Below are 55081 nucleotides of genomic sequence, written 5' to 3' on the forward strand. Positions count from 1 at the left end.
AGCATGAAATCCAGGTACTGGAGATCCAGCAACAGATCTCCAGCGCGGTGTCAGAGAAGCTGGGCAAGGAGCAGCGCGAGATGATGTTGCGGCAGCAGCTGCGCGAGATCCAGAACCAGCTCGGCGAGACCTCGCCCGAGCAGGCCGAGGTCGCCGCGCTGCGCGAACGCCTGGACGATGCCGCACTGCCCGCAACCATCCGCCAGGAGATCGAGAAGGAACTCTCCCGACTGGAGCGTATGTCCGCCAGCGCGCCCGACTACCAGACCACGCGCAGTTACATCGACCTGGTGCTGGACCTGCCCTGGACCAAGCGCACCGAGGACAAGCTGGACCTGGTAAGCGCACGCGCGGTGCTGGATGCGGATCACTACGACCTCAAGGAAGTCAAGGACCGCATTATCGAGCACCTGGCGGTGATGAAGCTGAATCCGCAGGCGCGCGCGCCCATCCTGTGCCTCGTCGGCCCGCCCGGCGTCGGCAAGACTTCGCTCGGCCAGTCCATCGCCCGCGCGCTGGGCCGCACCTTCGAGCGCATGAGCCTGGGCGGCCTGCACGACGAGGCGGAGCTGCGCGGTCATCGCCGCACCTACGTGGGCGCCATGCCCGGGCGCATCATCCGCGCCGTGCGCCGCGCCGGGGTGAACAACCCGCTGTTGATGCTCGACGAGATCGACAAGCTGGGCCGCGACTTCCGGGGCGATCCGGCCGCCGCGCTGATGGAGATCCTCGACCCGGCGCAGAACAACGAGTTCCGCGACAATTACCTCGACCAGCCGTTCGACCTGTCCGGCGTGTTCTTCGTCGTCACCGCCAACACGCTCGACACCATTCCCGCGCCGCTGCTCGACCGTATCGAGGTGCTGCGCCTGTCCGGTTACAGCGAGGCGGAAAAACTGCAGATCGCGCGCCGCTATATCCTCGGCCGCAGCCTGCAAAACGCCGGCGTCGCGCCCGCACAGCTCATCATCGACGACGCCGCGCTGGGCTTCGTGATCCGCAACTACACCCGCGAGGCCGGTGTACGCTCGCTCGACCGCGCGCTGGGCCGCATCGTGCGCAAGGTCGCCACCCGCATCGCCGAGGGTCATGCCGAGCCGGTCACATTGTCCGCGGATCTCATCACCGAGTATCTCGGGCCGCCGCGCATGGCGCGCGAGGGCAAACGTGCGGAGCTCATCCCGGGCGTGGTGGCAGGCCTGGCCTGGACCGAGACCGGCGGCGAGGTGCTCTACGTCGAGGCCGTGATGCTGCCGGAAGGCAGGGAACTCACGCTGACCGGCCAGCTCGGCAGCGTGATGCAGGAATCCGCGCGCGCCGCGCAGAGTTACATCTGGTCACAGGCGACGGAACTCGGCATCGATCCCGAGCTGATCCGCAAGTCCGGCATGCACATCCACGTGCCGGCCGGCGCCACGCCCAAGGACGGTCCGTCCGCCGGCGTGACCATGGCCACCGCGTTGGCCTCGGCCTACACCGGCGCCCCCATCCACGATGACATCGCCATGACCGGCGAGCTCACGCTGAGCGGCCTGGTGCTGCCGGTCGGCGGCATCAAGGAGAAGATGCTCGCGGCGCACCGCGCCGGCTTCAAGCGCGTGATCCTGCCCAAGGACAACGCGGCCGACTTGGAGGAACTGCCGGGGGAGGTGCGAGATGCGCTGACCTTCATCCCGGTGGGGCGGATCGACGAGGTCCTGCGGATCGCGATCAGTGGGTTCGAGGTGAGGCTTTAGGGAAGATGAGCGTTACTGCACAACCATCGGTATTGCGTCGGCTGCTACGGTGGGGCGCGCTGCTCGCATTCATCATCGTGGCATTGCTTTTTCTGAATAGTGCCATTCATCACGCATGGGCTGCAGTCAGTCCGTCAAACCCGTATTCCCTGGGATTGGCACGCCGGGCCATAGAACATCTTTGTTTCGGACTCGCGGCTTTGTCTTTCGGTATCGGCTTGTTCAAGGGTATCCTGACATTCCCTGAGGCAACCAGGGAATCTGCCGCGTTTATCGTGCTCGGGGCAATGCTGGTCCTTGGTTCATACACTCTCCAGTTCGTGCTGGTCCATCAGTGTCACGAGCGGGCAGGCGGCTGGAACCGTGCCACACTGCAGTGCTCCGATGAGTACAAATAAGTGGCCGGATAAATTTTCGCTTGTGTAAAATGTACCCGGTTACTTTCGTTTATCCTGCAACGTTACTGTCTTTGCTGTTTATGCTGTCGCTGGCTGGTTGCGTGCCGAATTCCGTCGCCTACTATTACCCAACGGTCGACGGTGGGGCCCTGGTCAGGCCGCGCTGCGTTCCTACCGATTACATGATTGATTTCGCTCTGCCGCAGAATGGCGGCCGCCTGCATGTCAGGGCATGGGCCGACAATGGCGGGCACGTGCACCAGATCGCCCTGTTTTTCTCCGGCAATTCGTGGAACGAGCTGCATTTCACGTCGACGCGGTTCAGGATTCGAGATGTCGAGCGGCATGAGACTAATGACGCCACATCGGTTATCGCCTACAAGTCGGAAGGCATAGGCCGTCTGACGGTGGATCCTTATATCGCGCCACCCGAGAGACTGGGGATATCCAGGTTTCATATACAAATCAATTCCGCAGACCCGCTGCCGGCGATATTCGATTTGCTCAGTCCGTCCCTTGTCCTCGACGGTAAAGAGATCGAATTTCCATCGATTCACTTCGAACAAAAGCGCTGGGTGGGAATCAGTCCTTTCAATTGCTGAGATGCCCGTGGCTTAACTCAGCGGGACGATGCAGATCCACGCGGCAGGCTCGCCCGACCCGGCACAGGCTTGACGCCCGACTCCGGCGAGCGTTTGCGGACCCCACTTCATGCAGCGACTAGGGCCTACCTCATACACCCGCACGAGCCGCGTTGCTGACTGAAATCCGGCACTGGCCGCTGCCGGCTTCCTGCCTCACGCGGCACTCGTACATCCCTGTACAGCGCAAGGCGCAACGCACAGCACAGTACGTACTGTACGGGCAGGCGGTGCAACACGAGAGGACGGGATTTCGGTCGCAACCCCTTGGGACCGGACGATTATGCGCCTGGCCGTGTTCCGGCTCTTCCATGTGGCTATGGCTACACCGCGCGCGCCGCGCCTTGCCAGGCGCAAAAATCGCCAGGGTGGCTGCCACGGGGAAGTATGAGATAGGTTCTAATACAAACGCATTAGTGCGTAATAACTAGTACATCTGATACAACAAGTATTCTGTACACCACAACCTGCATTCATTACCCTGTTCTCAAACGGTAACGATATTTTGTGCACCCGGACTGGCGACGCGGTCCTGGCAGCATAGGAGAACAACCCCGCACCACGCAGCAACTGTAACAAGCCGCTATGCCTGTCGCGACACTGACAGACGCCGGTTCTTCGATGCCCGGCCCAGTGCGGCCACGGGAACCTGATCTCAAGGGTCATTCGAAGCAGGTACGCGTCTATGCGCAACCTACCATGGCGTCGTCGGAACTGATCGCAACTGGAGGAACCGGAATGAACGAGTGGGGTAGCGAGATTGCCAATGGCAGGCGATTCGAGTTCGGCAGGAACTGGAATGCCTTCCTTTCCATCCTTGATGAATCCCGGATCAGGGAGGCAGAGAATTCGCTGCGGAAAATGCTGGGCCTTGAATCAATGACCGGCCTGACATTCCTGGATGTCGGTTGCGGCAGCGGCTTGTTCAGCCTGGCTGCTCGACGACTGGGCGCAATCGTGCACTCATTCGATTTCGATCCGGATTCGGTTGCCTGCACCAGGTCATTGAAGCAGACCTTCTTCCGTCACGATGACCATTGGCGCATCGATGAGGGCTCGGCGCTGGATACGGCTTATCTTGCCGGACTGGGAAAGTCCGATATTGTCTATTCCTGGGGCGTGTTGCACCACACTGGCCAGATGTGGGCGGCCCTGGAGAATGTCAAGTCGCTCGTGGCGGATGACGGGATACTGTTTATTGCGATTTACGACGATCAGGGCTGGAAATCCAGGGCCTGGTGGAAGGTCAAGCGCATCTACAACGGCGGCACGGCAGGAAAACTGCTCGTGATCACCGTCTTTGTTCCGGCCTTCGTCGTGAAGGGGCTGCTGTTTGATCTGCTCAAGCTGCGTTCGCCGTTTGCCCGTTACCGGGAAAAAATGCAGCAGCGGGGCATGTCCATGTACTATGACTGGATCGACTGGCTTGGCGGCTTTCCATTCGAATTTGCCAAGGACGAGGAGGTCGTTAGGTTTTTTTCCAGGGACGGGTTCCGGCTGGTAAAGTCGAATAAGCTGAGAAAGATGAACGAGTTTGTATTCAAAGCCCCTGCCAGCTGAAGGGCGCGCTACAGGTCAGCATCCGGATTCCTAAGGTGTGGTATTTGCGCCGAAGAATCGCTAGGCTCTGCCACCCATGTGCCAGATGCAGTATTCACTTCACGTTGCCTTCTATTCGTACAGCCACACCCGCCTGACCTGCAGCGTCGCGCTGTGCCCGATGGCGGGGCCGTTCTCCATGCATGCACGCCTGGGGAGCAACTGAGATCTGCACCCTGATTCCTGTCTGTCACTGTCTTCGTTGCAAACACAGAGGGTGAGATTTTTCGCAATTCTGCTGTTCATTGCAGCCCTCGCCGGGTGTTCTGCGCTGCAGCAAACCTGCGGGATTCCTGCAACGGATCTGTCCTGGCTGCAGATCGGGATGACCCGGGCCGAGATAGAGGCCAGGCTCGGGCCTGAGGCTGACAGCAGTGAGCTGACCGAGGACGGCACAACCGTTCGTTACTACTTCGATCGTGGCTATCATCCACCGGCACACGACAATCCGCTGTGGTGGCCCTTGGCCGCAGCCGGCTGGGAAGCGATGAATCTCGGATCACTGGGGACGCGCTCCTACTGGGAACGTCAATGTCAGCGGGCGCTGCTGGAACTTCGCTACGACCCCGCCGGCCAGCTAGTCGGAGCAGGCGCGCAGCTATCCGACCTCGGCTGGCTGAATCGAGGCACGCAGGAAATCTGCGACCGCATCCGTTCACATCTGCGTCCTGCAACGCTCGATATCAAGTCAAAGCAATGATGCCAGCAGCCGCAGCCGCCAGGTCCCGGTGCGATGCTGCGCTGGTCAGTCGGTCGGAGGCGGTAGCGGCCTACCGTCGTAACAGGCAAGGACGCTGTTGCTACGCTGGCTTCATTCGTCATGGCCCCCGTGGACCTGCGCCGCCGGTGTTTTGCCGCAATTGACAAAATTGCCCAGCACGCCGATGCAGTGATAGATATCGGGGCTCATGTCGGTCTCGAAATGGCTGAACAGCAGGTAGTTGCTGCGTTTGCTCAGGTTGGTGAGCATGGTGCCGGCCAGCCCGCCGAAGATCGATGCCATTCCCCTGCTCAATTCATCCTTGCCCTGTGTATCCTCTACGACCTGCTGGCGTAGATGCTCGCCATAGTCGTCCAGGGTGGGATTGGTGGCCAGCATGACGCCGATCAATACGACGACCAGCAACTCGATGAGTCGGGATTTCACGGACTATTCCTCGTTTGCAGACCGTTCTGACGGTCGCTTGCCAGGCACAGCATAAAGGGCCTGGATACAAGAAGCCAATCAGATTATCAGTCATAGAAAATGCGCTGCAGAACCGCTAGGCTCTCTTATCCATGACCCAGCCGCAGCCTTCACCTCACGATGCCGACGCTCCCCGCCCGGGCATCCACACCCGCCTGACCTTCATCGTCGCGCTGCTCTCGATGGTGGGGCCGTTTTCCATCGATGCCTACCTGCCATCCTTTCCGGACATCGAGACGGCGTTCGGGGTCAGCCGCGCGGTGCTGAGCCAGAGTCTGTCGGTCTACCTGGTGGCATTCGCGGCCTCGACGCTGCTCTGGGGGCCGCTGGCCGACCGCTACGGGCGCCGCAGGGTGATCATGGTCAGCCTGTCGCTGTACATGCTCGCATCCCTGGGCTGTGCACTGGCGGACAGCGCCGCTGCCTTCATCGGCTGGCGCACGCTGCAGGGCCTGGCGGCCAGCGGTGGCCTGATCGCGGGGCGGGCGATGATCCGCGATGCGCACGACGCGGCGAGCGCACACCGGGCAATGGCACAGGTGACGCTCGTATTCGCACTGGCGCCGGCCATCGCGCCGGTGCTGGGTGCCTGGCTCCACGATCACTACGGCTGGCGCAGTGTGTTCGGGTTCCTGGGCCTGTTCGGCGCTTTGCTGCTTGGGATGACGCTGCGGATCCGCGAGACCCTGCCCGCATCACAACGCCAGTCGGTGCAGCCGCTGGCCGTGGCACGTGTGTACTGGCGGACGCTCAGGCACCGCTGGTTCCTGCCGCTGGTGCTGAGCCTGGGGTTCGCCTTTGCCGGCCTGTTTCTCTACATCGCCGGCGCACCGACGGTCATCTACGATTTCCTCGGCCTGGGCACCGACGATTTCGCCGTCCAGTTCGTCCCCATGGTCGGCGGCCTGATGCTGGGCGCGTTCGCCTCCGGCCGCCTGTCGCATCACCTCACGCCCGCGCGTATCGTCAGTATCGGCTTCGGCGTGCTGGCGGCAGCGGTCGTGCTCAACCTCATCCAGGTACAGCTGACCGCTGCCAGTGTCCCGTACACCGTCGGACCGCTGGTGTTCTACGCCTTCGGTATGGCCATGCTCATGCCCGCACTCACCATCCTCGCGCTCGATTGTTTCCCGCATCATCGCGGCACGGCGGCCTCGGTGCAGGGTTTCTTCCAGATGCTGATCAATGCCGCCGTTGCCGGCGTCGCCGTTCCCGCGCTGCACACCCAGCGCGCCCATTTCGTGATCGGTCAGGGCGTGTTGCTGTCGCTGGCGCTGGCACTGTGGATCGTCGCCTGGCGCAGGCAAAGCGCCGGGTTGCGCGTGCAGCCCTCATGACCTCAGCGCGCGGACGCCGGGTCTCGTATCCCGGCGCAAGATGTGCTCTGATAAGCTTCCGGCCCTCCACTATGCCGGAACATCTGAACAGGAGATCCGCCATCATGAAACGCCCGCTTGAAACCCTGCTGCTGTTGCTCGTAACGACCTTCGCGACGCCGGCCTGGTCCTACGACAAGGCGCTCGCGGCCAGTTACGCGACGCTGTTCGCACCGGTGCAGGGCGCCGCTGCCGGCAAGGCCCTGCACCTGATGCCGCCGGACGTGTTCGTTGCCAAGGTCAAGGCGCAGGAACCGCTGGCGGTCATCGATATCCGGACACCCGCCGAGACCGCCTTCTACAGCATGACACTGCCGGATTCCCTGGTCATTCCCACGAACGAACTGTTCACCGAGCCCAGCCTGGACCGCATACCGACGGACAAGACCGTGGTGATCATCTGCGCGTCCGGTACGCGGGCCGCGGCAGTCGGCACTGCGCTGCGGCATATCGGTTTCGACAACGTGTACGTGCTGAAGGGCGGCTTCAAATCGCTGACCGCGTACCTGGGCGTGACAGAGGCAAACGCGCCACCCGCTGCCAAGGCAGCGGACAAGCAATAGCCGGGCAGGGACGGGCTGCGCTGGCCCGGTGACCGCGCGGGTCAGTACAGGAACCGGTCGAGCAGCAGCACCGCCAGCGCCGCGCCGAGGATCCCGGTCACCATGGTGCCGAGATGGTTATCGCGCAGCCCCCGCAGGATCCAGTAGCATTCCAGTCCGATGAATGCCGCCGCCGCACCGTAGGCGATGAGCTTGTCTTTCGGTTCGAGACCGGTCGTCAGGATCAGGATAACGTAGCAGGCGAATGCGACCCCGACCGGGACCAGTGAATTGATCCAGACGGGTATATCTGCTGTGCTTGCGGCGCTTGCAGGCCGCCCGCGATTGTTATTCGAGTTTTGCATCACTGCCAGCCCCCTGTGCAGCAACCGGAAAGAGTATAGCAAATAAATGGCAGGGTGCATGCCTGCGCGCCGCGGGCAACGGCCGTGCCGGGCAATACATGCCGACGGGTTTTCCCGGCCGGCGCCAACCGGTACCCTGAGCCGGTCGGGGGATCCCGCAGCAGCCCAGGAGTCGTCATGAAACACCCGATCGTCGCCGCCAACAAGCCCGTCATGGTCGAGCTGGAACAGGGCCTTGAATACCATTTCTGCGTCTGTGGCCGTTCGCGCAAGCAGCCATTCTGCGACGGCTCGCATAGCGGCACAGCTTTCACGCCGCAGGCTTTCGTCGCCGCCGCGGACGGCGCGGCCTTTCTGTGCGCCTGCAAGCACACCCGCAACGCGCCCTTCTGTGACGGCAGCCACCAGCAGTTCACGGACGCGCAGGTGGGCAGGGAGGGGCCGGGCATTAGCGACGCGGCGGATGCGGTGCCGCCGGTACACGCCACGGCCGAGGAACCGACGGTGGAGTTCATTCATGCCCTGGCGCGCGACGGGCTGACCGGCTTCGGCCGGCATGGGCCGATTGCGGCGATGGGCGTGCCGCGCGAGCGGCTGCCGCACTGGGACGACATCCAGATCATGGTCGCGCAGCTCGCGCGCCGGCCGCTCGCCGAGGATGCGCCGGTCGGCACGGAACTCGTGATCGGCCCACAGGCGCGGCGGCCGCTGCGCCTGGCGCTCCCGCTGTTCGTCTCGGACATGAGCTTTGGTGCGTTGTCGGCGGAGGCGAAGATCGCGCTGGCCCGGGGCGCCGAGCTGGCCGGCACCGGCATCTGCTCGGGCGAGGGCGGCATGCTGCCGGAGGAGCAGGCGGCGAACAGCCGGTATTTCTATGAACTGGCCAGCGCGAAATTCGGCTACCGCGAGGAACTGCTGGAGAAGGTGCAGGCGTTCCACTTCAAGGGCGGCCAGGCCGCCAAGACGGGTACCGGCGGGCACCTGCCCGCGGCGAAGGTCACGGCACGGATCGCCGCGGTGCGCGGCATTCCCGCCGGTGCGCCCGCGGTTTCTCCACCAACCTTCGCCGATCTCGAGACACCAGCGGACTTCAGGCGCTTCGCCGACCGCGTGCGCGAGATCAGCGGCGGCATCCCGGTCGGCTTCAAGCTGAGCGCCAACCGCATCGAGCACGACATCGGATTCGCACTCGCGGCCGGCGCGGATTACCTCATCCTGGACGGGCGCGGTGGCGGCACCGGCGCGGCCCCGCTGCTGTTCCGCGATCATATCAGCGTGCCAACCATACCCGCACTGGCGCGCGCCCGGCGTTACCTCGACCGGGAAGGTGCCAGCGGCCGGGTGACGCTCATCATCACCGGCGGTCTGCGTGTGCCGGCGGATTTCATCAAGGCCTTGGCGCTCGGCGCCGACGGCATCGCACTGGCAAACAGCGCAATCCAGGCCATCGGCTGCGTTGCGGCGCGGATCTGCCATACCAACAACTGTCCTTCCGGCATCGCCACCCAGCAACCGCAACTGCGCCGGCGGCTGGACGTCGATGCCGCCGCACAGCGCCTGGCCCGCTTCCTCGGTGCCTCCGTCGAGCTGATGCAGGTGATGGCCCGGGCCTGCGGCCATGCGCACCTGCGCGAGTTCTGTCCCGAGGACCTGGCGACCTGCAGGCCGGAGCTGGCGCGGCTCGGCGGGATACCGTTCGCGGGTGTCGTGCCGGAGTAGCCCGCGCTGCGCATTGCGTCCGTAGCGACGGGGTCCTGACACCGTCAGGTACGCTCGTAGCCTGTCTATACTGTCAGCAGCGGCGAGTTCGCGCACCTTCCTGACACGACGCGCCGGATCACTTAACGGACTGATCCTCGGGGGCTTACCCCAGGGAGGTGCATCATGAGCAAGGTGGTGGATGAGGTACTTTCGGCAAATGCCGGTTATGCTGCGAATTTCGGTGACAAGGGCAGGCTCCCGATGCCGCCCGGACGGCGTTTCGCGATCCTGACGTGCATGGACGCGCGGCTCGATCCGGCGAAATTTGCCGGGCTGGCGGAAGGGGATGCCCATGTCATCCGCAACGCGGGCGGACGGGCCAGCGACGATGCCATCCGCTCGCTGGTCATTTCACACAAGCTGCTGGATACGGCGGAGTGGTTCGTTATCCACCATACCAACTGCGGCATGGAAACCTTCACCGGCGACATCATGGCTGGGCTGCTCGAGAGCAGCCTGGACACCGCCATCATCGACGCCGGCGGCTGGCACGACAACGGTGCCGGGCCGGGCTCGACCGAGGGCCGTTACATCAACTGGCTGACCATCGCCGACAATGCGACCAGCGTGGTCGAGGACGTCAGACGCATCAAGGCGCACCCGCTCGTCCCCGGATACATACCGGTCTACGGCTACATCTACGACTGCGGTACGGGGAAACTGGTCGAGGTGCCCGCGGCCTCGGCGGCGGGCAAGGCGGTCTAGCCTCTGCTGCAGTGCCGTGCGCCCGCCACTGCACGGCGACGGCGCAACGCGAGCTGAAGAATACTGCATAACTTGCTGTTCTGCGGCAAGTGGTGGCGCCACATTGGGTTGTTTACAACAGCTGCGAATGCATTTAAAACGGTGCAGACCAGACGGTCGGCCAGCACACTGGCAAGCGCGGCGTCCGCGCGCTGCAATCGATCATCCAGTACCAGATCTGCGACAACCGGGAGCATAACGATGGAAAAACTCGACTGGCACTCGTGCTACGAGATCGGTGTCAAGTTTATCGACGACGACCACAAGAAGATACTCGCACTCATGCGTCGCCTGTACGCGGCGGTCGAGCAGGGCGATTGCGACAGCTGCCTGCTGCTGTCGAACGAGATCCTGGTCGAGACCGCGGCACACTTCATGCGCGAGGAAGCCTATCTGAAGAAGATCAGATACCCGGACCTGGAGGAGCATATTCGTTACCACATGAACCTGCTGGTGCAGGCCGGAACATTCAAACGCATCTGCCGCAACACCCGCAGCGAGCAGGATCTGGAAAACTGCCTGAATGCCATGGAGGAATTGCTGGTTGACGACGTCCTGGTCGGGGACATCCGCTTCAAGTCCTTTCTCGAATACGAGGGCCACATCCGGCCGTCGCGCTACGGCGGCTGACGCAGGCTGCACCGCCAGGCGCGGCTGTCGGGGGTGCAGCCGGGGTTGCAGGTGGCGAGTGTTTCCGGTCAGCGCGCGGGCGGCCTGGACAGCAGCTCGACGACGGCCTGGGGGGCGACCGGCTTGGTCATGTGGAGATCGAACCCGGCGTCCCTGGCCTGTGCGCGGTCCTCGTCACGACCGTAGCCGGTGATGCCGACGATCAGCGTCTCGGTCAGCCCGGCATCGCGCAGTGCCCGGCACACCTGGTAGCCGTTCAGGGCAGGGAGACCGATATCCAGCAGCACGACATCCGGGTGCTCCCGCAGCGCGGTGTCGATCGCCTGACGGCCATCATGGACCGTGGTCACGTCATGTCCCGCCAGGCCGAGCAGCAGGGACAGGCTTGCTGCCACGTCCCGGTTGTCATCCACCAGCAGGACGCGTCGGCCGGTCACCGCCAGTTCCGGCGGTGTCGCCGTCGCCGCCGGCGCCGGGATCGCTTCCGGCAGGCAGGGCAGATGGACGATGAACTCGCTGCCCTTGCCGAGACCGGCGCTGTGCGCCTCGACCCGGCCGTCATGCAGCTCGACCAGCAGCTTCACCAGCGCCAGGCCGATACCGAGGCCGCCTTCGGTGCGGTCCAGATTGCGCTCTCCCTGGAAAAACAGGTCGAACAGGTTCGGCAGCGCGTCGGCTTCGATACCCCGGCCGTTGTCCTGCACGCGGATAAGGACCGCGTCAGCACCGGCGGCGGGCGCGACGTGTTCGCCGGTCAGGTGCAGCGTACCGCCGTAATCGGTGTACTTGGCCGCGTTGCTGAGCAGGTTGCCGATGACCTGGGTCAGGCGGGCGGCATCCCCTTCGACCCGGATCGGCCGCTGCGGCATCGTCACCTCCAGCCGGTGACCGCGCGACTCGATGAAGGGCAGGGCGGTTTCGACCGCCTGGTGGATGATCGTCGACAGGTTGAACCGCGCCTTGCGCAGCTTGATCTTGCCGCGCGAGACGCGCGAGATGTCCAGCAGGTCGTCCACGAGCTGCACCAGGTGCTCGACCTGGCGCTCGATCATGCCGGCCGCATGCGCCAGGGTCGCGTTCTGCGCGTGGGTCTGGCAGACGACCTGCGCGGCATTGCGGATCGTCGCCAGCGGGTTGCGCAGTTCGTGGGCCAGCATGGCCAGGAATTCGTTCTTGTGGCGATCGGCGTCGACCAGCGCCAGTGCGGCCAGCTTGCGCCCGGTGATGTCCTGGGTGATGCCGAAGCCGCCGCTCAGCCGGCCGTTGTCATCGTGTTCCAGGTATGCCTTCTCCCTGACCCATTTGACCTGGCCGTCCACGACGATCCGGTGTTCGATATCGTAGGGTTCGCCGTCCAGGGCGGCCAACCATTTGCTGTTCACGTAGTCGCGGTCGTCCGGATGCACGCTATCCAGAAACGTCTCGTAGGTCAGCGGCGTGCCTTCGGGTATGCCGAAGATCCGGTGGTTTTCCTCGGACCAGGTCAGCACGTTGCGGCCGACATCCAGCCGCCAGCTGCCGATCTGGCCCACGGCCTGCGCCCGGTTCAGGTCGGCTCGGCTTTCCTGCAGCGCCTGCCGTGCGAGCACGCGCTCGGTGACGTCCTCCGTCAGGATCAGGATGCCGCCGATCTCTCCCGCGTCGGTCAGCCACGGGCGCACTTCCCATTTGACCCACTGCGTGGCGCCTTCGCTGCGCACGAACGGGTCTTCCTCGTGACTCAGGATTTCACCCGCCATGCCCCGGCGATGCACCGCCTTCCAGCGTTCGGGAATCTCCGGGAAGACCTCGTAATGCGAGCGTCCGATCAGATCGAGATCGGGCGGCAGGTGGTAGTCACGCAGCCAGCGGCTGCTGGCCGCGAGATAGCACATGTTGCGGTCGAACATGGCGATGCTGACCGGTGCCTGTTCGATGAACGCCCATAATCGCGCTTCGCTGGCACGATGTCTTTCATCCATGACGCGGTGGTCCCGTTTTCGGGCGGCTGGCTGGCCGGCCGGGGGGCGGCGGTTGCAGCGCGGTTGCGTACTGCGCCGGACGTGCAGTTGCAGTGGCTGTTTTCAATCATGCCTCCGGTCGCCGGGTGACCAGGCATGCGGTCAATGGACCTGTTGGCAGACCGGGCAGGCGGCGGTCAAGCAGATGCCGGCTGCCCTGTTACACAGTACCGCATGATAACACAGCCGTTGCGGCTGCATGCGACGAAAAACCTGTAGGATCCCAGTGTTTCTATGCCGCATGACGGCGAATCGCAGATCCGGTGTAACGCCGGCTACGTAGATCTACGAATAGCAATCGCGCCTTATCGGCGTAATCTGGTCGGCAGCCGAAGCCAGAGACGTACCTCGACAGACTGCCACCGGTGCCTGGCTGCCAGGCGCACGGGCCGAGCCAATGAAAGATTATCGACAGATTCTGAAACTGCTGCTGTTGCTGTCCGTGACCTCTTCGTTCGTTGTCATCATCATCCTCGAAACCATGCGCTGAGCAGGATCTGGCGCGCCGGCCGCCTGTCTGGCCCAGTATTCGTGAAGGACCTATGAAACACATCGTAAGGGAACTGAAGTATCTCGTTTTGTGGCTTGCCGCCAGCGTCGCCGTCCTGCCTTTCGTGTTCTGGTGGCTGGCGAGCCTGGGTTACCTGATCCTGCCCGGCACCGATGCCATGACGGCAGCGGCCACCTACCTGCATTTTTTCCAGCACCTGCTCGAGCCACTGCCGCTCGCCGCCCTGTTGCTGCCATACGCGATGTTCATCGGCGCCAGGCTGCTCCAGGAGCCGCCGCGGGGCGCACGTGCAACTGCAGCCCAGCCTGAGGGCGCGTGCAGCGAACCGGTGCGGCTGCTGCGTGACGGGGACAGGCAGGCTGACCGCGATAGCGCGGAGCAGCCGCCAACCCTGCACCTGGCCGCGCTGAGCGGCAATACCGACATGCTGCTGGGGTTGCTGGAACAGGGCGCGGATTTCAATGCCCGTGACCGGGCCATGGGCTATACACCACTGCAGATCGCCGCGATGCAGGGGCACGCCGCTGCCTGCGAAATGCTGATCCGCTACGGTGCGGCGCCCGACGCCGTGACGAATGCGTACGATACGGCGCTGCACCTGGCGGCGGAGGCGGGCCATGCCGAGGCGGTCGCCACCCTGCTGAAGTACCGGGCCAGTATCGGTATCAGGAACGGCGCCGGCCTGACCGCGCAACAGCTGGCACAACAGGCCGGGCATGCCGACGTGGTCAGACTGATGGAACAGCTCGTCAGCGACGAATGGCCCTATCTCAGACTGGTGCGCAGCTGAGGCGGCGACTCCGGCCCGATTCCGGCGCCGACCGGCCAGTCGGCCAGCGGCAGCGGACCCCGGCGGCTGCCTGCCCGGGTAGCTGTCCCCTTATGCCAGCAGCGCCGCGACGATCCCGGTGATGAAGATGCCGTCGAAGGTACCCGCGCCGCCGATCGCGGCGCGCGGGGCGCCGAGCTTGCGGATATCGCCGAGGCGCAGCAGGTCGGCCCCGATCAGCACACCGAGCGTACCGCCGATGTAGGCGAGCGGGGCGGCGTGTTGCGGATTGATCAGCAGGGCGATGATGGCGGCGGTCAGCGGTGCGACCAGCATCGGCATGGCGATGCCCAGGCGCGGAACGGGGCGGCTGAGTCGGTAACTGACCAGGCTCACCACGGCAATGGCCGCTACCAGTTCGAGCACCGGCAGGGGATTGCGCGCCACCAGGTAGACCGAGAAACACACCGGGATGATGCATCCGCCCACGTTGACCGCGATCAGGGTCGTGCCGTCGAACGGCAGCTGCAGCGGCTGCAGCCAGGCGGGCAGGGGCGGCGGCGGTTCCGCCGGTTCCTCGGCCGCGATTCGCACCAGCGGCAGGTTGATGCCGCTGCCCAGCAGCGCGCCCAGCACCAGTGTCATGGCGGCTGCCGGCGACAGGCCGAGCTTGTCGAAGGCGATCGCCAGCAGGTTGATCTGTAACAGCGCGATCAGCGCCGCGAGACCGATCAGCAACGGCAGCATCCGCGCCGGCATCAGCGTCCCTCCACCGGTGCAGCCAGGACGATGTCGCGCCTGCGCTCCGGCATCAATCGAGCCGCTTGCTGAAGCGCAGCACCGCGATGCCCATGGTCAGCAGCAGGAATGCCGCCAGTGCGTACAGCTCGGAGGCCATCATGCCCAGTTCCGCGCCGCGCAGCATGATGCCGCGGATCAGGCGCACGAAGTGCGTGAGCGGCAGCGCCTCGGCAATCACCTGCGCGGCACGCGGCATGCCGTCGAACGGGAACATGAAGCCGGACAGCAGTACCGAGGGCAGGAAAAAGAAGAATGTCATCTGCATGGCCTGGAACTGGGTCTGCGCCAGCGTGGAGATGAGTAGCCCGAGGGTGAGGTTGGCGGCGATGAACAGCAGCGCGGCGAGGTAGATGTCGGTCACCTGCCCGGTCACGGGCACGTCGAACAGCCACATGCCGACCAGCATGATGAGCGTCACCTGAACCAGGCCGATCGCCACGAACGGCAGTACCTTGCCGATCATCAGTTCCAGCGAGCTGACCGGGGTATTGATCAGCATCTCCAGATTGCCGCGCTCGCGTTCGCGCACGATGGCGACCGCGGTGAACATGGCCATGGTCATGGTCAGGATCACCCCGATCAGCCCGGGTACCACGAACACGGCCGAGCGCCGCTCCGGATTGTAGAAGTTGCGCACCTCGAACAAGGGCACCAGCGGCGGTTCATGACGGGCAGTGTCCTGCTGCAACTGCATCCCGGTCAGGCCGCGTGCAGTACCGAGTACGATGGGGTCGCTGCCGTCGACCAGCAGCTGCGCGGCGGGACGTCCGTCGCGGCTGCGCCGTTCCTGCAGGCGCTGCTCGAAGTCGCGCGGGATGACGACGCCGACCGCAATCGTGCCGCTGTCCAGCAGCGCCTGCAGCTCGGCGCCGGTCTGCACGGAATGCGTTACGTCCACGACCTGGGAGGCCTGCACGTCGGCCACCAGCTGGCGCGAAAGCTGGGTCTGCGCCGCGTCGGCGATCCCCGCGTGCAGGTGGCGCACGTCGGTATTGATTGCATACCCGAACAGGATCATCTGCATCATCGGTATGCCGACGATCATGGCCAGGGTGAGCCGGTCGCGCGCGAGCTGCGCCACCTCCTTGCGCATGATCGCGAACAGGCGCATGAAGCAGGGTTTCATGTGTGCGCCGCGTGCGGCCCGCGACCGGACAACCGGGTCGCGGTGACGAATACGTCTTCCAGGCTGGGGGTGGTGATGCCCACCCCGGCCGTGATACCGGCGTGCGCGAGCGCCGTGCGGACCGTGTCCTCCGGCGCCGCCACCTCGCGGTATAGCAGCACGCGCAGGTGCGCCCCGATCTGTGCGATGCTCAGCACCTCGGGCAGCGCGTGCAGCGCCGCGCGCACCTGGCGGTAGTCGCGCGCCTGCACCTCGACCACGGTGGCGGGCATGTCCGCCATCAGCCGTTGCGGCGAGCCGTCGGCGCGGACCACGCCATGGTCGAGTATGGCGAGGCGGTGGCAGCGCTCGGCCTCGTCCATGTAGTGCGTCGAGACGAGAATGGTGGTGCCGGCGTCGACCAGGCGGAACAGGTTCTCCCAGAAATCGCGCCGGCTCTGCGGATCGACTGCGCTGGTCGGCTCGTCCAGGAACAGCAGTTCGGGTTCGTGTAGCGTCGCCGCGGCCAGCGACAGGCGCTGCTTCTCGCCGCCGCTCAGTGTGCCGGCGCGCTGCCGGGCGCGGTCTTCGAGGTGGTAGTCGGCGAGCAGCTGCGCGATCCGCGGCTTGCGGCGCGCGGGTGGCAGACAGTAGATGCGGGCGATGAAATCCAGGTTTTCCCTGACGGTCAGGTCGTCGTAGAGCGAGAAACGCTGGGTCATGTAACCGATCTTGCGCTTGAGCGCCTCGGCCTGCTCGGGCATCCGCAGGCCGAGCACGGTGGCGCTGCCGGCACTCGGCGTGAGCAGGCCGCACAGCATGCGGATGGTGGTGGATTTACCCGAACCGTTCGGACCGAGAAAGCCGTAGATCGTCTCGTGCGGAATCTCGAGGTCGACCGCGTCGACCGCCGTGAGGGCGCCGAAGCGGCGGGTCAGGCCGCGTGTGACGATGGCAGGCTCCGCTGCAGGTGCCTCATTCACCGGCTGGCCGGGCATCGAAGGTGACCTGCAACGGGATGCCGGCCGGCAGACCGTGTGCCGCGGCGTCCTCGAGTTCGACCTCGGTCAGGTAACTGAGCCGGGAACGGTCGTGCGCCGTGAGCGAGTAGTACGGCGTGAAGGCGGGATCGGCGCTGATCCTGCGGACACGGCCGCGGAAGGCCTGGTCGATCCCATCGACCTGTACCGTGGCGGCGCTGCCCATGTGCACCTCGGCTCGCAGCGGTTCCGGCAGGTAGACCCGGGCGTACGGGGCCTTGCCGGCGAGCAGTACCGCGACCACCGCCCCGGCCTGCGGACGCTCGCCCGGTTCCAGCGGCAGGTCGTCGATGAGCCCGTCCGCCGGTGCCTGTACCGTGAGCCGTTCCAGGCTGACCCGAAGCGCCCGCGCCGCCGCGGCCGCCGCATCGCGCGCGGCGCGGGCCTGGTCGAGTTCCTCGGCCGTCGTGCCGTGCACGCGTTCAGCGAGTACCGCCTTGGCCGCGTCACGCGCGGCGAGCGCGCTGTCGTGCGCCGCCCGTGCACGATCGAGATCCTGCGGGCTGAGCAGATTCTTGTCCACCAGGGGGCGCACCCGGTCGAGCTCGTGGCGGGCGCTGGCGAGCGTGCCCTCCGCACCCTCGAGCTGCGCCCGTGCCTGCGTGATCAATTCGGTGCGCGGACCCCGCCTGAGTTCGGCCAGGCGCGCCTCCTGCTGGGCCAGCAGGGCGTCGGCCTGGTCCGTCTGCGCCTGCAGGCGCCGCGTATCCTGACGCAGGATGACCTGGCCGGCAGTGACCCGCTCGCCCTCGCGCACCTCGATGCGTTCGATCGGTTCGGCCGCCTCGGCGGTCAGCTCGATGCGGTCCCATTCCAGCGTGCCGACCACCGCGAACTCGCCGTTGTCACGGCAGCCGGACGCGGCGAGCAGCAGGGCCAGGGCAGGCAGCAGGGGACGGACGATGCGGGCGCGTATCATGTGACGGAAACCGGTAGGTACCTGATGCTGCAACCGGCCGGACGACGTGCCGGCTCGGCATACACTCTAAGGCTTTCCCGGCGCGTTGGGAACCGCATGCCGGCTGTCACAGCCAGCCCGTGCGGTGCGCCCAGGCAGTGGCGCGGGCCCGGTAGGCGGCGTACTCCGCCGGGCAGGTGCCGCCCTCCGCCGCCACCGCCGCACGCTGCCGGGCCAGGTCTTCCGCGAACGGCGGCAGGCCGACGGCCGCGCGGCGCGCATCGACGCCTGCCGGCGCCTCCAGCACACAGCCGAGCTCACCGGCGGCATTCCAGTCCAGCACCAGCCCGTAACATTGTGGTCGCTGCTCGTTGAAACGGATCCGGTCGGTCAGATAGGCCAGCTGCAGCGGCGTGGCCTCGCCGGCCGCGACCGCCGCCGTCAGTTGCACGTGGAAACCGCGCTGCAGCGCGGGCGTGCAGATGGCGTGTTGCGCAATCTGCCAGGCCGCGCGCGCACCGTCCGTCCCGACCAGCGTGCGCCCGGGCCAGCCCTGCGCCGCGACGATGGCCGCGAGTCGCTCGGCATTGCGGCGGTGGACCTGCTGCATCTCCTCGGCGTAATCGCCGTAGAGGCGGCCTGCGGCCAGCAGCCGCGCACGCGTTGCTCCATCTCGACGCTGCAGGTCCAGGAGTTCTTCACGCAGCGCGGCATCCATCGGCTTGGCGGGATGGCGCCGCGTCAGCGCCGGCCGGCGCAGAGCATGAGACCGAGCATGGTCTTGGCGTCGCGGATGGTGCCGTCGTGAACCCGGGCGAGGGCGGTTGCGAAGGGCAGCCAGTGCACCTCGAACAGTTCGTGCTCCTCGGGGCGAGCGGGCACCGGCGTCAGCTCGTGCGCCAGGTACAGATGCACGACCTCGTCGCAATAGCCGGGGGTGGGGATCATGCTGCCGAGCGTTTCCAGGCGGCCGGCGCGGACTCCGGCCTCTTCCTCGAGTTCGCGCCGCGCGGTGGCTTCCGGCGGCTCGCCGGGATCGAGCTTGCCGGCCGGCAGCTCCCACAGCCAGCCCCCGCCGGCATACCGGTACTGTCGCAGCAGGCAGACCCGGTCCGCTGCATCCAGCGCCACCACCGCGGCACCGCCCGGATGCCGGACGATCTCGAGTTCTGCCACCACGCCGTTGGGCAGGGTGACCGTCTCGAGCGCGACCTCGAGCAGCCTGCCGGCAAAGACCGGGGTGCGGGTGGCGGGTTTGGACTCGTCCATCGGGTTCGGGTTATGCAGCGGGCAGGCAGGATGACCTACAACCAGGGTTCGCAGTCGTCGCCCAGGTGTTCGGGTTCGATCACCAGATCGCCGCGCGGGTATCCGACACAGCACAGGCCCTTGTCCGCCTCCTCCCCGAACAGGGCCAGCGGCTCGCCGTCCGGATAGTCGATGCCACCGGCGACGATCCGGCTGACGCAGGCGCCGCAGACGCCGTTGTAACAGCCGTGCGGCAGCGCGACACCCTGGCGCAGCGCGGCCTGCAGAATGCTCTCGCCGTCCGCGACCGCGAAGGATTCCCCACTGCTCTGGATCGTGACGGTGGCTGTCATCTCGGGCGGTCCTGTTGTGTATGCCGGTAGGGCGTAACGGCGCCGGGCCGGCCGGGGATCCCGCACGCCGGGACGCGGGACGGTAGCCGGCTACGGTGAGACCCATGCAGCGGCTCGCGCTTTCGCGCCACTCGGGTATGATACACGCCGGACGACCCCGGTCCGTACCGTTTTCCACCAACGCAACGAACCACAGAGGATTTATGATTCACCAGGTATCAGGCGACATTCTGCTGTCGAAGGCTCAGGTGCTGGCCCATGGCGTGGCACCGAAGGATCCGATGAGCCAGGGGCTGGCGCTTTCGCTGCATCAGAAGTATCCCGCCATGCACAAGGACTTTCACCACTGGTGCAACCAGCACCACCCGGAACCCGGCGCGGCCTGGATGTGGGGCGGGACGGACGGCGTGCGCATCGTGAACCTGCTCACCCAGGAGGGGGGGTACGGTCACGGCTCGCGTCCCGGCAAGGCGACCGTCAAGCACGTCAGCGACGCGTTGCGCGCGCTGGCGAAGATGTCGGCCAGCGAGCCGTTCACCTCGATCGCCCTGCCGCGCCTGGCCACCGGTGTCGGTGGACTCTCCTGGGAGGAGGTCTGGCCGGTGCTGCAGGACCGTCTCGGCGACATCGGGATCCCGGTCTACGTCTACACGGAATACCATGCCGGCGAGCGGGCGCAGGAGCCGGGTCTGTAGGCAGTCGTATTTACAGCCGCCGTCATCCGGGCAACGCAGTGACGCAGCAATCTCTTCCTGACTCAGCCTGTAGCTGGAGCTTGCTGCGCTGGCCGTTCCCGGCCTCACCTTCTCCCGATACATCGCGTTCGCAATGACGGCGGATCTGTCCGCCAAGCCGCAGCCGTGCCGCCCGGCCACAAGGTAACGCCGGAGCCGGTATAATCCCGGCGCAATGCTGAGCTACCTCCTGCAACGGCTGTGCGGCGCCTGCCTCGTGATCCTCGGCGTGGTCAGCCTCGTGTTCCTGCTCATCCACCTCGTGCCTGGCGATCCGGTCGAGGTCATGCTGGGCGAATCGGCCGCCACGGCCGACCGCGCGGCGCTGCGCGCGGCGCTGGGACTGGACCGGCCGCTGGCGGCGCAGTATGCCGGCTATCTCGGCGACCTGCTGCGGCTCGATCTCGGTACCTCGATCCACCGGCGCGTGCCGGTGACGGCGCTGCTGCTGGAGCGGCTGCCGGCGACCGGCGCGCTGGCGCTCGCGACCCTGGCCGTGACCGTGTTGCTGGCCCTGCCGCTGGGCATCGTCGCCGCGCTCCGGCGCGGCACGCCCTGGGACAGCGCCGCCATGACCGTCTCGCTGCTCGGCGTTTCCATTCCCAATTTCTGGCTCGGACCGATGCTGATCCTGGTGTTCGCACTGTGGCTGGGCTGGCTGCCGGTGAGCGGTCAGGGCGGTCCGGCCGCGGTCGTCCTGCCGGCGCTGACACTCGGGACCGGCCTGGTCGCGGTGCTCTCGCGCATGGTGCGCAGCAGCCTGCTCGAGGTGCTGCACGAGGATTACCTGCGCACCGCGCGCGCCAAGGGCATGGGACCGGCGCGCGTCATCCTGCACCACGCGCTGCGCAATGCGCTGCTGCCGGTGATCACGCTGCTCGGTCTGCAGCTCGGTGCGCTACTGGCCGGTGCGGTGATCACCGAGACGGTGTTCTCCTGGCCGGGTATCGGCCTGCTCACCATCGAGTCCATCCAGGCGCGCGACTATCCGGTGGTGCAGGCCTGCGTGCTGCTGATCAGCCTGACCTATGTCGTGGTGAACCTGCTGACCGACCTGGCCTATGCCTGGATCGACCCGCGCATCCGCCTGGGGGCGTACGCCTGATGCGTCTGCCGCTGCTGATCCTGGCCCTGTGGGCGCTGGCGGCGATCGGCGCGCCGTGGTTGCCGCTGGATCCCGATCGCATCGGGCTCGCGCACATCCTCGAGCCGCCCGGCGCGGCGGCCGTGCTCGGCTACGACGATCTGGGCCGCGACATCGGCGCCCGCCTCGCGGTCGGGGCGCGGACCTCGTTTCTGGTGGCCGTGTGGGTGGTCGGGCTGTCGCTGCTGGCCGGGACGCTGTTCGGAACCGCGGCGGCCTACCGTGGCGGCTGGTGGGACCGGCTGGCGATGCTGGTCGTGGACATCTTTCTCGCCTTTCCGGGCATCCTGCTCGCGATCGCGTTGGCCGGGCTGCTCGGCCCCGGTCTCGACAACGTCGTCATTGCGCTGACCACGGTGGGCTGGGTAGGCTATGCGCGCCTGGCGCGCGCGCAGGTGCTGTCGCTGAAGCAGCGCGAACACGTGCAGGCGGCCGAGGCCCTCGGCAGCAACCGCTGGCGCATCATGCGCCGTCACCTGCTGCCGCTGATGGCGGCGCCGCTGATCGTGGAAGCGACCTTCGGCGTGGCCGCCGTGATCGTCGCCGAGGCCGGCTTGTCCTTTCTCGGACTCGGCGTGCAGCCGCCGGCAGCCTCGTGGGGGGCGATGATCCGCGACGGCACCCGCTACCTGCTGGTCGCGCCGCACCTGGTGCTGGCACCGGGTCTGGCGCTGCTGGCCGTGGTACTGGCCGTGAACCTGCTCGGCGACCGCCTGCGCGACCGCCTCGATATCCGGCTCAAACAACAACCGACAGGACCACGCGAATGACACTGGGACCGCTGATGCTGGATGTCGCCGGCCTCGAGCTCGATGCCGAGGATCGCGAGCTGCTGCGCCAGCCGGCGGTAGGCGGCGTCATCCTGTTCGCACGCAATTACGCGGACCCGGACCAGCTCGAGGCGCTGGTCGGCGCCATACACGCCCTGCGCGAGCCGCACCTGCTGGTGGCGGTCGACCAGGAAGGCGGGCGCGTGCAGCGCTTCCGCGACGGCTTCACGCGGCTGCCGCCGCTGTCCTGTCTCGGCCGCATCTACGACAGCGACCGCGCGCGCGCGAAGCAGCTCGCGCGCGTCACCGGCTGGCTCATGGCCGTCGAGCTGCGCGCCGCAGGCGTGGATCTCAGTTTCGCCCCGGTACTGGATCTCGACTACGGTGTATCCACCGTCATCGGCAACCGCGCCCTACACCGGCGGCCAGAGGCCGTCGCCGAACTCGCCGTCGCCTACCAGCGCGGCATGCACGAGGCCGGCATGGCGGCAACCGGCAAACACTTCCCCGGCCACGGCGCGGTGGCGGCCGATTCGCATGTCGATCTACCGGTCGACCCGCGGCGCTTTGCGGACATCGAGCAGTGGGACCTGGTGCCGTTCGGACGCCTGATCGATGCCGGGCTGGCGGCGGTGATGATGGCGCATGTGGTCTACCCCGAGATCGACCGGCTGCCGGCCGGTTATTCGCCGGTCTGGATCGGCGAGATCCTGCGCCGCCGGCTGGGATTCCGCGGGCTCGTGTTCAGCGATGATCTCAGCATGGCTGGGGCCTGTCTCGCCGGCGACTTCGCGGCTCGCGCGCATGCCGCGCTGGAGGCCGGCTGTGATATGGTGCTCGTCTGCAACGACCGCCCGGGCGCGGTGCAGGTGGCCGAGGCCCTGGCCGGCTACCAGGATCCCGTCGCCCATACCCGCATCGCGCGCATGCACGGCAAACACCCCCTCACGCGCGCCGCGCTGATGGCCGATCCGCGCTGGGAACAGGCGGTGGTGGCGGTGCGCGGCTACGAGGAGGCACCGGAGCTGGACCTGGACGCGTGAGGCCGTACGCCGCTGCCCTGCGGTCGCTTCGCCGGTCTATGGAAATTAAATAAAACAAAAGGCTACAGAGCCTTATTCGTGCAAATTGATTAAAGTGAATTCTCGGAGTCGACCCAAACCATGACACTCACACCGGCCGAACTCAAACGCATACGCGCCACCGCGGTCGAACTGCACGGACCGGCGCAGGTGCATGCAGCGCTGGATCGCATGGCCGCCGAGATCACCGCCGTCCTCGGCGAGACGCTGCCGGTCGTGCTGTGCGTCCTGACCGGCGGCATCATCCCGACCGGCCACCTGCTGACGCGCCTGCCGTTTCCGCTCGAGACCGACTACCTGCATGCCACGCGCTACCGCGGCGCCACCAGCGGCCGCGAGGTCGAATGGGTCTCCGAACCCGGCATTTCGCTCGCGGGCCGCACCGTGCTGGTGGTGGACGACATCCTCGACGAGGGCAATACCCTGGTCGACATCGCCCGCTACTGCCGCCAGGCCGGGGCCGCGCAGCTCTACACCGCCGTGCTCATCCAGAAGCGGCACGATCGGCGCAATCCGGCGGCGCACGCGGACTTTGTCGGACTCGAGGTCGACGACCGCTATGTCTTCGGCTTCGGCATGGACTACAAGGGCTACCTGCGCAACCTGAACGGCATCTATGCGCTGGGCGAGTCTGCCTGACCGGGCGCGCGGACGCGGGCGGCGAGCGCTTGCAGTAGCCGATATGCCGCTGGCGGTGTGCCCACGCGCGCCCGCTTACCGATAACACTTATACTGGCAGGATCATCATGGCGGAACTGGCAATCATCGGCGGTACCGGGCTGACCAAGCTCAAGCATCTCGAGATCGAGCGGCGGGAAGTCATGCACACCCCGTTCGGCGAACCCTCCGGGGCGCTTACCATCGGTACCCTGTGCGGTCATGAAGTGGCATTCCTCGCGCGGCACGGTTACGGCCATACCATACCGCCGCACAAGGTGAATTACCGGGCCAACCTGTGGGCGCTGAAGGAACACGGCGTGACACGGGTGATCGGCGTGTGCGCCGTGGGCGGCATCCGCGCCGCGATCCGACCCGCCACCGTCGTCATCCCGGACCAGATCATCGACTACACCTGGTCACGCGAACACACCTTCTTCGAGGCCGACCTCACCGAGGTAACCCACGTCGACTTCACCGAACCCTACTGCCGGGAGCTGCGGGAACTGCTCATCGCCAGCGCCGGCCGCGCCGGCGTCGAGGTGCTGACCACGGGTACCTACGGCGCCACCCAGGGGCCGCGCCTGGAAACGGCGGCGGAGATCAACCGCATGGAGCGCGACGGCTGCGACATGGTCGGCATGACCGGCATGCCGGAGGCGGCGCTCGCGCGCGAACTGGGGCTGTGCTATGCGGTCTGTGCCGTGTCCGCCAACGACGCGGCCGGGCGCAGCCCGGGCCCGATCGAGATGGCGGAGATCGAGCACAATCTCAAGACCGGCATGGCGCGCGTGCGCGCGATACTGGAAGCTGCGATCAGCGCCCCGGCCTGAGCCGGACGCGGCATGCTCAGCGGGTGAGCTGGTCGCCGGCAGGCGCGCCTTCCACCGGTTCCTCTTCCTGCATACCCGCGGCGCCGCCGTCTTCCACGCTGCCGGCCCCGGCATCCGGCGCTACTGCGGCCGGTTCGGCCGCGGCCGCGTACGGGGTGACGCGCGCGATCACGCCGAAACGCGGGTGATCGAAATAATGCAGCTCGTCGCTGCGGATGCGGCGCCGTTCGTTCAGGCGGAACGCCACCGGCATGCCGTTGCCGGCGGTGGTCTGCAGCAGCAGGTCCACGTCCAGGTGCAGGAAGCGCTCCCGGATCAGGGTCACGGTGCCGTCCACGCTGGTGCGGCCGCCTGCCGCCACGCCATGTACCGGATAGTCGACGGCATGGGCCCGGTCGTAGACCGGCTGGCGCCAGGCGCGATGGAACAGCACGCGGTAGCCGCGGGCGGACGCCAGCCCGCCGCGGATGTTGTTCAGCCGGTAATCCGCGGCAGACAGCTCGATGAACTCGCTGGCAGGGACGGCACCCGCAGCAGGCCTGCCGGCAGTGCCGGATTCCTGGGTGTTCTCGTCATCGCCGGCCGCGGCATCGTTGCTGAAGACGATGACCTCGACGTCGTACTGATCGAGTGCCGCCACCGCGCCGGTGGACGCCAGCAGCGCCAGCGCGCAGAGCAGCAGCCGGGCGCCGTGGTGAAGCCTGTCTTTGCATTTCATGTCGGTCGTTCGCTCTCGGTTCGGGGTGATGCCGCGGCCGTCAGGCCGGCACGGCGAGCTGATCCAGCAGCTGTTGCACTGTATCAAAACGCGCGGCCGGCGTCGCGAAGTCGCCGAACAGCCGCAGCTTGTTGACGCCATCGAAGCGGAACGCCTGCGGCCGGGTCTGGATGAGTTCGATCAGTCGTCCCGTATCGATGTCGGGCGCATCGCTGAACAGCAGTCGTCCCTCCTGGCTGCCGAGCTCGATCTTGCGGATGCCCATCGGCCCGGCCCGCAGCTTGAGCGCGCCGATCCGGAACAGGTTCTTCGCCGCTTCCGGCAGCAAGCCGAAGCGGTCGATCATCTCCACCTGCAGATCATCGAGCTCGCGCTCGTCGCGTGCGCCGGCAATGCGCTTGTACAGCACCAGCCGGGTGTGCACGTCGGGGAGGTAGTCGTCCGGGATCAGGGCCGGTACCAGCAGGTCGATCTCGGGGCCCTGGTGCAGCGGCTGGTCCAGGTCCGGCGTGCGCCCTTCCTTGAGGGCCCGCACGGCGCGTTCCAGCAGATCCATGTAGAGCGAGAAGCCGATCTCGTGGATCTGGCCGCTCTGGTCCTCGCCGAGCAGCTCGCCGGCCCCGCGGATCTCCAGGTCGTGCGTGGCGAGCGTGAAGCCGGCCCCGAGTTCCTCCATGGATTCCACCGCGGCCAGGCGCTTCTCGGCGTCGGGCGTCAGTACGCGGCGCGGCGGGATGATGAGGTAGGCATAGGCGCGATGATGGGAGCGGCCAACCCGGCCGCGCAGCTGGTGCAGCTGTGCCAGGCCGAGCTTGTCGGCACGGTTCATGATGATGGTGTTGGCCGTGGGCACGTCGATGCCGCTTTCCACGATGGTGCTGCACAGCAGGAGATTGTGGCGGCGGTGATAGAAATCCAGCATGACCTGTTCCAGCTCGCGCTCGCGCATCTGGCCGTGGGCGATGCCGATGCGCGCCTCGGGCACGATGGCGGCCAGCTCGCGCGCCATGTTCTCGATGGTCTCGACCTCGTTGTGCAGGAAATACACCTGGCCGCCGCGCTTGATCTCGCGCAGGCAGGCCTCGCGGATGATCGCCTTGTCCCATTCGCAGACGAAGGTCTTCACCGCGAGCCGGTGCGGTGGCGGGGTGCCGATGATCGACAGGTCGCGCACGCCGGCCAACGCCGTATTGAGCGTGCGCGGGATCGGCGTCGCAGTCAGTGTGAGGATGTCCACCTCCGCGCGCAGCGCCTTTGATGGCCTCCTTCTGGCGCACGCCGAAGCGCTGCTCCTCGTCGAGGATAAGCAGGCCGAGATTGCGGAATTTCACTGCGGGCTGCAGCAGCCTGGGTGCCGATCACGATGTCGACACGGCCCTCGGCGAGCCCCGCGAGCGTGCTGTCCTGGGCTGCCGGCCGGTGCGGAAACGCGACAGCATCTCGATGCGAACCGGCCAGTCCGCGAAGCGGTCGCGGAAATTCTGTAGTGCTGCTGGGCCAGCAGCGTGGTCGGTAACCAGCACGGCGACCTGGCGGCCGTCCTGCACCGCCACGAAGGCGGCACGCATGGCCACCTCGGTCTTGCCGAAGCCGGACATCGCCGCACACCAGGCGGTCCATGGGATGCGGTGACTGCAGGTCGGCCAGCACCTGGCCGATGGCCGCCTCCTGGTCCGGGGTCTCCTCGAACGGAAAGGTTGCGGCAAAGGCCGCGTATCGTCGCGCGGCGCCTGATAGGCATGGCCGCCGCGTGCCGCGCGCCGGGCGTAGATGTCGAGCAGCTCGGCCGCGACGTCGCGGATCCGCTGCGTGGCCTGCGCCGGGCGCGCTCCCACTGGTCGCCGCCGAGTTTGTGCAGCGGGGCCTGCTCCGGGAGGCGCCGGTGTGGCTCACCAGCCCAGCGCGGCGACCGGCACGTACAGCTTGTCGCCCCCGGCGTAGCCCAGCGCCAGGTACTCGTTCTCGATGCCGCCGACCGCAAGCCGTTCCAGCCCGAGATAGCGTCCCACGCCATGTTCCTCGTGCACGACCGGTGCGTTGATCTCGAGATCGGTGAGGTTGCGGACGATGCTGGCCGGATCGCGCACCGGCTTGCGGCGCCGCACCTGGCGTGCACGCTCGCCGAACAGCAGTGCCTCCGGCAGCAGCGCCACTGCCGGGTCGTCCAGTACCAGGCCCTGTTCGAGCGGCGCCACGCCGAGCGCCAGCGGCGTGTCCGTCGCCAGGAAGGCGGCCCAGTCAGCCACCACCACGGGCCGGATGCCGAATCCGGCCAGCTGGTCGCGCAGCGTTTCGCGTCGTCCCGTCGATTCGGCGGTGATGAGGATCCGGCCGGGAAAACCGTCGATGAATGACTGCAGCGCGGCGGCGGGCTGTTCGCTGCGCGGGCGGAGCCGTAATTCGCCCGGCCGCCGGGTGTTGAACGTGTGGCTGTCCGGTGTCAGCAGCACTTCCTTGAACAGGCCGACCTGCACTTGCGGCCATGCCGCCAGCCGCTGTTCCAGCTCGGCAGGTTCCAGAAACAGCGCCGCCGGCGGCAGGATCGGCCGTTCCCGGTCGTGGCGCCGCGCCTCGTAGCGTTCCTGCAGCTGCGCGTTGAAGGCCGCGCTCGCCCGTTCGGTGGCATCGAACTGGATGACGCAGCTGCCTGCCGGCAGGTAGTCGAACAGTGTGGCGGTCTGCTCCAGGAACAGCGGCAGGTAGTATTCGATACCGGCCGGCGCGATACCCTGACTGACCTCGCGGTAGACACTGCAGGCCTGCGGGTCACCCTCGAAGGTGGCGCGGAAGCGCTGCCGGAACAGGCGGATCGCGGCCTCGTCCATGGGAAACTCGCGCGCCGGCAGCAGGCGGATCTCGGTGCAGTCCTCCAGCGAGCGCTGCGACTCGGGATCGAAGGTACGGATGGTCTCGATCTCCTCGTCGAACAGATCGATGCGGTACGGGGCGCGGCTGCCCATGGGGAACAGGTCGAGCAGGGCGCCGCGCACCGCGAACTCGCCATGCTCCATGACCTGGGAGACGCAGTGATAGCCGGCGACATCGAGTCGTGCGCGCATGCCGTCGAGGTCGAGCCGGTCGCCGCGCCGCAGCAGCAGGCTGTTGCGTTCGATGAAGGTGCGCGGCGGCAGGCGGCCGAGCAGGGTGGGTGCGGACACGATCAGCAGCCCGCGCTCGAGTGCCGGCAGACGGTAGAGCGTGGCCAGACGCTCGGAGATGATGTCCTGGTACGGCGAGAACAGGTCGTAGGGCAGGGTTTCCCAGTCGGGAAAGATCAGCGCCGGTGCGGCGTCACCGGCGGCGAAAAAGGCATACTGGTCGGCCAGCAGTTCGGCCGCCTGCATGTCCGGCGCTATCACCACCAGCGGCCCGCGGCGGTAGTCGTGCACGGCCCGCGCGAGCAGCAGCGGCAGGCTGTCGCCGTGCAGCCCGGTCCAGGTGGAGCGGCCCGGGCGCGCCGGCAGCTGCGGCGCGAACACCGACTGATCTGTCGTCCGGGTGAGGTCTGCCTGTGAGCTGCGGGTCATGCGGGCGTCTGGGGTCGGCCTGGTTCGAGGACCGCATTATCGCACAATCAGGCCTGACGGCATGCCGGACCGTGGCAGCGCCGCTCCCGGCAACGCGCGCTGCGCCATTCCGGTCGCTGGCGTGGCGTCAGAGCCTGTTACCGCTGCCCTGGCGCTTGAAACCCAGCTTGCCGAGGATGATGTAACCCGGACAGATACCCGTGATACCGGCGAACAGCAGGAAGGCAGGCGGCAGGTACAGCAGCCAGTGCACCTTGTCCACGCCGGTGAGCCAGATCCCCGCGCCGATGACCAGCGCCACGACAATAAAGAGCATCCGTATTGCGCTCATATTCCGATTCTCCTGTATGATCCCGTCCAGGCTGCGGCCTGGCCGAATGCGGTACTAAGTGAACCGCGCCAGCACGGCCGATTATCCGCCCCTGACAGCAGCGGAACAATCGGCCTCGACAGGAACAAGCATGGTCATTTCATACGGTGAGTGGATCCTGCGCTGGCGCGTTCCGGTGGTGCTGGCCTGCCTCGTGCTCGTGGCCCTGGCCGCGAGTGGCGCCCGTTTCATCACCTTCAAGACCGATTACCGGGTCTTCTTCAGTCGCGACAATCCGCAACTGCAGGCCTTCGAGCAGCTGCAGAACACCTATACGAAAACCGACAATGTCCTGTTCGCCGTGGCGCCGAAGCACGGCGGCGTGTTCACCCCGCAGACCCTGGAGAGCATCGCCTGGCTGACCCAGGCCTGCTGGCAGATGCCGTATTCCCTGCGGGTCGACTCGATCACCAACTACCAGCATACCCGTGCCGAGGGCGACGACCTGATCGTAGCCGACCTGGTGGCGGATCCGCGAGCGCTGGATGCACAACAGCTCGCGGCGATCCGGGACATCGCCCTCAACGAGCCGTTGCTGGTCAACCGCCTGATCTCCACGGACGGGCAGGTCGCCGGGGTCAACGTCACCATCCAGCTGCCGGACGCAGGCAGCGGGAAGGAGGTCCCGGAGATCACCGCCTTCGCCCGCGATCTCGTCCGGCAACTCAAGGCGCGCGACCCCGACCTGGACGTGTATCTCACCGGCATGGTGGTGATGAACAATACCTTCCAGGAAGTCAGCGTGGGCGACCAGCAGACGCTGATCCCGATCATGTTCGGTATCGTGCTGTTGACCCTGGTGCTGATGCTGCACTCGTTCACGGCCATGCTCGTCACCTTCCTGGTCATCATCATGAGCATCGTGGCGGCCATGGGGCTGGCCGGATGGCTGGGGTATGCGCTGACGCCGCCGTCCGCCTCCTCGCCGCCCATCATCCTGACACTCGCCGTGGCCGACTGCGTGCACATCTTCGCGACCATGCTGCACGCCATGGGCAAGGGCGAAGCCAAGCAGCAGGCCATCGTCGAGAGCCTGCGCATCAACATGCAGCCCGTATTCCTGACTTCGCTGACCACCGTCATCGGTTTCATGAGCATGAATTTCAGCGATGCACCGCCGTTCCGCGATCTCGGCAATATCGTCGCCATGGGCGTGGCCGTCGCCTTCGTGCTCTCGGTCACGCTGTTGCCCGCGCTGGCGTCCCTGCTGCCGGTACGCGCACGCAGCGGCGGCCTGCAGCAGGCGCGCTACATGGACCGGCTCGGCGAATTCGTGGTAACCCACCGCAACACGCTGTTCTGGGGCATGGGCCTCGTCGTGCTGGTGCTGGTGAGCTTCATCCCGCGCAACGAGCTGAACGATGAATTCATCAAGTACTTCGACACCAGCATCCCGTTCCGGGTCGAGACCGAGTTCGCCACCACCCGGTTGACCGGCGTCTATACCATCGAATACTCGCTCGGCACCGGGGCGGCAGGCGGCATCAACGACCCGGAATTCCTGCGCGAGGTGGACCGCTTCGCCGAGTGGTACCGCAGTCAGCCGCATGTGCTGCACGTCAATTCCATCACCGACATCATGCGCCGGCTCAACAAGAACATGCATGGCGACGACCCGGCCTGGTACCGCCTGCCCGAGGATCGCGCGCTGGCGGCGCAGTACCTGCTGCTCTACGAGATGTCGCTGCCCTACGGCCTCGACCTCAACAACCAGATCGACGTCGACAAGTCCGCCACCCGGCTGATCGTGTCGCTGGAAAACGTCTCCAGCAACACGCTGCTGGGCATCGAGCACAGGGCCCAGGCATGGCTCGGCGCGAACGCCCCGCACCTGCAGTCCAGCGGGGCCAGTTCCGCCGTCATGTTCGCCTACATCGGGCAGCGCAACATCCACAGCATGCTGCGCGGCACCACCTTCGCCCTGGTGCTGATCTCGCTGGTGCTGATCGTGGCGCTGCGCTCGATCAAGATCGGGCTGGTGAGCCTGATTCCCAACCTGGCCCCGGCGGCCATGGGCTTCGGCGTGTGGGGGCTGGTGTCAGGCCAGGTCGGTCTCGGTCTGTCCGTGGTCGCGGGGATGACGCTCGGCATCGTGGTGGACGACTCGGTGCATTTCCTGAGCAAATATCTGCGTGCCCGCCGCGAGCGCGGCCTGGATGCCGCCGATGCCGTGCGCTATGCCTTCCACACCGTGGGCAGCGCGCTGCTGGTGACCACGCTGGTGCTCATCGCCGGCTTCCTGGTGCTGACGCAGTCGGGTTTCCGGGTGAACTCGGACATGGGTCTGCTGACAGCGGTGACCATCGCCTTCGCCCTGGCCGCCGATTTCCTGTTGCTGCCGCCGCTGCTGATGAAGGTGGACAGGTAGGCGCGGAGCGCGCCGCAGATCCCGCGCATCCCGGTGCTCCACGGCACTCGTCCCTCCCTGAACATCGCACGATCATTCTCGGGATGCGGCACGCGTGTTGCCAGACCGAGATGATCCCTAGCGGATATCCTCGATGGCGTGTTTTTTCTCCAGCACCTGGGGTGTGATCAGGGCGTAGCCCTGCAGCTGCCAGTGCGCCAGCTCGGTAATGGCGGAAGGCACCACATCGACGAAATCGTAGAAGTCGTCGCTGGCATAGTGATAGTCCTGCGCCGCCAGCCCGCAGACCTTGAACTCGACGCCGAGCGCGGCGTAGTAGCGCATGCGCTCGACGACGTCGCGATACCTGTCGTAGTTCTTGCGCGCCAGGGTGACGATCTCGGTGCCGTGGACGACGACCTTGATGTCGAGGAATTCGGGGGCCATGGCGTAAGGCTCGTCCAGCAGCGGGTTGATCAAGGACCTGATCCAGAACAGGGCCGTGCCGATCTTGTCGGGGTCATCGAAGTAGAAATCGAACACCACGCGCTGTTCGGTGTAGGGGGTGTGGACTTCCCGCGACGCCGGCGCTGCCGCGCCGGCCGGCGCGAGCAGGGTCAGGTACAACAGCACCAGCAGGGCTGGACGCGGCATGTCGCTGTTCTCCTCGGGACCTGTCCCGGCTCCCCCATGGCCGCCAGCGCGGCGGCTCTGGTTCGTGGTGTACTGCGGCGGGCACGCTGTGGCCGATCCTACATGAGATGGCCACGACAAGGCCAGCGGCCGGATGCGCCTGCGCCGGGGGATCGCCCGATCCTGCAGCAACCGCGCGCTCCGTCATTCCCTCCCCGCGCATTGCGCGCGCCTTGCGCGATTCCGGGTGTCCCGGTGCCGCCAGGGCGGGCGGGGGGCTGGTCATGGCCGGCGTCAGCACGGCGTCCGGGGTGGCCGGCAAGAATATGAACCGGTTCACATTTTTGTAATGAATTGCGCCTGGCCGGCCGGCGTTTCTTAAGTCCCACATAAGGTCCGTCCCCCATACTGCCCGCCAGTTTCATGGGAGGATCGCCTCTATGCAGATGCAGTCGGAAACCCGCAGGGCCAGTATCGTACCGTGCCCGGAACGCGCCGCAGCCAGCGGCAGCACGCTGGCACTGGCGCTGATGGATTCCGCCCACAGCGAGCGCGCGCTGGCCGAGGCCTTCGTGCGCACGGTGTTCCAGCGTGCCTACGGCGCGCGGCTGGGCGCCCTGTATCCGCTGTTGCTGGGGCTGACCCGGCCTGCCGGCGACTACGCCGCCGTGGCCGGCATTCGCCCGGCCGGCAACACCCGGCTGTTCTCGGAGCATTACCTCGACCAGCCGGTCGACCAGCTGCTGGCGGCGGCCCGCAGCGGGATCGCCGAAATCGGCAATCTCGCGCCGGCCAGCGCGGGTCAGGCCCGCTGGCTCATCTGCACCGTCAGCGCGTTCCTGATGGGCGCCGGCTTCACCCACGTGGTATTTACCCTGGTACCGAAACTGCGCAACGCCTTCAGCCGGATGGGACTGCCGTTGACCCGGCTGGCCGATGCGCGCTGCACGTGCCTCCCGGCCGACCAGCAGGCGGAGTGGGGCAGCTACTACGACTGCCAGCCCGCGGTGTATGCCGGCGACATCGTCGCGGGTACACCGGCGCTGCGGGCGCTGCTGGCCGCCGATCCCGATCTGCAGCAGCTGTCCCAGCGCGCCTACGCCGCCGGCCAGGTGTTTGCCCGCAGCGGTGCCGTGCCGCTGTCATGAGTAGCGTGACCGACGCGCTCGCACGGCACGCCCGGGAGCAGCCGGAGCAGCGCGCCGTCACCGGCAGTCGGGAACATCTGAACTGGCAGCAGCTGCACGAGGAGGTCGTGCGCCTGGCCACGGCCCTGGCGGGTGCCAGGGTGCTCGCCACCCTGCTGGTCAACTCCCCGGCCTGGGTCGTGACCGACCTCGCCGCGCTGCGCGCGTGCGTTACGCATGTGCCCCTGCCGGTGTTCTTCAGCGACAGCCAGCTGCAGCACACCCTGCAGGACGCCGCCGTCGACACCTTGATCACGGACGACCCCGAACGCATCCGTGCCCTGTTCCCGGTAACGGCCAGCGATACCCTGTGGATCGCGGGACGGCGCTGCGCCCGCCTGCTGCTGGACATCAAGCTGCCACAGGCGGCAGCGGCGGACGCCGTGGCCAAGGTGACCTACACCTCGGGCACGACCGGCAGCCCGCGTGGCGTGCGGCTGTCGCTGGAGACCCTGGAAACAGTCGCCTCTGCGCTCGCCCGCGCAGCGGAGGCGACGCCCGCCGACCGTGCCATGGCGCTGCTGCCGCTCTCGATCCTGCTCGAGAATATCGGCACGGTCTATGTGCCCGTCCTCGCGGGTGCGCAACTGCTGGTGCCGGACGCGGCGGATACCGGCGTGGACGGTTCCAGCCGGGTCGATGCCGGCCGGCTGGCGGCCACGTTGCAGACCCACCGGCCGACCGCGCTGATCGTACCGCCCGGCCTGCTCAAACTGCTCACGGGGCTGGCGCAGCGCCATGCCATACCCGATTCGCTGCGCTATATTGCCGTTGGCGGCGCGCCCGCAGGGGAAGGTCTGCTGGAGGCGGCCGGTGCAGCCGGCTTGCCGGTGTATCAGGGCTACGGCCTGTCCGAGGCCGGCTCCGTCGTGGCGGTGAACACGCCGACGCACAATCGCCCCGGCTCGGTGGGCCGGCTGCTGCCCCATGTCAGGGCGCTGATCAGCGAGGCGGGCGAGATCGTGCTGCAGGGCACGACCTTTTCCGGCTATCTGGGGGCCGAGGGGCGCGACCCGCACGAGTCGCTGGCTACCGGCGATACCGGCCACTTCGACGCGGACGGCTACCTGTACGTGACCGGGCGTGTACGGGAGCGCATCATCACCTCGTACGGGCGCAACATCTCGCCCGAATGGGTCGAGGCGGAACTGCTGGCGCACAATGGCATCGCCCAGGCCGCGGTGATCGGCAACGGCCGCGCCCGGCTGCTCGCGGTACTGGTGCCCGCGGGCGAAGGCGGCGATCTCGCGGCGGCCGTCGCCGCCACCAATGCGCGTCTCCCGGATTACGCGCAGATCCACGCCTGGCTGCCCATTACGCGGCCATTCACCGTGGCGTCGGGCGAGCTCAGTCCGGCGGGCAGCCCGCGCCGCGATATTATCGAGCAGCATTACTTTCCGTTACACAAGGTGGGGAACCGATGAACGGATTCTTCCAGCACCTGCAGGCGGCGACGCAACCCGCACGAACTTCACTGCTGGCGATCCCGCAGCTGGTTCGCGGTGTGCAGGGGGACATATCGCGCGACACCTATGTCGCCTTTCTCGGGCAGGCCTATCATCACGTCAAGCACACGGTACCGCTGCTGATGGCGTGCGGCAGCCGCCTGACCATGGACAGGGAATGGCTGCGCGCGGCGCTCGCCGACTACATCGCGGAAGAAACCGGCCACCAGGAATGGATACTGAACGACATCCGTGCCTGCGGCGCCGACGCGGAAGCGGTCCGGCACGGGCAGCCGCACCCGGAGACGGAACTGATGGTGGCGTATGCCTACGACACCGTCAACCGCGGCAACCCGGTGGGGTTCTTCGGCATGGTCTATGTGCTGGAAGGCACCAGCATCCAGCTGGCGACCCGTGCGGCCGGTACCATAGCCGCTGCACTCGATCTGCCCGCGGAGGCGTTCAGCTACCTGAGTTCGCATGGTTCGCTGGATATCAGCCACATGCAGTTTTTCGAATCGCTCATGAACCGCCTGGACGACGCCGCGGACCAGCAGGCGGTCATTCACATGGCCAACATGATGTTCCGCCTCTACGGCGATGTCTTCCGCAGTCTTCCACTGGATTAAGCCGAGGTTACCGCTATGAAACTATCCGCACTCCTTGTATGTATCGCGCTGCTCGCCGGCCCGCTCGCGGCGAGCGCCGCCGGGATGGAGGACGACCTGCTCGCCATCCAGCAGCGTTGGGCCGTTGCCAATTACGATACCGCCAAGGAAGCGCAGGCCAAGGCCTTCGAGGAGCTGACCCGGGATGCACGCCGCTTCGCCGCAGACTATCCGGACAAGGCCGAGCCGCTGATCTGGCTCGCCATCGTCCTCAGCTCGGATGCCGGCAAGACCGGGGGCATCAGCGCGCTGGGCAAGGTCAAGGAGGCACGCAAGCTGCTGGAGCAGGCCGAGGCGATCGATCCCAAGGCCCTGGATGGTTCGATCTATACCTCGCTCGGTTCCCTGTACTACCAGGTTCCGGGCTGGCCGATCGGCTTCGGCAACGATGCCAAGGCCGAACTCTATCTGCGCAAGGCGCTCACGCTGAATCCGAACGGCATTGATCCCAATTTCTTCTATGGCGATTTCATGCTCGAGGAAGGCAAGCCGGCCGAGGCCGTGCGCTACCTGGAGAAGGCGCAGGCGGCGGCGCCCCGACCGCACCGGGAACTGGCGGACAAGGGACGGCAGCAGGAAGTCGCCGCCAAGCTGCAGCTGGCGCGCAGCAAGCTCTGATCGACCACCTGAGCGGGAATCGCACGATGGAAAACAAACGCATAATCATTACCGGTGCCGGCGGCGGCATCGGCGGGGAACTCGCCCGGCAGCTGGTACAGGCCGGTGCCCGGCTGCTGCTGGTGGATCTCAATGAACAGGCCCTGGCGGCGCGCCGGCAGTCGCTGGACCCGGCGCGCATCCACACCCTGGCCGCCGATATCACCGCGGCGGACGCACCGGCGCGTATCGTCGAAACGGCGCGCGAACGTCTCGGCGGGATCGACATCCTGATCAATTCCGCCGGCATCAATCCGTTCGGCGTCTTTGCCGAGCAGCCGGCCGGACTGATCCAGAAGACGATCGAGATCAATACGCTGGCACCCATGCTGCTGACGCGGGCGGTGCTGCCGACGCTGCTGGCGCAAGGCGCTGGTCAGATCGTCAATGTCGGTTCGGTCTTCGGCAGTATCGGCTTCGCCTGGTTCTCGGCCTATTCGGCCAGCAAGTTCGCCCTGCGCGGCTTCTCGCAGGCGCTGCGCCGGGAACTCGCGGACACCGGTATCGACGTGACCTACGTGGCGCCGCGTGCCGTTCGCACCGGGATAAATTCGCAGCAGGTCTACGACATGGCCAAGGCGGTCCGCATGAACTTCGACGCGCCGGAAGCGGTCGCGCGCCGCATCGTGGCGGCGGTGCGCAGTCGCCGGAAAGAATGCTATATTGGCTTCCCTGAGTCGTTGTTTGTACGAATCAACGGGTTGCTACCGGGGCTGGTGGACAGGGCGCTGCGCAAGCAGAATCACCGTGCGCGCGAATTCGCTGCCCGGACGGGGTGACCGGGGATGACCAGAGCCGCTACATGCAAATACTGCTGGTGGAAGATGACCTGTCGCTGGCCGATGGACTGCAGCGCGCGCTGAAGCGGGAAGGCTTCACCGTCAATCATGTCGACCGCGGCAAGGCAGCGCTGCTGGCCGTCGACACGGACACACCCAACATCGTCATCCTCGACCTGGGCCTGCCGGACATGGACGGGCTCGATGTCCTGCGGGCCATCCGCCACAGCGAGGCCAACCCCCTGGTCATGGTACTGACCGCCCGCGACACCACGGCCGACAAGGTGACCGGCCTGGACCGGGGCGCGGACGACTACCTCGCCAAGCCGTTCGAGATGCCGGAGCTGCTCGCCCGGCTGCGGGCGCTGGAACGCCGGGTGAGCGCGGTGCGCAGCAGCGAGATCGCGCTCGGCCCGGTGGTGCTCGACACGTCGACCCACCAGGTCACCGTGGCAGGCCGGCAGGTGGAGTTGCCGCGCCGCGAATTCATGCTGCTCAAGCTGCTCATGGAAAATCCGGGCCGGATACTCTCGCGCGAGAGCCTGGAGACCAAGCTGTACGGCTGGGGCGAGGAGGTCAGCAGCAATTCGGTGGAGGTGCATATCCACCACCTGCGCAAGAAGATTACGCCGGATTTCATCAAGACCGTGCGGGGTGTCGGTTACACGGTAAACAAGCCGTGAGTTCGATCCGCATCTTCCTGGTCGTTGCCCTGTTGGCGACCATGACGCTGACGGTGTTTCTTTCCGCATTGCATGGCTACCGCGCCAGCATGACCGAGGCACAGACGCTGTTCGACACCAAGCTGGCCGATGCCGCGCACCTGCTGGCCGCCACCCATGATCCCGAGCGGGCGGTCGGCGGACAGTACGAGCTGGACCGGCTGTTCGCCTTCCAGGTTTGGCAGGACGGCGTACTCAGGCAGCGTTCGGCCAATGCCCCGCTCGTTCCCATCGCGCGCCTGGAGCAGGGGTACGGCTACAACAATTTCGGCGATTACCGCTGGCGCACCTATGTCATGGCCGAGCCGTCGACACGGCGCTGGATCATCACCGCGGACCGTGTCGATGTGCGCAACGAACTGGCCGAGTACGTGATACTCAAGTCCGTCGTCCCGGTGGTGGTCGCGTTGCCGCTGGCCGGCCTGCTGATCTGGTTCGTGGTCGGTTACGGCCTTGCGCCGCTGCGCCGGCTGGCCGTGCGGCTGCGCGACAAGCGCGCCGACGACCTCGGCCCGCTGCCCGTCGAAGCGCAGCCGCAGGAGCTGCTGCAGGTGATCACCTCCATCAACGACCTGCTGCGGCGGTTGGATGCCTCGTTCCAGCGCGAGAAGCATTTCGCCGCCGACGCCGCGCATGAGCTGCGTACCCCGCTCAGTGCGATGAAAATCCATTTGCACAACCTTGCCCGCGACCTGCCCGGGGAGAACCACAACCTGAGCCAGCTCGAAACCGCGACCTCGCGCATGCAGAACGTGGTCGAGCAGATCCTGGCCCTGTATCGCACCACGCCCGACGAACTGATGATGCGTTTCGAGCCCGTCGATCTGCATGCGCTGGTGCAGGACTTTATCGCGCGCAAGTATGCCCGCTTCGAGGCCAGGCAGCAGCAGCTGGAGCTCGATGGCACGCGTGCCTGCGTGCCGGGCGACCGTTTCGCGCTCGAGACGCTGCTCCAGAACCTGCTCGACAATGCCGGCAAGTACACCCCGGCCGGTGGCAGGATACAGGTCTCCGTCCGCCCTGAAGGGGCGCGCATCGTGCTGCAGGTGCAGGATTCCGGTCCCGGTATACCCGCCAGTCAGTACGAACGCATCTTCGACCGCTTCTACCGCCTGGGCGGGGACCAGCATACCTCCGGTGTCATCGGCTGCGGCCTCGGCCTGTCGATCGTGAAGCACATCGCCGAACTGCATCATGCCGGTATCACGCTGGGTGAATCTGATTTCGCCAGCGGATTGTCCATCAGCGTCTCGTTTCCTGCCTGCGACCCGGAGTCGGCACGCAGCCTGCCTGTCCACAGCGGCGAGGCATACGCATGAACTCCGCGCGCAGCCTGCTCGCCGCACTCGCGCTGCTGGCCACAGCCGGCACGGCGGCGCCGGCGCGGGCCGACAAACCCGAGTTCACCATCGAGATCCGCAACCACCTGTTCTGGCCAGCCGAACTGGTCATCCCCGCCCAGACCAAGGTGAAACTGCTGGTGCGCAACACCGACGCCACGCCGGAGGAATTCGAGAGCTATGAACTGAACCGGGAAAAGGTCATCATGGGCGGGCGCACCGGCGTGATTTTCATCGGTCCGCTGGCCCCGGGCGAATATCCGTTCTTCGGTGAATTCCATCCCAAGACGGCGCAGGGCAAAGTGATCGCCAAATGAGGTGCCGCCCATGCTGCTGACATCGGTCATCATCGTACTGCGCGAGGTGCTCGAGGCGGCGCTGCTGATCAGCATCCTGTCGGCGCTGTCCGTTGCACACGGCATCAGGCGCGGCTGGATCGGCTGGGCGCTGCTGTGCGGCATGACGGCCGCCGTCGGCCTCGGCTATGGTATCGATACGGTCTCGGCCTGGTTCGATGGCGTGGGGCAGGAGGTCAGCAGCGCCGTGCTGCAGTTCGGCATCTACGCGCTGCTGCTGCTGTTGCTCGTGCTGCTGGGACGACCCGGCGCCGGCGGGCGCGAGATACGGTTGTGGGGCGTGCTCATGGCGGCGGTTGTCGCCCTGGCGCTAACCCGCGAGGGCTTCGAGGTGCTGGTCTACGTGCTCGGATTCGCCGGCAGTCTGAAGCAGCTGCTGGTCGTGCTGCTCGGCTCCGCGATCGGTGCCGGCATCGGTATCAGCATCGGCGCCCTGATCTATTATCTGCTGCGCAGCCTGCCGCGTCTGCCCGCGCAGGCCCTGGGACTGGTGCTCGTCGTGCTGGTGGCGGCCGGCCTGCTGTCGCAGGCGGCGCTACTGCTGATCCAGGCCGACTGGCTGCCCGCCCAACTGCCGCTCTGGGACAGTTCCGCCCTCATCGGCGAGGATACGGTGACCGGACAGCTGCTGTATGCCATGATCGGCTACGAGGCCACACCCACCGCCATCCAGGCGGGTTTCTATTTCGGCGGCGGGGCGCTGATGCTGGCCGCCGGTCTGTTCTCGGTCCTGCGCCACCACAACATGCTGCAACACGCAGCGGGTTCGGGAGCACCTTGAGTATGCAGGCCGCACGCGCGCTCGCCTGCCTGCTGGCGGGCAGCATGATTCTCCTGGCGCACCCGCAGCACGCGTGCGCAGACGGCAGCGTCATCGACAAGATCTATCACCCCTACGTCCAGCCGATGGAACGGGAGCTGGAGCTGCGCGCCACGCTGGAAGAAGGCGGGCACGCGCGCCTGCCGGACCGCCAGACCTGGCGCCTGGGCTACGGACAGGCGCTGACCGACAACTGGTTCGGCGAGTTGTACCTGATCGGGGAACAGGACGGCCTGCATTCCTTCCGCCTCAGCGAATACGAGGTCGAGGCGCTGTGGCAACTGACCGAGCAGGGGCAATACGCCGCTGACTGGGGGCTGCTGTTCGAATTCGCGACCATGGATTCCGCTGACAGGAACGAACTGGCGACCACCCTCCTGGCCGAGACCCAGTGGCAGCGCTGGACGGGAACGGCGAACCTGTCCCTGGCCTACGAGTACGGCAGCGACATCGCCAATGAACTGGATTCCGAACTCGCGCTGCAGGCGCGCTACCGGCTGTCGAAATCGCTGGAACCGGCGGTCGAATTCTACGGCGGGGAAGGGGTGCTCGCGCTGGGACCGATCCTCATGGGTGACCTGCGCCTGGGCGCCGGTCGGCAGCTGCACTGGGAAGGCGGGCTGCTCGTCGGCCTGAAGGACGCCACGCCCGACCGCAGCTACCGGTTGCTGCTGGAGTACGAATTCTAGCTGTTCGCCGCGGGCATGCCGGCTGCGCAGCGGACGTGCATGTCAGTCGCCGCCCGCAACGGTGGTCAGACCCAGTATCTCCCAGTCCTGCATGCCGCCGCGGTACCACTTGAGCTTGTCGGCCGGGTAGCCGAACTTGAGCAGATTGAGGATATTGTTTGGCGACTGTCCGCACCACATGCCGTTGCAGAACAGCACCAGCGTCCTGGCCTGGCTGAAATCCCACAATCCCTCCTGCTCCTTGACGTTGAAGCGGCCGGTCAGGATCTCGCCGATCGAGATCGGATCAGCCCCCATGGCCGGGTTGAGCGCGGTCCAGGGGATGTTCACCGCGCCCGGGATGGTGCCTTGTTTCACCCACTCCGGCGTGCGTGAGTCAACGACGAGCACGCTGTCGTCGCCTGCAGCGATCCTGCGGAGGTAGTCGAGCACCTCGAGCTCGCCGATCGTCGCCACGCCCGGCGCCAGCGCCGCCGGCTGGATGCAGAAGGGCGGGCATTTTCTCGAGGTCCTGGCAAATGCCGGGACGACCGTGTTGTCCTGGTTCTGGTTGCGCGTGATGCTGATTTTCCTGCCCGCGTGCAGGACCTCCACCGTGGCGAGCTCAGGCGTGATCTTCACGGCCAGCTCATCGGCCGCCCAGGCTGCGGCAGGCGCGCTGGCTGCGGTCAGGATCACCGCGGCACCCGCAAGCTGACGGATCGATTGCATGGGCTACTCCCTGGATGCTGCAGCAGGCGCCCGTGCTAGCCTGCCAGCGCGGTCTGCATGACATGTCTGCCGTGCAGTGCGCGCCGGTCCTCGTAGGCCTGCCTGGCAATCCGGATATCCTCCAGGAAATATCCGAGTTCGTCCATGTGCAGGGCCTGCGGCCCGTCGACGAGCGCCTTGCTCGGGTAAGGATGGAAATCGACGAGGACCATGTTGGCACCGGCGATGACGCCTTGCGCCGTGACATGGAATACGTCGAGGATGCCGTCGCTGTCCGCATCCCTGGACCCTACCGAATGCGAGGGGTCGATGCAGACCGGCATGCGGGTCAGGCGGTGCACGACGGGCACATGCGCGAAATCGATGAAGTTGCGGTGCGGGTCGCCCATATTGGTCTTCATGCCGCGCAGCCCGAAGATCACCCGCCGGTTGCCCTCGCTGGCCAGATACTCCGCCGCGTTCAGCGATTCCTCGAGCGTGATACCGAAGCCGCGCTTCATCAATACCGGGAATTCGGGCTCGCGGCCGATCGCCTTGAGCAACTCGAAGTTCTGGGTGTTGCGGGTGCCGATCTGCAGCATCACGCCGGTCGGATGCCCCGTCTGATCGAGCGCCTCGTGGATTTCGCGGACATGCGAGTCATGGGTGACCTCCATCGCGACGACCTTGATGCCGTACTTGCCGGCCAGCTCGAATACCCAGGGCAGGCAGCTCTTGCCGTGACCCTGGAATGAGTAGGGGTTGGTGCGGGGCTTGTAGGCACCCATGCGCGTGCACTGCTGCCCGTGGTCGCGTAAAGCCTGCAGCATCAGCTCCACGTGTTCGCGTGTATCGACCGCGCACAGGCCGGCGAACACATGCAGGTTGTCCTGCCCGAAGCGGATCCCGTTGTAGTCGAACCAGGTCGGGCGCTTGTCGTCCTGGTGTCGCCCGAGGACGCGGTATTCCTCCGACACGCGCACCACGCGTTCGACGCAGGGCAGGCTGGCCATGTCCTCGATCTGCAACTTGGCCGTGTCGCCGATGAGGTAGATCTCGGTCAGTGTCTGCTGGGTACCCTTTTCGTCATGCACGCGGGTGTGGATGTTCTGCAGGTTGGACAGGAACTCCAGCAGCTGGCGGTATTCCGCGCCATCCTTGTCGGTATCCGGGGACAGTATGAGTATCATTGACGTTATCCGTGGTGACAGTTTGAAAAAACACTACCACGATTGATTTCAACTGCCTACCGCCGTCATGCCGGCCCGCGGCAGATCCGATTGCAGTTGCAGCACGGCAGCCCAGCGGCGGGGATGCACGGGGATACCCCGCCGTGCGTCAGCAGCGGAAGCGTGCGAGCAGCTCCTGGTAGGCGTCGATGCGGCGGTCGCGCAGGAAGGGCCAGCTGCGCCGTACCTGTTCGGTGCGCCCGAGGTCGACCGCAACGACCAGTGTCTCCGGGGCGTCGCTGCCGGCCTGGGCCAGAATTTCGCCCTGCTGGCCGAACACGCTGCTGCTGCCCCAGAATCTGATCCCGGCGCTGCCGCCGGACGGGTCCGGCTCGTGACCGACCCGGTTGCAGACGAGCACCGGCAGGCTGTTGCTGACGGCATGGCCGCGCTGCACGGTGAGCCAGGCCTCGCGCTGCCGTGCCTGCTCCTCGCTGCTGTCATCGTAGTCCCAGCCGATCGCGGTGGGGTAGAGCAGCAGATCCGCACCGGCGAGCGCCATCAGGCGTGCCGCCTCCGGATACCACTGGTCCCAGCATACCAGCACCCCGAGCCGGCCCACGCTGGTATCGATCGGCGTGAAGCCGAGATCGCCGGGCGCAAAGTAATATTTCTCGTAGTAGCCGGGGTCATCCGGGATGTGCATCTTGCGGTAGCGTCCGGCGATGGAGCCGTCGGCATCGAGCACCACTGCAGTGTTGTGGTACAGCCCGGCGGTGCGGCGTTCGAACAGCGATGCCACGATCACGATGCCGTGCTGCTGCGCCAGTGCGCCGAGCCGCTCGGTGCTCGGCCCGGGAACGGGTTCCGCCTGATCGAAGTTGGCGGCATCCTCGACCTGGCAGAAATAGGTACCCCGGTGCAGTTCCTGCAGCAGCACCAGTTGCGCGCCGCCGGCGACGGCCGCCTCGATACCCGCGATGCTCGTCGCGAGATTGGCCTCGCGGTCGGTAGTGCAGCCGTGCTGTACCAGTGCAACCTTGAGTATCCTGTCGTTCATCTCACTCGCTCGCTGCCTTGAGGACGCCTGCGGGAAGCTGCATTGTAGCGCAATGCAGGCTGCCGAACTGCTGGATCAGTGGCAGGCAGTTGATCCGGACGATGCTGCGGCCGGGAAAGCATGCCTGCAGCCGCTGTGCGGCCACGTCATCGGCCGGGTCGTCGTAGACCGGCAGCAGTAACGCACCGTTGATCACCAGGAAGTTCGCATAGCTCGCCGGGAGGCGGCTGCCATCGACTGCGTGCACGGCGCGCGGCAAGGGCAGCGGGACCAGCCGGTAAGGCGCGCCGGCCGCAGTGCGGAATGACTGCAATTGCCGTTCCATGGCGGCCAGCGCTGCATGCTGCGGATCGTCCGCATCGGGGCACTGGGTGTAGGCAATGGTCTGCGCATCGCAGAATCGCGCCAGCATGTCCACATGCGCGTCGGTATCGTCGCCGGCCAGCTCCCCGTGGTCCAGCCACAGTACCCGTTCGATGCCCAGATGCTCGCGCAGCGCGGACTCCAGCGCCACCCGGTCCAGGGTCGGGTTGCGGGTCGGCGCGAGCAGGCAGCGCGATGTGGTCAGCAGGCTGCCCGTGTCGTCGACGTCGATGCTGCCGCCCTCCAGCACCAGCGGAATGCGCCGGCACGCGAGCGTACCGAATACGCCGGCAGCATACAGACTTCCGGTCACGGCATCGTCCAGCGCAGCGCTGTATTTGTCGCCCCAGGCGTTGAACGCGAAGTCCAGCAGCACCGGTTTGCCGTCCTGCCGCACGCAGAGGGGGCCGTAGTCGCGGACCCAGGTGTCGTTGGTGCGGACGCAGATCAGGCCGGCGCGGTCAGGCGGCACGCCGGCGGCGTCCAACCGTGCCTGCACGTGCTGCCGGTGTTCGCTGTCATAACAGATCACCAGCAGGTGTTGCTGTGCGGTCACGGCGCGTGCGAGCGTGTCGTACACGGGCTCGATCGCGGTCAGCAGGGGTTGCCAGTCGGAATGCCGGTGTGGCCAGGTGAGCAGAACCCCGGACTGGGGCGCGAATTCGGGAATCAGCATGGGCACCGTAAAACAAATAGCCGGTCGAGAGACCGGCTATCATAACCCAGCGATCGCGCTGCGGGTTACTGGCGGTGTACGACGGAATGCACCACCAGATCGCGTTCGAAGATGACCGAGAAGCCGTCGTAGTCCCAGCGGGTGATCGGTGGCTGGAGCGGACCGCCGTTGACGGACACCGTGGGCTGCTCGATCACGGGCTCGCCGAACTGCGCGCGCACGCTGGCCATGTTCAGCCCCGAGCGCGGCGTCGGAATGGACGGCGCGGACCCGATACTCTCCATCAGCAAGGTGTCAGCCGCAACCGGCCCGCAGAGGGTCAGGGGCAGCGCCAGTGTCAGCAGCAATGTGCGCAGAGGGTTCATAGCTAACTCCTTGGTTACCTTGGTCATTTACATTACGGACCGGGTGCCGGCACTATAGCATCCGGTCCTGAAAACCTAAAGCCCATATTTGAATATAATGTGATTGAAATCACCAACCTGCGTGTAGCCAGTCAGGCTATCGGCGGGGCTGTGCGATTACTGTACACAGGAGCGTTCGTATTACCCACCCCGTCACACATCGCTTCGCGGTCGCGCCCATGCTGGACTGGACCGACCGTCACTGCCGCTATCTGCACCGCCTGCTCAGCCGGCACGCGCTGCTCTACACGGAGATGGTGACCACGGCCGCGATCCTGCACGGGCAGCGCGAACGCCTGCTGGGATACGACCCGGCCGAACATCCCGTGGCACTGCAGCTCGGTGGCAGCGATCCCGCGGCGCTGGCGGCCTGCGCCGCAATCGGTGCGGATTTCGGCTACGACGAAATCAATCTCAACGTGGGCTGCCCCAGCGACAGGGTGCAGTCCGGACGCTTCGGCGCCTGTCTCATGGCGGAGCCAGCCCTGGTGGCGGAATGTGTGGCGGCGATGCACGCTGCCGTGCGCATTCCCGTCACCGTCAAGACCCGCATCGGCATCGATGAGCACGACGATTACGCACTGCTGGCCGCCTTCGTGGAGCAGGTCGCCGCGGCCGGCTGCCGGCGCTTCATCGTGCATGCCCGCAAGGCCTGGCTGCAGGGTCTGAGTCCGAAGCAGAACCGCTGCGTGCCGCCCCTGCGCCACGAGGTCGTGTGGCGGCTCAAGCAGGATTTCCCTCACCTGGTTATCGTCAGCAACGGCGGTATCGCGTCCCTGGATGCCGCGGCACAGCAACTGCAGCGGGTCGACGGGGTCATGCTGGGCCGGGCCGCCTATCACGATCCCTATCTCCTGGCGGCCGTTGACCAGCGCCTGTTTGCGGATCCGCATCCCGTTCCCACCCGTGCCGGGGTGGTCCAGGCCATGCTGCCGTATATCGAGCGGGAACTGCAGGCCGGGACGCTGCTCAAACACATCACCCGGCACATGCTCGGCCTGTTCCAGGGTCAACCCGGCGCACGCGCCTGGCGCCGGGTACTGAGTTGCCAGCCGCGCGGCGGCGCGGCGGGTCCCGAGCTGGTCAGCGCGGCACTGGCGCAGATCCTCACAGACGGCGCGGGGCGTGAACCGAGACAGCGACATGGATGAACTCAGGGCCAAGCGCACAGCCACACCGCATGTGCTCGCCACGACTGCGGATCTGCGGTGGCTGCGGCACACCGGCGCGGGGGCGTTGCGGGCGCGTGCCGCAGCGCGGTTAGCATGAACCCGGCACTGCGCCGCGGGCTCGTGCTGTGTCTGCTGCTCGCCGCTACCGGCGCCGCGTATCACTGGCGCGGCCAGCTGTCCGCCGAGTCCCTGACGGCATGGGTCGGGGGGCTCGGTATGCTGGCACCTGTGGCGTTCATCGCCGGCTATGCCATCGCCACGGTGTTGTTCCTGCCCGGGCTGTTGTTCACCCTGGCGGGCGGTGCCCTGTTCGGACCGGTCTACGGGACACTTTATAACCTGACCGGCGCGACCCTGGGCGCCACGCTGGCGTTCCTGACCGCCCGCTACCTGGTCCACGACCTGGTCGCACGACGTGCCGGCGGCCGCCTGCGCACGCTGGCCGAAGGGGTCGAGCAGGAAGGCTGGCGCTTCGTTGCCTTCGTGCGCCTGGTGCCGCTGCTGCCCTTCAACCTGCTCAACTATGCCCTCGGCCTGACGCGTATCCGGCTGTCACATTACGTGATCAGTACCTTCATCTTCATGGCACCCGCCGGCGCCGCCTACACCTATCTTGGCTATGCCGGCCGCGAACTGGCCGGAGGCGGCGAGGACGTCGTGCGCAAGGCCCTGCTCGCTTTGGCCGCGGTTGCGAGTCTCGCGTTCGCCTCGCATCTGCTCCTGCGTCGCAGGCGCAGCGGGTAAGCGCCGTGTCGCGCCGGCAGGACCTCGTGATCATCGGCGCCGGGCCGGCCGGACTGGTTGCGGCCAGCGTCGCCGGACAGCTCGGCCTGCGGGTCACGCTGGCGGAAAAATCGGACCGGCTGGGCGGTGACTGCCTGCATACCGGTTGCGTACCCAGCAAGACCCTGCTGCACCTGGCGCAGACGGTCCACACCGCCCGATGTGGCGTTCGGGACGGCCTGTTCGCATCCATGCCGGACGTGGATTTCGGTGCCGCAGTCGACCGTGTCCGGGCCGTCATCGAACAGATCCAGCAGCACGACGATCCGGAGCGTTTCCGCGGCTACGGCTGCGACGTACGCTTCGGTCACGCGCGCTTCGTCGGACCGCACGCGCTCGCGATCGGGGACGAGGTCATACGGGCACGACGTTTTCTCATCGCCACCGGTTCCAAGCCCGCGATTCCGCCGATCCCGGGGCTGGAGGAGGCAGGCTTCGATACCAGCGACACGATCTTCAGCCGGCGCGAGCTGCCACGGCGCCTGGCGGTCCTCGGCGGCGGCCCGATCGGGGTGGAACTGGGACAGGCCTTCGCGCGCCTCGGCGCCCGGGTCACGCTGGTCGAACAGGCCGCACGATTGCTGCCGGCGCATGATGCATCCAGCGCCGCCGTGCTGCAGGAGGTGCTGACGGGTGAGGGTGTCAGCGTGCATGCCGGTGCCGCGGTCCACTCGGTGCGCAGCGACGGCGGCAGCCGGCAGCTGCTGCTTGCCGACGGCACCACGCTGGAATGCGACCGCATCCTGGTGGCGGCCGGTCGGCGCCCGGCACTGGCCGCGCTCGGACTCGAGGCGGCCGGCGTGCAGCATGACGGCCGCGGCATCGGCGTCGATGCCAGGCAACGCACCTCGCGCCGTCACATCTACGCGGCGGGGGATGTCTGCGGCCCCTATCCGTTTACCCACATGGCCGAGTACCAGGCCGGGATCGCGCTGGCGAACATGGTATTCCGGTTTCCGCGGCGGGCGGACTACCGGGTCGTGCCGCGGGTCGTCTACACCGATCCGGAAGTGGCCAGCGTCGGCCTCGATCCGCGGGAGGCGCAGGCGCGGGGCATCCGCTATGATACGGCGGAATTTCCGCTGCGTGAGCTCGACCGTGCCATTACCGCCGGTACGGCTGCCGGCTTCTGCCGGCTGCTGATCCGCAAAGGCCGCCTCCTCGGCGCGAGCATCGTCGCGCCGCAGGCGGGTGAACTGATCCACGAACTTGCGCTGGCCATGCGCGTCAATGCCAGGATACGAGACATCAGCGAGCTCATTCATGCCTACCCGACCTATGCCCAGATCCACCGGCGCACCGTCAATGCGCACTATGCGTACCTGCTGCGCTCGCGCCGCTTGCGCTGGCTCGCCTGGGGCCTGAACCGGCTGCTGCCCTGAGCCAGGACGAGCACGAAGACCATGCACGCAACCCTGCCTCTGCTCGTCGCTACCGACTTCCCGCCGCTCGCGCGCGCGCGCCTGCAGACACTGCAGGTCAATCTCGGTTACCGCTGCAACCAGAGCTGCCTGCATTGCCATGTCAATGCCGGACCCGGGCGCAGCGAGATGATGGACGCGGCTACGGCAGCGGTGGTCTGCGACTTTCTCGACACGCCCGGGCTGACCACGCTCGACCTGACCGGCGGCGCACCGGAACTGAATCCGAATTTCCGCACCCTGGTGCGGCAGGCGCGCGCACGCGGGCTCGGCGTCATCGATCGCTGTAACCTGACGGTGCTGTTCGAACCCGGGCAGCAGGATACGGCGCGTTTCCTTGCGGCTCACGGCGTCAGGGTGGTGGCCTCGATGCCGTGTTACCTGGAAGAGAACGTCGATGCCCAGCGCGGTGACGGCGTGTTCGCGCAGAGTATCGCCGCGCTGGAACTGCTCAATGACCTGGGATACGGCCAGCCGGGCTCCGGTCTGCAACTCGACCTGGTCTACAACCCGCGGGGCGCCACGCTGCCACCCCCGCAGCAGGCGCTCGAGGCCGACTACCGGCGGCATCTGGCCGACACCTACGGCGTCGGCTTCAATCACCTGCTCACCATCGCGAACATGCCGATCAAGCGCTTCGGCAGCACGCTGGTCAGTCGCGGCGAACTCGACGGTTACCTGCGTCTGCTGCGCGATGCGCACCGCGCGGAAAATCTCCCCGGCGTGATGTGCCGTGCACTGATCAGTGTCGACTGGCAGGGTTATGTCTACGACTGCGATTTCAACCAGATGCTCGATCTGCCCCTGCGACTCGATGCGCGGCCGCGACTGCACCTGCGCGACCTGCAGGGCAGGGCGCTGGCGGGTGCCCCGATCCGGGTCGCCCAACACTGCTATGCCTGCACCGCCGGCCAGGGTTCGAGCTGCGGCGGGGCACTGGAACCGTAAACCGGAATGACGGAGGGGCACATGACCATGAATGTCGAAGACAGCGTACAGGAACGCTATTCACAGGGCGCGCACGCGCGCCAGGCGGCGCTGTGCTGCCCGGTCGACTACGACAGCAATCTCCTCGACCTGCTGCCGGCGGAGATCATCGAGCGCGATTACGGCTGCGGTGACCCGTCGCGCTATGTGCGGGCGGGAGACACGGTGCTCGATCTGGGCTCCGGCGGAGGCAAGATCTGCTATATGGCCGCCCAGCTGGTCGGCCCGACCGGACGGGTGATCGGTGTCGACATGAACGATGACATGCTGGCGCTGGCACGCCGGCATCAGGCAACGATGGCAACGCGGCTCGGCGGCGACCGGGTCAGTTTCCGCAAGGGGCGGATCCAGGACCTGGCGCTCGATATCGAGGCCCTGGCCGCGCGCCTGGCCGACCAGCCGGTCAATTGCCATGCCGCTTATGTCGCACTGCAGCAATGGGAGCGGATGGCGCGCCGCGAACGGCCGCTGATCGCGAACGATTCCATCGACCTGGTGATCTCGAACTGCGTGCTGAACCTCGTGGACGACCACGACAAGCTGCAGCTGGTCAGCGAGATTCACCGCGTGCTCAAGCCCGGCGGCCGCATCGCGATCGCGGACATCGTCAGCGACCGCCCCGTGCCCGCAGCGCTGAAGCAGGATGCCGAGCTCTGGAGCGGCTGCCTCTCCGGCGCCTTCCAGGAGAAGGAAATGCTGGCGGCGTTCGCCGCTGCCGGTTTCGCTGCGGTGTGTTACGACAAGTGGGACACCCACCCCTGGCGCGTCGTCGCGGGCATCAATTTCCGCTCCGTGACACTGACGGCGGTCAAACCGCTGCCGCAGGAACACACGACACCAGGACGGCAGCTCATGTACCGCGGCCCGTTCGCCGCGGTCACCGATGACAGCGGAATGCAGTGGCGCCGCGGCGAACGGTACACAGTGGCAGCCGGCATGGCCCGGCAGCTGCTGCAACCGGCGTACGCCGGTGCGTTCATCGAAACCGACGCGACCGCATCCGGCTGCTGCCAACCGGACGGGTCCGCGGCCGCCGCCTGCTGCGCGCCGCCATCCACGCCCCGTGGCTGCTGCTGAGCAAGCGCGTATCTCGGTCGTCGTCCCGGCGCTGAACGAGGCGGGCGTGCTGGTGCGCACACTGCAATCCCTGCAGCCGCTGCGCCGGCGCGGACACGAGATCATCGTGGTCGACGGCGGCAGCTCGGATGGCACCGCATGCGAGGCCGCGACGCTGGCGGACCGGGTGCTGCACGCGCAACGCGGTCGTGCGTGGCAGTTGCACACCGGGGCGTGCGCGGCGCGTGGCGCGATTCTCTGGTTCCTGCATGCCGATACGGAACCGCCCCCCGGGGCCGACCGCCTGATCCAGGCCAGACTCGCGACCGGGCAGGGTGACTGGGGCTGGTTCGACGTGCGCCTGACGGGATCGCGATGGCTGCTGCGCTGCGTCGCCTGGCTGATGAACCGGCGTGCCCGTCTCAGCGGGATCGCCACCGGCGACCAGGGCATGTTCGTGCGCCGCGCAGCCTATGACCGCGCCGGCGGATTCCCGCCGATTCCGCTGATGGAGGACATCGCCCTGAGCCGCCGGCTCAGGCGCCTGGGCCGGCCGCTGCCGATCGCGGTCCGACTGACCAGTTCGTCGCGCCGCTGGGAAAAACACGGGATCGTACGCACCATCCTGACCATGTGGGGGCTGCGCCTGGCCTATTTTCTGGGCGTCAAGCCCCAGGTCCTGGCGCGTTACTACGTCGTGCACCGGCCATGAAGTATCCGCAGGCCCGGTTGCTGGTATTCAGCAAGGCGCCCGAGCCGGGGGCAGCGAAGACCCGGCTGATCCCGTTGCTGGGTGCCGAGGGCGCTGCCCGGTACTACGCCGGGATGCTCGATAACACCCTGGACAAGGCGCTGGCCGCAGACCTGTGCCCGGTGGAACTGTGGTGCACGCCCGATACCGGGCACGCGCACTTCCAGGACTGTCGTGCGCGTCATCCGCTCACCCTGCATGCCCAGTGCGGCAGCGACCTGGGCACACGCATGGCCCAGGCCCTGGACAGCGTGCTGCAGCGGGCCCGGCATGCCCTGCTGATCGGTGCGGATTGTCCGGCACTTGCCGGGGCTGATCTCGCGGCGGCGCTGCAGGCGCTGACGGCGGGCACGGACGTGGTGCTCGGACCGGCGCAGGATGGCGGTTATTACCTGATCGGGCTATCCAGGTGCCACCCCGGCCTGTTTGCGGACATACCCTGGGGGAGTGCGCGGGTACTCGAGCTGACCCTGCAACGCTGTCGCGGCCACGGACTCACCTGGCACTGTCTGCCCGAACATGCGGACCTGGACACGCCCGCAGACTATCTGCGCCATCACGCCGGCGGCTTGGTGCCGGGCAACGCGGAAAATCACTGTGATTATTGACGTTTTTGCTGGCGCCGCGACAATCCCTGTTCTATATAGGTGGTAATCATGATCATCACACCCAACGCGGTGCCTGCACCGCCGGACAGGCAAGGAGGAAGCCCATGAGAAGGTTGTATTTTCTGTTACCCAACATCGACAGTGCCAAACAGATCGTCGACGAACTGCTGCTGGCGCGCGTCGAGGAACGCCATATACACATCGCCGCCGCCGATCATCACGCCCTGACCGCGGCGCATCTGCCGGAGGCGGGGCTGCTGCAGGAAAGTGATTTCATTCCGGCCGTGGAGCGCGGACTGGCGATCGGCGGGGCGACAGGTATCCTGGCCGGTATCGCGGCAGTCGCCATTCCGGGGATCGGCCTGGCATTGGGCGGCGGCGCCATCCTCGGTATCGGTCTGGCTGGCGCCGGGGCGGGGGCCTGGGTCTCCAGCATGATCGGAATCTCTGCACCGAGTTCGCGTCTCAAGGAATTCGAGACGGCGATCAAGAACGGCGAGCTGCTCATGATGCTGGACGTGCCCAAGGCCAGGGTCGAGGAAATCACCGACCTGGTCAGGAGCCATCACCCGGAGGCCCATATCGAGGGCACGGAGCCGGTGATACCGGCGTTCCCCTGAAGTATCCCCCCGCGCATCCCGCCTGTCGCCGCCACGGTGCCGGCAGGCGGGATGCCACCTGCACCTCGGTACAATGGCGCCCGGCAGCGCTGGCTGCAATGATGGGCCAAGTCCTCAGAAGACAGGCCAAGAGCATGAGCGAGCGCAGAACAAAACAGGAACGCCGGCGTTTGGAGGTCAACTTCGAGCGCTGTGGCAAACACAACCGCCGGGTCAGCCCGGACCGCAGGCTCAACAACATCGCCGCGGTCTGGATTCCGATCAGCCACATCTACCTGCATCCCCTGACCCGGGATGTCTTCGGCAAGCAGTGATTAGCGGGCGGTGCGCCGTGACATGCGTACATGTTCGATCCCGGCGGCAACGAAGGGGACGCCGGTCTGCTGAAATCCTTGCCGCAGGTAGAACGCCACCGCAGCGCGCTGCGCGTGGAGATAGACATCTTGCAGGCCCAGCGCAGCGGCCTGCAGCAGCAGCTGTTCCAGCAGGGCCCGGCCCACGCCATGCCCGCGCCACGCCGGCAGTACCGCCATCCGCCCGATCCGCCCTGCCAGGGTCAACCGCCCGGTAGCGACCGCCACGCCGGCCGCGGTGTGCGCAAGCACATGCCGGCAGTCACCATCCAGTCCGTCCCATTCCAGCGCCGCGGGAATCCCCTGCTCGGTGATGAAAACGGCATGCCGCACGGCACGGATGGCGGCCTGGTCCGTCCGCCAGTCGGCCGTGCGTACGCTGATCGCGGCATCCGGCACCGCCGGCTCAGATCGATCTGGCCTGTGCCGCTGCGTTGCCGGTGTAAGCGGCGGGGGTGAGGGCGGCGAGCTCCGCCTTCACGGCCTCCGGCAGGTCGAGCGTGGCGATGAAGGCCTGCAGGGTGTCGCGTGTCACCGCGCGGTCGCGCGTCAGCTCCTTGAGCCTTTCATAGGGTTTCTCGATGCCGTAGCGCCGCATCACGGTCTGCAGCGCCTCGGCCAGCACCTCCCAGCTCTGTTCAAGATCCGCGAGCGTGCGCTGCTCGTTGAGCTGCAGCTTGCCGATGCCTTTGAGGCAGGACTCGAACGCGATTACGCAGTGCGCCACCGCCACGCCGATGTTGCGCAGCACGGTGGAATCGCTCAGGTCGCGCTGCCAGCGCGAAACCGGCAGCTTGGCCGCGAAGTGCCCGAACAGGGCGTTGGCGATACCGAGGTTGCCTTCGCAGTTCTCGAAGTCGATCGGGTTGACCTTGTGCGGCATGGTGGATGAGCCGACCTCGCCGGCCACCGTCTTCTGCCGGAAATAACCCAGCGAGATATAGCCCCAGACGTCGCGGCAGAAATCGATCAGGATCGTGTTGTAGCGCGCCAGTGCATCGAACAGCTCGGCCATGTAGTCGTGCGGCTCGATCTGGGTCGTATAGGGATTCATCTCCAGGCCCAGGCCGGTGATGAAATCCGCGGCGAAGGCGGGCCAGTCGAGCGCGGGGTAGGCCACCAGGTGGGCGTTGTAGTTGCCCACCGCGCCGTTCATCTTGCCCAGCATGGGGATGGCCGCGACCTGTTCACGCTGGCGCTGCAGGCGCGCGCACACGTTGGCCATTTCCTTGCCGACCGTGGTCGGCGAGGCGGTCTGGCCGTGGGTGCGCGACAGCATGGGATTGTCGGCCCAGGCATGCGCCAGCGCGGCTATGGCCTTGACGACATCGTCGAGCAACGGCAGCAGCGCCTGGCTGCGTGCCTCGCGCAGCATCAGTGCATAGGCCAGGTTGTTGATGTCCTCGGAGGTGCAGGCGAAATGGAAAAATTCTCCGACCGCCTCCAGTTCGGCGTTGCCGGCAATCTTCTCCTTGAGGAAATACTCGACCGCCTTGACGTCATGGTTCGTGGTGCGCTCGATGTTCTTGACGCGCTGGGCGTCCTGCTCGCTGAAATTCGCAACGATGTCGTTGAGCACGCGCTCGGCGTGGCTGCTGAGAGCCGGCACCTCGGCGATGCCGGGATGGGCGGCGAGTGCCTGCAGCCAGCGCACCTCCACGATGACGCGGTGACGGATGAGGCCGAACTCGCTGAAAATCGGTCGCAGGGCCGCCGTCCTGCCGCCATAGCGACCGTCGACCGGTGAAATGGCGTTGAGCTGTGACAGGTCCATGATCGTGTCTCCC

At 66.6% G+C, this 55081-nt stretch carries 60 protein-coding genes (1 of these 60 running past the window's edge); 37 read left to right on the top strand and 23 right to left on the bottom strand.

Features of this window, described 5'->3' with window-relative positions; translation table 11 throughout:
• The 5 genes from lon to R3F42_00840 all read left to right on the top strand — a co-directional run.
• On the top strand, positions 1 to 1736 hold the 3' portion of the coding sequence (gene lon, locus R3F42_00820) for an endopeptidase La (protein ID MEZ5540564.1). The gene continues 607 nt to the left of window position 1, outside the view; 1736 of the gene's 2343 nt are visible here — the last part of the coding sequence; the start codon falls outside the window, past its left edge; the stop codon is at positions 1734 to 1736.
• 5 nt (positions 1737 to 1741) lie between these two features.
• Complete coding sequence (locus R3F42_00825) at positions 1742 to 2134, top strand: hypothetical protein (protein ID MEZ5540565.1); 393 nt, start codon at positions 1742 to 1744, stop codon at positions 2132 to 2134.
• A gap of 29 nt (positions 2135 to 2163) precedes the next feature.
• The gene (locus tag R3F42_00830) at positions 2164 to 2736 is read left to right on the top strand and encodes a hypothetical protein (GenBank protein ID MEZ5540566.1); all 573 of its coding nucleotides are present in this window, start codon (positions 2164 to 2166) and stop codon (positions 2734 to 2736) included.
• A gap of 777 nt (positions 2737 to 3513) precedes the next feature.
• Complete coding sequence (locus R3F42_00835; protein ID MEZ5540567.1) at positions 3514 to 4335, top strand: class I SAM-dependent methyltransferase; 822 nt, start codon at positions 3514 to 3516, stop codon at positions 4333 to 4335.
• Between the two features lie 364 nt (positions 4336 to 4699).
• Positions 4700 to 5074 (top strand): hypothetical protein, encoded by a 375-nt coding sequence (locus tag R3F42_00840; protein ID MEZ5540568.1) that lies wholly within the window; start codon positions 4700 to 4702, stop codon positions 5072 to 5074.
• Between the two features lie 111 nt (positions 5075 to 5185).
• Here R3F42_00840 and R3F42_00845 read toward each other — a convergent pair whose 3' ends face one another.
• Positions 5186 to 5521, bottom strand: a complete 336-nt coding sequence (locus R3F42_00845; GenBank protein ID MEZ5540569.1) for a hypothetical protein — start codon at positions 5519 to 5521, stop codon at positions 5186 to 5188.
• Positions 5522 to 5652: 131 nt separating this feature from the next.
• Here R3F42_00845 and R3F42_00850 point away from each other — a divergent pair, with 131 nt between their 5' ends.
• Together R3F42_00850 and R3F42_00855 are read left to right on the top strand one after the other, a co-directional pair.
• On the top strand, positions 5653 to 6897 hold the full coding sequence (locus R3F42_00850) for a multidrug effflux MFS transporter (protein MEZ5540570.1): 1245 nt from the start codon (positions 5653 to 5655) through the stop codon (positions 6895 to 6897).
• A gap of 104 nt (positions 6898 to 7001) precedes the next feature.
• Complete coding sequence (locus R3F42_00855) at positions 7002 to 7499, top strand: rhodanese-like domain-containing protein (protein MEZ5540571.1); 498 nt, start codon at positions 7002 to 7004, stop codon at positions 7497 to 7499.
• Positions 7500 to 7540: 41 nt separating this feature from the next.
• Here the strand turns inward: R3F42_00855 and R3F42_00860 are convergent, their stop codons facing one another.
• Positions 7541 to 7843 (bottom strand): hypothetical protein, encoded by a 303-nt coding sequence (locus tag R3F42_00860; GenBank protein MEZ5540572.1) that lies wholly within the window; start codon positions 7841 to 7843, stop codon positions 7541 to 7543.
• A 177-nt stretch (positions 7844 to 8020) separates the two neighbouring features.
• Here R3F42_00860 and R3F42_00865 point away from each other — a divergent pair, with 177 nt between their 5' ends.
• The 3 genes from R3F42_00865 to R3F42_00875 all read left to right on the top strand — a co-directional run bounded on the left by R3F42_00865 (position 8021) and on the right by R3F42_00875 (position 10978).
• Positions 8021 to 9562 carry a glutamate synthase-related protein gene (locus R3F42_00865; GenBank protein ID MEZ5540573.1) on the top strand — a complete coding sequence of 514 codons (1542 nt, stop codon included), beginning with the start codon at positions 8021 to 8023 and terminating at the stop codon, positions 9560 to 9562.
• 165 nt (positions 9563 to 9727) lie between these two features.
• A complete protein-coding gene (locus tag R3F42_00870) occupies positions 9728 to 10309 on the top strand; it encodes a carbonic anhydrase (GenBank protein MEZ5540574.1) in 582 nt (193 codons plus the stop codon).
• Between the two features lie 240 nt (positions 10310 to 10549).
• On the top strand, positions 10550 to 10978 hold the full coding sequence (locus tag R3F42_00875; GenBank protein MEZ5540575.1) for a hemerythrin domain-containing protein: 429 nt from the start codon (positions 10550 to 10552) through the stop codon (positions 10976 to 10978).
• A gap of 68 nt (positions 10979 to 11046) precedes the next feature.
• Here the strand turns inward: R3F42_00875 and R3F42_00880 are convergent, their stop codons facing one another.
• Positions 11047 to 12939: an ATP-binding protein gene (locus tag R3F42_00880; GenBank protein ID MEZ5540576.1), complete on the bottom strand. Its 1893-nt coding sequence runs from the start codon at positions 12937 to 12939 to the stop codon at positions 11047 to 11049.
• A 581-nt stretch (positions 12940 to 13520) separates the two neighbouring features.
• On the opposite strand from R3F42_00880, the gene R3F42_00885 reads away from it, so the two are divergent.
• The gene (locus R3F42_00885) at positions 13521 to 14279 is read left to right on the top strand and encodes an ankyrin repeat domain-containing protein (protein ID MEZ5540577.1); all 759 of its coding nucleotides are present in this window, start codon (positions 13521 to 13523) and stop codon (positions 14277 to 14279) included.
• A 90-nt stretch (positions 14280 to 14369) separates the two neighbouring features.
• Here R3F42_00885 and R3F42_00890 read toward each other — a convergent pair whose 3' ends face one another.
• The 7 genes from R3F42_00890 to R3F42_00920 form a co-directional block, all read right to left on the bottom strand.
• On the bottom strand, positions 14370 to 15017 hold the full coding sequence (locus R3F42_00890; GenBank protein ID MEZ5540578.1) for a DUF1614 domain-containing protein: 648 nt from the start codon (positions 15015 to 15017) through the stop codon (positions 14370 to 14372).
• Between the two features lie 52 nt (positions 15018 to 15069).
• Entirely contained in the window at positions 15070 to 16185 is a 1116-nt protein-coding gene (locus tag R3F42_00895; GenBank protein ID MEZ5540579.1) for an ABC transporter permease, read from the bottom strand.
• Positions 16182 to 17117, bottom strand: coding sequence for an ABC transporter ATP-binding protein (locus R3F42_00900; GenBank protein ID MEZ5540580.1), 936 nt, complete (start codon positions 17115 to 17117; stop codon positions 16182 to 16184). The genes R3F42_00895 and R3F42_00900 overlap by 4 nt, the downstream gene beginning before the upstream one ends.
• A 22-nt stretch (positions 17118 to 17139) precedes the next feature.
• Positions 17140 to 18123, bottom strand: coding sequence for an HlyD family efflux transporter periplasmic adaptor subunit (locus R3F42_00905; protein MEZ5540581.1), 984 nt, complete (start codon positions 18121 to 18123; stop codon positions 17140 to 17142).
• 106 nt (positions 18124 to 18229) lie between these two features.
• Positions 18230 to 18820, bottom strand: a complete 591-nt coding sequence (locus R3F42_00910) for a DUF6624 domain-containing protein (protein ID MEZ5540582.1) — start codon at positions 18818 to 18820, stop codon at positions 18230 to 18232.
• Positions 18821 to 18843: 23 nt separating this feature from the next.
• Entirely contained in the window at positions 18844 to 19371 is a 528-nt protein-coding gene (locus R3F42_00915; protein ID MEZ5540583.1) for an NUDIX hydrolase, read from the bottom strand.
• Between the two features lie 35 nt (positions 19372 to 19406).
• Positions 19407 to 19703 carry a 2Fe-2S iron-sulfur cluster-binding protein gene (locus R3F42_00920; GenBank protein MEZ5540584.1) on the bottom strand — a complete coding sequence of 99 codons (297 nt, stop codon included), beginning with the start codon at positions 19701 to 19703 and terminating at the stop codon, positions 19407 to 19409.
• A gap of 203 nt (positions 19704 to 19906) precedes the next feature.
• Between R3F42_00920 and R3F42_00925 the strand changes: the two genes are divergently transcribed.
• The 6 genes from R3F42_00925 to R3F42_00950 all read left to right on the top strand — a co-directional run bounded on the left by R3F42_00925 (position 19907) and on the right by R3F42_00950 (position 24923).
• Positions 19907 to 20398, top strand: coding sequence for a macro domain-containing protein (locus R3F42_00925; protein MEZ5540585.1), 492 nt, complete (start codon positions 19907 to 19909; stop codon positions 20396 to 20398).
• Between the two features lie 214 nt (positions 20399 to 20612).
• Positions 20613 to 21542: an ABC transporter permease gene (locus tag R3F42_00930; protein ID MEZ5540586.1), complete on the top strand. Its 930-nt coding sequence runs from the start codon at positions 20613 to 20615 to the stop codon at positions 21540 to 21542.
• On the top strand, positions 21542 to 22351 hold the full coding sequence (locus tag R3F42_00935; protein MEZ5540587.1) for an ABC transporter permease: 810 nt from the start codon (positions 21542 to 21544) through the stop codon (positions 22349 to 22351). The genes R3F42_00930 and R3F42_00935 overlap by 1 nt, the downstream gene beginning before the upstream one ends.
• Positions 22348 to 23394 (top strand): beta-N-acetylhexosaminidase, encoded by a 1047-nt coding sequence (nagZ, locus tag R3F42_00940; protein MEZ5540588.1) that lies wholly within the window; start codon positions 22348 to 22350, stop codon positions 23392 to 23394. Before R3F42_00935 ends, nagZ begins: the two co-directional genes overlap by 4 nt.
• Before the next feature lie 120 nt (positions 23395 to 23514).
• Positions 23515 to 24072, top strand: a complete 558-nt coding sequence (locus R3F42_00945; protein ID MEZ5540589.1) for a hypoxanthine-guanine phosphoribosyltransferase — start codon at positions 23515 to 23517, stop codon at positions 24070 to 24072.
• A gap of 107 nt (positions 24073 to 24179) precedes the next feature.
• Positions 24180 to 24923, top strand: a complete 744-nt coding sequence (locus R3F42_00950; protein ID MEZ5540590.1) for an S-methyl-5'-thioinosine phosphorylase — start codon at positions 24180 to 24182, stop codon at positions 24921 to 24923.
• Positions 24924 to 24939: 16 nt separating this feature from the next.
• Here the strand turns inward: R3F42_00950 and R3F42_00955 are convergent, their stop codons facing one another.
• The 5 genes from R3F42_00955 to R3F42_00975 form a co-directional block, all read right to left on the bottom strand.
• The gene (locus tag R3F42_00955; GenBank protein ID MEZ5540591.1) at positions 24940 to 25641 is read right to left on the bottom strand and encodes a CsiV family protein; all 702 of its coding nucleotides are present in this window, start codon (positions 25639 to 25641) and stop codon (positions 24940 to 24942) included.
• Positions 25642 to 25681: 40 nt separating this feature from the next.
• Positions 25682 to 26878: a TRCF domain-containing protein gene (locus tag R3F42_00960; protein MEZ5540592.1), complete on the bottom strand. Its 1197-nt coding sequence runs from the start codon at positions 26876 to 26878 to the stop codon at positions 25682 to 25684.
• Positions 26879 to 26999: 121 nt separating this feature from the next.
• Positions 27000 to 27476 (bottom strand): hypothetical protein, encoded by a 477-nt coding sequence (locus R3F42_00965; protein ID MEZ5540593.1) that lies wholly within the window; start codon positions 27474 to 27476, stop codon positions 27000 to 27002.
• Between the two features lie 54 nt (positions 27477 to 27530).
• Positions 27531 to 29168, bottom strand: coding sequence for a CarD family transcriptional regulator (locus R3F42_00970; protein MEZ5540594.1), 1638 nt, complete (start codon positions 29166 to 29168; stop codon positions 27531 to 27533).
• Between the two features lie 127 nt (positions 29169 to 29295).
• A complete protein-coding gene (locus R3F42_00975; protein MEZ5540595.1) occupies positions 29296 to 29499 on the bottom strand; it encodes a DUF2892 domain-containing protein in 204 nt (67 codons plus the stop codon).
• Positions 29500 to 29629: 130 nt separating this feature from the next.
• On the opposite strand from R3F42_00975, the gene R3F42_00980 reads away from it, so the two are divergent.
• A complete protein-coding gene (locus R3F42_00980) occupies positions 29630 to 31906 on the top strand; it encodes an MMPL family transporter (protein ID MEZ5540596.1) in 2277 nt (758 codons plus the stop codon).
• 117 nt (positions 31907 to 32023) lie between these two features.
• Here R3F42_00980 and R3F42_00985 read toward each other — a convergent pair whose 3' ends face one another.
• Positions 32024 to 32539, bottom strand: a complete 516-nt coding sequence (locus R3F42_00985; GenBank protein ID MEZ5540597.1) for a DsrE family protein — start codon at positions 32537 to 32539, stop codon at positions 32024 to 32026.
• Between the two features lie 419 nt (positions 32540 to 32958).
• Here R3F42_00985 and R3F42_00990 point away from each other — a divergent pair, with 419 nt between their 5' ends.
• Genes R3F42_00990 through R3F42_01035 form a run of 10 tightly spaced genes read left to right on the top strand, consistent with a single transcriptional unit; the run spans position 32959 to position 41181 of the window.
• The gene (locus R3F42_00990) at positions 32959 to 33666 is read left to right on the top strand and encodes a thermostable hemolysin (GenBank protein ID MEZ5540598.1); all 708 of its coding nucleotides are present in this window, start codon (positions 32959 to 32961) and stop codon (positions 33664 to 33666) included.
• A complete protein-coding gene (locus tag R3F42_00995; protein ID MEZ5540599.1) occupies positions 33663 to 35129 on the top strand; it encodes an AMP-binding protein in 1467 nt (488 codons plus the stop codon). The genes R3F42_00990 and R3F42_00995 overlap by 4 nt, the downstream gene beginning before the upstream one ends.
• Positions 35126 to 35779: an iron-containing redox enzyme family protein gene (locus R3F42_01000; GenBank protein ID MEZ5540600.1), complete on the top strand. Its 654-nt coding sequence runs from the start codon at positions 35126 to 35128 to the stop codon at positions 35777 to 35779. Before R3F42_00995 ends, R3F42_01000 begins: the two co-directional genes overlap by 4 nt.
• Positions 35780 to 35794: 15 nt before the next feature.
• A complete protein-coding gene (locus tag R3F42_01005) occupies positions 35795 to 36436 on the top strand; it encodes a hypothetical protein (protein MEZ5540601.1) in 642 nt (213 codons plus the stop codon).
• 26 nt (positions 36437 to 36462) lie between these two features.
• Positions 36463 to 37254 carry an SDR family oxidoreductase gene (locus R3F42_01010; GenBank protein ID MEZ5540602.1) on the top strand — a complete coding sequence of 264 codons (792 nt, stop codon included), beginning with the start codon at positions 36463 to 36465 and terminating at the stop codon, positions 37252 to 37254.
• Between the two features lie 23 nt (positions 37255 to 37277).
• A complete protein-coding gene (locus R3F42_01015; GenBank protein MEZ5540603.1) occupies positions 37278 to 37937 on the top strand; it encodes a response regulator transcription factor in 660 nt (219 codons plus the stop codon).
• Entirely contained in the window at positions 37934 to 39295 is a 1362-nt protein-coding gene (locus tag R3F42_01020; GenBank protein ID MEZ5540604.1) for an ATP-binding protein, read from the top strand. The genes R3F42_01015 and R3F42_01020 overlap by 4 nt, the downstream gene beginning before the upstream one ends.
• The gene (locus R3F42_01025) at positions 39292 to 39633 is read left to right on the top strand and encodes a cupredoxin domain-containing protein (protein ID MEZ5540605.1); all 342 of its coding nucleotides are present in this window, start codon (positions 39292 to 39294) and stop codon (positions 39631 to 39633) included. The genes R3F42_01020 and R3F42_01025 overlap by 4 nt, the downstream gene beginning before the upstream one ends.
• 10 nt (positions 39634 to 39643) lie before the next feature.
• Positions 39644 to 40453 carry a hypothetical protein gene (locus tag R3F42_01030; protein MEZ5540606.1) on the top strand — a complete coding sequence of 270 codons (810 nt, stop codon included), beginning with the start codon at positions 39644 to 39646 and terminating at the stop codon, positions 40451 to 40453.
• 2 nt (positions 40454 to 40455) lie between these two features.
• A complete protein-coding gene (locus tag R3F42_01035) occupies positions 40456 to 41181 on the top strand; it encodes a hypothetical protein (GenBank protein MEZ5540607.1) in 726 nt (241 codons plus the stop codon).
• Positions 41182 to 41223: 42 nt separating this feature from the next.
• Here the strand turns inward: R3F42_01035 and R3F42_01040 are convergent, their stop codons facing one another.
• The 5 genes from R3F42_01040 to R3F42_01060 all read right to left on the bottom strand — a co-directional run bounded on the left by R3F42_01040 (position 41224) and on the right by R3F42_01060 (position 45504).
• Positions 41224 to 41892: a rhodanese-like domain-containing protein gene (locus tag R3F42_01040; protein MEZ5540608.1), complete on the bottom strand. Its 669-nt coding sequence runs from the start codon at positions 41890 to 41892 to the stop codon at positions 41224 to 41226.
• Between the two features lie 35 nt (positions 41893 to 41927).
• The gene (locus tag R3F42_01045; GenBank protein ID MEZ5540609.1) at positions 41928 to 43061 is read right to left on the bottom strand and encodes a 3-deoxy-7-phosphoheptulonate synthase; all 1134 of its coding nucleotides are present in this window, start codon (positions 43059 to 43061) and stop codon (positions 41928 to 41930) included.
• 148 nt (positions 43062 to 43209) lie between these two features.
• Entirely contained in the window at positions 43210 to 44100 is an 891-nt protein-coding gene (locus R3F42_01050) for a carbon-nitrogen hydrolase (GenBank protein ID MEZ5540610.1), read from the bottom strand.
• Between the two features lies 1 nt (position 44101).
• Complete coding sequence (locus R3F42_01055; GenBank protein ID MEZ5540611.1) at positions 44102 to 45139, bottom strand: agmatine deiminase family protein; 1038 nt, start codon at positions 45137 to 45139, stop codon at positions 44102 to 44104.
• Positions 45140 to 45204: 65 nt separating this feature from the next.
• The gene (locus tag R3F42_01060; protein MEZ5540612.1) at positions 45205 to 45504 is read right to left on the bottom strand and encodes a hypothetical protein; all 300 of its coding nucleotides are present in this window, start codon (positions 45502 to 45504) and stop codon (positions 45205 to 45207) included.
• A gap of 179 nt (positions 45505 to 45683) precedes the next feature.
• On the opposite strand from R3F42_01060, the gene dusA reads away from it, so the two are divergent.
• The 9 genes from dusA to R3F42_01105 all read left to right on the top strand — a co-directional run bounded on the left by dusA (position 45684) and on the right by R3F42_01105 (position 53255).
• The gene (gene dusA, locus R3F42_01065; GenBank protein MEZ5540613.1) at positions 45684 to 46694 is read left to right on the top strand and encodes a tRNA dihydrouridine(20/20a) synthase DusA; all 1011 of its coding nucleotides are present in this window, start codon (positions 45684 to 45686) and stop codon (positions 46692 to 46694) included.
• 114 nt (positions 46695 to 46808) lie between these two features.
• The gene (locus tag R3F42_01070) at positions 46809 to 47459 is read left to right on the top strand and encodes a TVP38/TMEM64 family protein (protein ID MEZ5540614.1); all 651 of its coding nucleotides are present in this window, start codon (positions 46809 to 46811) and stop codon (positions 47457 to 47459) included.
• Between the two features lie 5 nt (positions 47460 to 47464).
• On the top strand, positions 47465 to 48880 hold the full coding sequence (locus R3F42_01075; protein ID MEZ5540615.1) for an FAD-dependent oxidoreductase: 1416 nt from the start codon (positions 47465 to 47467) through the stop codon (positions 48878 to 48880).
• Between the two features lie 21 nt (positions 48881 to 48901).
• A complete protein-coding gene (arsS, locus tag R3F42_01080; protein MEZ5540616.1) occupies positions 48902 to 49867 on the top strand; it encodes an arsenosugar biosynthesis radical SAM protein ArsS in 966 nt (321 codons plus the stop codon).
• Positions 49868 to 49888: 21 nt separating this feature from the next.
• A complete protein-coding gene (locus R3F42_01085) occupies positions 49889 to 50983 on the top strand; it encodes a methyltransferase domain-containing protein (protein MEZ5540617.1) in 1095 nt (364 codons plus the stop codon).
• Entirely contained in the window at positions 50970 to 51674 is a 705-nt protein-coding gene (locus tag R3F42_01090; GenBank protein ID MEZ5540618.1) for a TIGR04283 family arsenosugar biosynthesis glycosyltransferase, read from the top strand. Before R3F42_01085 ends, R3F42_01090 begins: the two co-directional genes overlap by 14 nt.
• Positions 51671 to 52321: a TIGR04282 family arsenosugar biosynthesis glycosyltransferase gene (locus tag R3F42_01095; protein MEZ5540619.1), complete on the top strand. Its 651-nt coding sequence runs from the start codon at positions 51671 to 51673 to the stop codon at positions 52319 to 52321. Before R3F42_01090 ends, R3F42_01095 begins: the two co-directional genes overlap by 4 nt.
• 104 nt (positions 52322 to 52425) lie before the next feature.
• Positions 52426 to 52941 carry a DUF1269 domain-containing protein gene (locus R3F42_01100; protein ID MEZ5540620.1) on the top strand — a complete coding sequence of 172 codons (516 nt, stop codon included), beginning with the start codon at positions 52426 to 52428 and terminating at the stop codon, positions 52939 to 52941.
• A gap of 134 nt (positions 52942 to 53075) precedes the next feature.
• The gene (locus R3F42_01105) at positions 53076 to 53255 is read left to right on the top strand and encodes a hypothetical protein (protein MEZ5540621.1); all 180 of its coding nucleotides are present in this window, start codon (positions 53076 to 53078) and stop codon (positions 53253 to 53255) included.
• Here the strand turns inward: R3F42_01105 and R3F42_01110 are convergent, their stop codons facing one another.
• Positions 53256 to 53693 carry a GNAT family N-acetyltransferase gene (locus R3F42_01110; GenBank protein MEZ5540622.1) on the bottom strand — a complete coding sequence of 146 codons (438 nt, stop codon included), beginning with the start codon at positions 53691 to 53693 and terminating at the stop codon, positions 53256 to 53258.
• Positions 53694 to 53700: 7 nt separating this feature from the next.
• Complete coding sequence (gene purB / locus R3F42_01115; GenBank protein ID MEZ5540623.1) at positions 53701 to 55068, bottom strand: adenylosuccinate lyase; 1368 nt, start codon at positions 55066 to 55068, stop codon at positions 53701 to 53703.
• Positions 55069 to 55081 lie beyond the last annotated feature (13 nt).

The sequence above is a fragment of the Pseudomonadota bacterium genome, assembly GCA_041395565.1.
GTDB lineage: Bacteria > Pseudomonadota > Gammaproteobacteria > UBA9214 > UBA9214 > UBA9214.

Coding starts and splice junctions, on each gene's coding strand:
- nagZ (MEZ5540588.1), top strand. CDS start 22,348: ATGACACTGGGACCGCTGATGCTGGATGTCGCCGGCCTCGAGCTCGAT.
- R3F42_01105 (MEZ5540621.1), top strand. CDS start 53,076: ATGAGCGAGCGCAGAACAAAACAGGAACGCCGGCGTTTGGAGGTCAAC.
- R3F42_01060 (MEZ5540612.1), bottom strand. CDS start 45,504: ATGAACCCTCTGCGCACATTGCTGCTGACACTGGCGCTGCCCCTGACC.
- R3F42_01040 (MEZ5540608.1), bottom strand. CDS start 41,892: ATGCAATCGATCCGTCAGCTTGCGGGTGCCGCGGTGATCCTGACCGCA.
- R3F42_00950 (MEZ5540590.1), top strand. CDS start 24,180: ATGGCGGAACTGGCAATCATCGGCGGTACCGGGCTGACCAAGCTCAAG.
- R3F42_00935 (MEZ5540587.1), top strand. CDS start 21,542: ATGCGTCTGCCGCTGCTGATCCTGGCCCTGTGGGCGCTGGCGGCGATC.
- R3F42_00885 (MEZ5540577.1), top strand. CDS start 13,521: ATGAAACACATCGTAAGGGAACTGAAGTATCTCGTTTTGTGGCTTGCC.
- R3F42_01010 (MEZ5540602.1), top strand. CDS start 36,463: ATGGAAAACAAACGCATAATCATTACCGGTGCCGGCGGCGGCATCGGC.
- R3F42_01100 (MEZ5540620.1), top strand. CDS start 52,426: ATGAGAAGGTTGTATTTTCTGTTACCCAACATCGACAGTGCCAAACAG.
- R3F42_01055 (MEZ5540611.1), bottom strand. CDS start 45,139: ATGCTGATTCCCGAATTCGCGCCCCAGTCCGGGGTTCTGCTCACCTGG.
- R3F42_00995 (MEZ5540599.1), top strand. CDS start 33,663: ATGAGTAGCGTGACCGACGCGCTCGCACGGCACGCCCGGGAGCAGCCG.
- R3F42_00970 (MEZ5540594.1), bottom strand. CDS start 29,168: ATGACCCGCAGCTCACAGGCAGACCTCACCCGGACGACAGATCAGTCG.
- purB (MEZ5540623.1), bottom strand. CDS start 55,068: ATGGACCTGTCACAGCTCAACGCCATTTCACCGGTCGACGGTCGCTAT.
- R3F42_00930 (MEZ5540586.1), top strand. CDS start 20,613: ATGCTGAGCTACCTCCTGCAACGGCTGTGCGGCGCCTGCCTCGTGATC.
- R3F42_00825 (MEZ5540565.1), top strand. CDS start 1,742: ATGAGCGTTACTGCACAACCATCGGTATTGCGTCGGCTGCTACGGTGG.
- R3F42_00865 (MEZ5540573.1), top strand. CDS start 8,021: ATGAAACACCCGATCGTCGCCGCCAACAAGCCCGTCATGGTCGAGCTG.
- R3F42_00990 (MEZ5540598.1), top strand. CDS start 32,959: ATGCAGATGCAGTCGGAAACCCGCAGGGCCAGTATCGTACCGTGCCCG.
- R3F42_00860 (MEZ5540572.1), bottom strand. CDS start 7,843: ATGCAAAACTCGAATAACAATCGCGGGCGGCCTGCAAGCGCCGCAAGC.
- R3F42_01050 (MEZ5540610.1), bottom strand. CDS start 44,100: ATGAACGACAGGATACTCAAGGTTGCACTGGTACAGCACGGCTGCACT.
- R3F42_01035 (MEZ5540607.1), top strand. CDS start 40,456: ATGCAGGCCGCACGCGCGCTCGCCTGCCTGCTGGCGGGCAGCATGATT.
- R3F42_00890 (MEZ5540578.1), bottom strand. CDS start 15,017: ATGCCGGCGCGGATGCTGCCGTTGCTGATCGGTCTCGCGGCGCTGATC.
- R3F42_00910 (MEZ5540582.1), bottom strand. CDS start 18,820: ATGGATGCCGCGCTGCGTGAAGAACTCCTGGACCTGCAGCGTCGAGAT.
- R3F42_00880 (MEZ5540576.1), bottom strand. CDS start 12,939: ATGGATGAAAGACATCGTGCCAGCGAAGCGCGATTATGGGCGTTCATC.
- R3F42_00855 (MEZ5540571.1), top strand. CDS start 7,002: ATGAAACGCCCGCTTGAAACCCTGCTGCTGTTGCTCGTAACGACCTTC.
- R3F42_00870 (MEZ5540574.1), top strand. CDS start 9,728: ATGAGCAAGGTGGTGGATGAGGTACTTTCGGCAAATGCCGGTTATGCT.
- R3F42_00925 (MEZ5540585.1), top strand. CDS start 19,907: ATGATTCACCAGGTATCAGGCGACATTCTGCTGTCGAAGGCTCAGGTG.
- R3F42_00835 (MEZ5540567.1), top strand. CDS start 3,514: ATGAACGAGTGGGGTAGCGAGATTGCCAATGGCAGGCGATTCGAGTTC.
- R3F42_01030 (MEZ5540606.1), top strand. CDS start 39,644: ATGCTGCTGACATCGGTCATCATCGTACTGCGCGAGGTGCTCGAGGCG.
- R3F42_00955 (MEZ5540591.1), bottom strand. CDS start 25,641: ATGAAATGCAAAGACAGGCTTCACCACGGCGCCCGGCTGCTGCTCTGC.
- R3F42_01095 (MEZ5540619.1), top strand. CDS start 51,671: ATGAAGTATCCGCAGGCCCGGTTGCTGGTATTCAGCAAGGCGCCCGAG.
- R3F42_00830 (MEZ5540566.1), top strand. CDS start 2,164: ATGTACCCGGTTACTTTCGTTTATCCTGCAACGTTACTGTCTTTGCTG.
- R3F42_01085 (MEZ5540617.1), top strand. CDS start 49,889: ATGACCATGAATGTCGAAGACAGCGTACAGGAACGCTATTCACAGGGC.
- R3F42_00920 (MEZ5540584.1), bottom strand. CDS start 19,703: ATGACAGCCACCGTCACGATCCAGAGCAGTGGGGAATCCTTCGCGGTC.
- R3F42_01015 (MEZ5540603.1), top strand. CDS start 37,278: ATGCAAATACTGCTGGTGGAAGATGACCTGTCGCTGGCCGATGGACTG.
- R3F42_00840 (MEZ5540568.1), top strand. CDS start 4,700: ATGACCCGGGCCGAGATAGAGGCCAGGCTCGGGCCTGAGGCTGACAGC.
- R3F42_01000 (MEZ5540600.1), top strand. CDS start 35,126: ATGAACGGATTCTTCCAGCACCTGCAGGCGGCGACGCAACCCGCACGA.
- R3F42_00945 (MEZ5540589.1), top strand. CDS start 23,515: ATGACACTCACACCGGCCGAACTCAAACGCATACGCGCCACCGCGGTC.
- R3F42_00915 (MEZ5540583.1), bottom strand. CDS start 19,371: ATGGACGAGTCCAAACCCGCCACCCGCACCCCGGTCTTTGCCGGCAGG.
- R3F42_00980 (MEZ5540596.1), top strand. CDS start 29,630: ATGGTCATTTCATACGGTGAGTGGATCCTGCGCTGGCGCGTTCCGGTG.
- R3F42_00895 (MEZ5540579.1), bottom strand. CDS start 16,185: ATGAAACCCTGCTTCATGCGCCTGTTCGCGATCATGCGCAAGGAGGTG.
- R3F42_01025 (MEZ5540605.1), top strand. CDS start 39,292: ATGAACTCCGCGCGCAGCCTGCTCGCCGCACTCGCGCTGCTGGCCACA.
- R3F42_01070 (MEZ5540614.1), top strand. CDS start 46,809: ATGAACCCGGCACTGCGCCGCGGGCTCGTGCTGTGTCTGCTGCTCGCC.
- arsS (MEZ5540616.1), top strand. CDS start 48,902: ATGCACGCAACCCTGCCTCTGCTCGTCGCTACCGACTTCCCGCCGCTC.
- R3F42_00975 (MEZ5540595.1), bottom strand. CDS start 29,499: ATGAGCGCAATACGGATGCTCTTTATTGTCGTGGCGCTGGTCATCGGC.
- R3F42_00850 (MEZ5540570.1), top strand. CDS start 5,653: ATGACCCAGCCGCAGCCTTCACCTCACGATGCCGACGCTCCCCGCCCG.
- R3F42_00985 (MEZ5540597.1), bottom strand. CDS start 32,539: ATGCCGCGTCCAGCCCTGCTGGTGCTGTTGTACCTGACCCTGCTCGCG.
- R3F42_00905 (MEZ5540581.1), bottom strand. CDS start 18,123: ATGATACGCGCCCGCATCGTCCGTCCCCTGCTGCCTGCCCTGGCCCTG.
- R3F42_01045 (MEZ5540609.1), bottom strand. CDS start 43,061: ATGATACTCATACTGTCCCCGGATACCGACAAGGATGGCGCGGAATAC.
- R3F42_01005 (MEZ5540601.1), top strand. CDS start 35,795: ATGAAACTATCCGCACTCCTTGTATGTATCGCGCTGCTCGCCGGCCCG.
- R3F42_00875 (MEZ5540575.1), top strand. CDS start 10,550: ATGGAAAAACTCGACTGGCACTCGTGCTACGAGATCGGTGTCAAGTTT.